This is a genomic window from Desulfosporosinus sp. OT, from assembly GCF_000224515.1.
Lineage (GTDB): Bacteria > Bacillota > Desulfitobacteriia > Desulfitobacteriales > Desulfitobacteriaceae > Desulfosporosinus.
This window is the reverse complement of sequence record NZ_AGAF01000059.1, coordinates 1-57,671: the sequence shown is the minus strand read 5'-3', so window position 1 is coordinate 57,671 and position 57,671 is coordinate 1. Positions and strand designations below refer to the sequence as shown.

General features: G+C 42.1%; 53 protein-coding genes, 1 tRNA gene, 6 pseudogenes and 1 riboswitch (1 of these 61 running past the window's edge). Of the genes and pseudogenes, 13 read left to right on the top strand and 47 right to left on the bottom strand.

Annotation, left to right across the window (positions count from 1 at the left end):
* Positions 1 to 1,725 carry the 3' portion of a beta-propeller domain-containing protein gene (locus DOT_RS05170; protein WP_009615207.1) on the top strand. 393 nt of this gene lie to the left of the window's left edge, so only the last 1,725 of its 2,118 coding nucleotides appear in the window; its start codon lies beyond the left edge, outside the window; the stop codon is at positions 1,723 to 1,725.
* Between the two features lie 423 nt (positions 1,726 to 2,148).
* Here DOT_RS05170 and DOT_RS05165 read toward each other — a convergent pair whose 3' ends face one another.
* On the bottom strand, positions 2,149 to 2,586 hold the full coding sequence (locus DOT_RS05165) for a hypothetical protein (protein ID WP_040411302.1): 438 nt from the start codon (positions 2,584 to 2,586) through the stop codon (positions 2,149 to 2,151).
* A 116-nt stretch (positions 2,587 to 2,702) separates the two neighbouring features.
* Positions 2,703 to 3,131, bottom strand: coding sequence for an OsmC family protein (locus DOT_RS05160; RefSeq protein ID WP_009615203.1), 429 nt, complete (start codon positions 3,129 to 3,131; stop codon positions 2,703 to 2,705).
* Positions 3,132 to 3,243: 112 nt separating this feature from the next.
* Between DOT_RS05160 and DOT_RS28400 the strand changes: the two genes are divergently transcribed.
* Positions 3,244 to 3,423, top strand: coding sequence for a transposase (locus DOT_RS28400; RefSeq protein ID WP_009615201.1), 180 nt, complete (start codon positions 3,244 to 3,246; stop codon positions 3,421 to 3,423).
* A 520-nt stretch (positions 3,424 to 3,943) separates the two neighbouring features.
* Here DOT_RS28400 and DOT_RS05155 read toward each other — a convergent pair.
* The 3 genes from DOT_RS05155 to DOT_RS05145 are packed head-to-tail and all read right to left on the bottom strand — an operon-like array spanning position 3,944 to position 6,436.
* A complete protein-coding gene (locus DOT_RS05155) occupies positions 3,944 to 4,915 on the bottom strand; it encodes a uroporphyrinogen decarboxylase family protein (protein WP_009615199.1) in 972 nt (323 codons plus the stop codon).
* 54 nt (positions 4,916 to 4,969) lie between these two features.
* Entirely contained in the window at positions 4,970 to 5,602 is a 633-nt protein-coding gene (locus DOT_RS05150; RefSeq protein ID WP_009615197.1) for a corrinoid protein, read from the bottom strand.
* 30 nt (positions 5,603 to 5,632) lie between these two features.
* Positions 5,633 to 6,436: a methyltetrahydrofolate cobalamin methyltransferase gene (locus DOT_RS05145; RefSeq protein ID WP_009615195.1), complete on the bottom strand. Its 804-nt coding sequence runs from the start codon at positions 6,434 to 6,436 to the stop codon at positions 5,633 to 5,635.
* Positions 6,437 to 6,680: 244 nt separating this feature from the next.
* Between DOT_RS05145 and DOT_RS05140 the strand changes: the two genes are divergently transcribed.
* The gene (locus DOT_RS05140; protein ID WP_009615192.1) at positions 6,681 to 7,922 is read left to right on the top strand and encodes a helix-turn-helix domain-containing protein; all 1,242 of its coding nucleotides are present in this window, start codon (positions 6,681 to 6,683) and stop codon (positions 7,920 to 7,922) included.
* A 309-nt stretch (positions 7,923 to 8,231) separates the two neighbouring features.
* On the opposite strand, the gene DOT_RS05135 is transcribed toward DOT_RS05140, so the two are convergent.
* The 3 genes from DOT_RS05135 to DOT_RS05125 all read right to left on the bottom strand — a co-directional run bounded on the left by DOT_RS05135 (position 8,232) and on the right by DOT_RS05125 (position 11,216).
* Positions 8,232 to 9,203 (bottom strand): hypothetical protein, encoded by a 972-nt coding sequence (locus tag DOT_RS05135; protein ID WP_009615188.1) that lies wholly within the window; start codon positions 9,201 to 9,203, stop codon positions 8,232 to 8,234.
* A gap of 56 nt (positions 9,204 to 9,259) precedes the next feature.
* Positions 9,260 to 10,177, bottom strand: a complete 918-nt coding sequence (locus DOT_RS05130; protein WP_009615186.1) for a ketopantoate reductase family protein — start codon at positions 10,175 to 10,177, stop codon at positions 9,260 to 9,262.
* A 424-nt stretch (positions 10,178 to 10,601) separates the two neighbouring features.
* A complete protein-coding gene (locus DOT_RS05125; protein WP_009615183.1) occupies positions 10,602 to 11,216 on the bottom strand; it encodes a TetR/AcrR family transcriptional regulator in 615 nt (204 codons plus the stop codon).
* An 82-nt stretch (positions 11,217 to 11,298) separates the two neighbouring features.
* Between DOT_RS05125 and DOT_RS28395 the strand changes: the two genes are divergently transcribed.
* A complete protein-coding gene (locus tag DOT_RS28395) occupies positions 11,299 to 11,562 on the top strand; it encodes a LysR family transcriptional regulator (protein WP_083823962.1) in 264 nt (87 codons plus the stop codon).
* 129 nt (positions 11,563 to 11,691) lie between these two features.
* Here DOT_RS28395 and DOT_RS05120 read toward each other — a convergent pair whose 3' ends face one another.
* The 11 genes from DOT_RS05120 to DOT_RS05070 all read right to left on the bottom strand — a co-directional run bounded on the left by DOT_RS05120 (position 11,692) and on the right by DOT_RS05070 (position 23,718).
* Positions 11,692 to 11,880 (bottom strand): hypothetical protein, encoded by a 189-nt coding sequence (locus tag DOT_RS05120; RefSeq protein ID WP_009615179.1) that lies wholly within the window; start codon positions 11,878 to 11,880, stop codon positions 11,692 to 11,694.
* Positions 11,881 to 11,980: 100 nt separating this feature from the next.
* Positions 11,981 to 13,084 carry an endospore germination permease gene (locus DOT_RS05115; protein WP_009615177.1) on the bottom strand — a complete coding sequence of 368 codons (1,104 nt, stop codon included), beginning with the start codon at positions 13,082 to 13,084 and terminating at the stop codon, positions 11,981 to 11,983.
* Positions 13,085 to 13,091: 7 nt separating this feature from the next.
* Positions 13,092 to 13,301 (bottom strand): hypothetical protein, encoded by a 210-nt coding sequence (locus DOT_RS05110; RefSeq protein WP_009615175.1) that lies wholly within the window; start codon positions 13,299 to 13,301, stop codon positions 13,092 to 13,094.
* A 3-nt stretch (positions 13,302 to 13,304) separates the two neighbouring features.
* A complete protein-coding gene (locus DOT_RS05105; RefSeq protein ID WP_242833773.1) occupies positions 13,305 to 14,453 on the bottom strand; it encodes a Ger(x)C family spore germination protein in 1,149 nt (382 codons plus the stop codon).
* A gap of 15 nt (positions 14,454 to 14,468) precedes the next feature.
* Positions 14,469 to 16,001 carry a spore germination protein gene (locus DOT_RS05100; RefSeq protein ID WP_009615171.1) on the bottom strand — a complete coding sequence of 511 codons (1,533 nt, stop codon included), beginning with the start codon at positions 15,999 to 16,001 and terminating at the stop codon, positions 14,469 to 14,471.
* A 509-nt stretch (positions 16,002 to 16,510) separates the two neighbouring features.
* Positions 16,511 to 17,887 (bottom strand): extracellular solute-binding protein, encoded by a 1,377-nt coding sequence (locus tag DOT_RS05095; protein WP_009615167.1) that lies wholly within the window; start codon positions 17,885 to 17,887, stop codon positions 16,511 to 16,513.
* A gap of 45 nt (positions 17,888 to 17,932) precedes the next feature.
* The gene (gene ugpC, locus DOT_RS05090) at positions 17,933 to 19,048 is read right to left on the bottom strand and encodes a sn-glycerol-3-phosphate ABC transporter ATP-binding protein UgpC (RefSeq protein ID WP_009615166.1); all 1,116 of its coding nucleotides are present in this window, start codon (positions 19,046 to 19,048) and stop codon (positions 17,933 to 17,935) included.
* 91 nt (positions 19,049 to 19,139) lie between these two features.
* On the bottom strand, positions 19,140 to 20,537 hold the full coding sequence (locus DOT_RS05085; protein WP_009615164.1) for an ABC transporter permease: 1,398 nt from the start codon (positions 20,535 to 20,537) through the stop codon (positions 19,140 to 19,142).
* Positions 20,534 to 21,784: an efflux RND transporter periplasmic adaptor subunit gene (locus tag DOT_RS05080; RefSeq protein WP_009615162.1), complete on the bottom strand. Its 1,251-nt coding sequence runs from the start codon at positions 21,782 to 21,784 to the stop codon at positions 20,534 to 20,536. Before DOT_RS05080 ends, DOT_RS05085 begins: the two co-directional genes overlap by 4 nt.
* 22 nt (positions 21,785 to 21,806) lie before the next feature.
* A complete protein-coding gene (locus tag DOT_RS05075; protein WP_040411298.1) occupies positions 21,807 to 22,691 on the bottom strand; it encodes a carbohydrate ABC transporter permease in 885 nt (294 codons plus the stop codon).
* A gap of 154 nt (positions 22,692 to 22,845) precedes the next feature.
* Positions 22,846 to 23,718: a sugar ABC transporter permease gene (locus DOT_RS05070; protein WP_009615158.1), complete on the bottom strand. Its 873-nt coding sequence runs from the start codon at positions 23,716 to 23,718 to the stop codon at positions 22,846 to 22,848.
* Positions 23,719 to 23,889: 171 nt separating this feature from the next.
* On the opposite strand from DOT_RS05070, the pseudogene DOT_RS31670 reads away from it, so the two are divergent.
* Positions 23,890 to 24,271, top strand: a pseudogene (locus tag DOT_RS31670) (hypothetical protein); the annotation flags it as partial.
* Here DOT_RS31670 and DOT_RS05065 read toward each other — a convergent pair.
* From DOT_RS05065 to DOT_RS28385, 9 genes and pseudogenes are all read right to left on the bottom strand, one after another.
* Positions 24,160 to 25,301 (bottom strand): annotated as a pseudogene (locus DOT_RS05065) (D-alanyl-D-alanine carboxypeptidase). The pseudogenes DOT_RS31670 and DOT_RS05065 overlap by 112 nt on opposite strands.
* Before the next feature lie 82 nt (positions 25,302 to 25,383).
* Positions 25,384 to 25,722, bottom strand: a complete 339-nt coding sequence (locus DOT_RS05060; protein WP_009615152.1) for a DUF1048 domain-containing protein — start codon at positions 25,720 to 25,722, stop codon at positions 25,384 to 25,386.
* A 9-nt stretch (positions 25,723 to 25,731) separates the two neighbouring features.
* The gene (locus tag DOT_RS05055; RefSeq protein WP_009615149.1) at positions 25,732 to 26,079 is read right to left on the bottom strand and encodes a DUF1048 domain-containing protein; all 348 of its coding nucleotides are present in this window, start codon (positions 26,077 to 26,079) and stop codon (positions 25,732 to 25,734) included.
* Positions 26,079 to 26,411: a PadR family transcriptional regulator gene (locus DOT_RS05050; protein ID WP_085930973.1), complete on the bottom strand. Its 333-nt coding sequence runs from the start codon at positions 26,409 to 26,411 to the stop codon at positions 26,079 to 26,081. The genes DOT_RS05055 and DOT_RS05050 overlap by 1 nt, the downstream gene beginning before the upstream one ends.
* Positions 26,412 to 26,835: 424 nt before the next feature.
* Positions 26,836 to 26,927: riboswitch (cyclic di-GMP riboswitch) on the bottom strand.
* Positions 26,919 to 27,185 carry a DUF2316 family protein gene (locus DOT_RS05045; protein ID WP_009615146.1) on the bottom strand — a complete coding sequence of 89 codons (267 nt, stop codon included), beginning with the start codon at positions 27,183 to 27,185 and terminating at the stop codon, positions 26,919 to 26,921. It overlaps the preceding riboswitch by 9 nt.
* 65 nt (positions 27,186 to 27,250) lie before the next feature.
* Positions 27,251 to 28,231: an aldo/keto reductase gene (locus DOT_RS05040; protein WP_139024140.1), complete on the bottom strand. Its 981-nt coding sequence runs from the start codon at positions 28,229 to 28,231 to the stop codon at positions 27,251 to 27,253.
* Positions 28,232 to 28,341: 110 nt separating this feature from the next.
* Entirely contained in the window at positions 28,342 to 28,800 is a 459-nt protein-coding gene (locus DOT_RS05035; protein ID WP_009615141.1) for a MarR family transcriptional regulator, read from the bottom strand.
* Between the two features lie 66 nt (positions 28,801 to 28,866).
* The gene (locus DOT_RS27705; RefSeq protein ID WP_083823960.1) at positions 28,867 to 29,589 is read right to left on the bottom strand and encodes a hypothetical protein; all 723 of its coding nucleotides are present in this window, start codon (positions 29,587 to 29,589) and stop codon (positions 28,867 to 28,869) included.
* Between the two features lie 34 nt (positions 29,590 to 29,623).
* A pseudogene (locus DOT_RS28385) lies at positions 29,624 to 29,779 on the bottom strand (ATP-binding protein); the annotation flags it as partial.
* On the opposite strand from DOT_RS28385, the pseudogene DOT_RS31665 reads away from it, so the two are divergent.
* The 6 genes and pseudogenes from DOT_RS31665 to DOT_RS05010 all read left to right on the top strand — a co-directional run.
* Positions 29,764 to 29,967, top strand: a pseudogene (locus DOT_RS31665) (hypothetical protein); the annotation flags it as partial. The pseudogenes DOT_RS28385 and DOT_RS31665 overlap by 16 nt on opposite strands.
* Positions 29,968 to 30,313: 346 nt before the next feature.
* On the top strand, positions 30,314 to 30,613 hold the full coding sequence (locus DOT_RS31660; RefSeq protein WP_009615135.1) for a flavodoxin family protein: 300 nt from the start codon (positions 30,314 to 30,316) through the stop codon (positions 30,611 to 30,613).
* A 16-nt stretch (positions 30,614 to 30,629) separates the two neighbouring features.
* Complete coding sequence (locus tag DOT_RS31655) at positions 30,630 to 30,875, top strand: hypothetical protein (protein WP_009615133.1); 246 nt, start codon at positions 30,630 to 30,632, stop codon at positions 30,873 to 30,875.
* Entirely contained in the window at positions 30,872 to 31,558 is a 687-nt protein-coding gene (locus DOT_RS05020; RefSeq protein WP_009615131.1) for an NAD(P)H-dependent oxidoreductase, read from the top strand. The genes DOT_RS31655 and DOT_RS05020 overlap by 4 nt, the downstream gene beginning before the upstream one ends.
* A 237-nt stretch (positions 31,559 to 31,795) precedes the next feature.
* Positions 31,796 to 32,644 (top strand): LysR family transcriptional regulator, encoded by an 849-nt coding sequence (locus DOT_RS05015; protein ID WP_009615127.1) that lies wholly within the window; start codon positions 31,796 to 31,798, stop codon positions 32,642 to 32,644.
* Positions 32,645 to 33,024: 380 nt separating this feature from the next.
* Positions 33,025 to 33,825 carry an EFR1 family ferrodoxin gene (locus DOT_RS05010; protein ID WP_009615123.1) on the top strand — a complete coding sequence of 267 codons (801 nt, stop codon included), beginning with the start codon at positions 33,025 to 33,027 and terminating at the stop codon, positions 33,823 to 33,825.
* Positions 33,826 to 33,834: 9 nt separating this feature from the next.
* Here the strand turns inward: DOT_RS05010 and DOT_RS05005 are convergent.
* From DOT_RS05005 to DOT_RS04985, 5 genes and pseudogenes are all read right to left on the bottom strand, one after another.
* Positions 33,835 to 33,996: pseudogene (locus DOT_RS05005) on the bottom strand (glyoxalase/bleomycin resistance/dioxygenase family protein); the annotation flags it as partial.
* A 395-nt stretch (positions 33,997 to 34,391) separates the two neighbouring features.
* Positions 34,392 to 36,628: pseudogene (locus DOT_RS05000) on the bottom strand (excinuclease ABC subunit UvrA).
* Positions 36,629 to 37,101: 473 nt separating this feature from the next.
* A tRNA-Lys gene (locus DOT_RS04995) sits at positions 37,102 to 37,177 on the bottom strand.
* A 61-nt stretch (positions 37,178 to 37,238) separates the two neighbouring features.
* Positions 37,239 to 38,642: a dipeptidase PepV gene (pepV, locus tag DOT_RS04990; protein ID WP_009615115.1), complete on the bottom strand. Its 1,404-nt coding sequence runs from the start codon at positions 38,640 to 38,642 to the stop codon at positions 37,239 to 37,241.
* 73 nt (positions 38,643 to 38,715) lie between these two features.
* Entirely contained in the window at positions 38,716 to 40,734 is a 2,019-nt protein-coding gene (locus DOT_RS04985; protein WP_009615113.1) for a penicillin-binding transpeptidase domain-containing protein, read from the bottom strand.
* 148 nt (positions 40,735 to 40,882) lie between these two features.
* Here DOT_RS04985 and DOT_RS30965 point away from each other — a divergent pair, with 148 nt between their 5' ends.
* Complete coding sequence (locus DOT_RS30965; protein WP_009615111.1) at positions 40,883 to 41,050, top strand: hypothetical protein; 168 nt, start codon at positions 40,883 to 40,885, stop codon at positions 41,048 to 41,050.
* A 255-nt stretch (positions 41,051 to 41,305) separates the two neighbouring features.
* Here DOT_RS30965 and DOT_RS04980 read toward each other — a convergent pair whose 3' ends face one another.
* The 9 genes from DOT_RS04980 to trxB form a co-directional block, all read right to left on the bottom strand.
* On the bottom strand, positions 41,306 to 42,292 hold the full coding sequence (locus DOT_RS04980) for a rhomboid family intramembrane serine protease (protein ID WP_009615109.1): 987 nt from the start codon (positions 42,290 to 42,292) through the stop codon (positions 41,306 to 41,308).
* Positions 42,293 to 42,313: 21 nt separating this feature from the next.
* A complete protein-coding gene (locus tag DOT_RS04975; RefSeq protein WP_009615107.1) occupies positions 42,314 to 43,102 on the bottom strand; it encodes a LarC family nickel insertion protein in 789 nt (262 codons plus the stop codon).
* Positions 43,103 to 43,115: 13 nt separating this feature from the next.
* Entirely contained in the window at positions 43,116 to 43,877 is a 762-nt protein-coding gene (larB, locus tag DOT_RS04970) for a nickel pincer cofactor biosynthesis protein LarB (RefSeq protein WP_009615105.1), read from the bottom strand.
* Positions 43,874 to 44,707 carry an ATP-dependent sacrificial sulfur transferase LarE gene (gene larE, locus DOT_RS04965; protein WP_009615103.1) on the bottom strand — a complete coding sequence of 278 codons (834 nt, stop codon included), beginning with the start codon at positions 44,705 to 44,707 and terminating at the stop codon, positions 43,874 to 43,876. The genes larB and larE overlap by 4 nt, the downstream gene beginning before the upstream one ends.
* A gap of 225 nt (positions 44,708 to 44,932) precedes the next feature.
* Positions 44,933 to 45,214, bottom strand: a complete 282-nt coding sequence (locus tag DOT_RS04960) for a 4Fe-4S dicluster domain-containing protein (protein ID WP_040411296.1) — start codon at positions 45,212 to 45,214, stop codon at positions 44,933 to 44,935.
* Positions 45,211 to 46,503 carry an FAD-dependent oxidoreductase gene (locus DOT_RS04955; RefSeq protein WP_009615101.1) on the bottom strand — a complete coding sequence of 431 codons (1,293 nt, stop codon included), beginning with the start codon at positions 46,501 to 46,503 and terminating at the stop codon, positions 45,211 to 45,213. Before DOT_RS04955 ends, DOT_RS04960 begins: the two co-directional genes overlap by 4 nt.
* A gap of 12 nt (positions 46,504 to 46,515) precedes the next feature.
* Positions 46,516 to 47,847 (bottom strand): electron transfer flavoprotein subunit alpha, encoded by a 1,332-nt coding sequence (locus DOT_RS04950; RefSeq protein ID WP_009615098.1) that lies wholly within the window; start codon positions 47,845 to 47,847, stop codon positions 46,516 to 46,518.
* Complete coding sequence (locus DOT_RS04945; RefSeq protein ID WP_009615096.1) at positions 47,847 to 48,680, bottom strand: electron transfer flavoprotein subunit beta/FixA family protein; 834 nt, start codon at positions 48,678 to 48,680, stop codon at positions 47,847 to 47,849. The genes DOT_RS04950 and DOT_RS04945 overlap by 1 nt, the downstream gene beginning before the upstream one ends.
* Before the next feature lie 144 nt (positions 48,681 to 48,824).
* Positions 48,825 to 49,739 carry a thioredoxin-disulfide reductase gene (trxB, locus tag DOT_RS04940; protein ID WP_009615094.1) on the bottom strand — a complete coding sequence of 305 codons (915 nt, stop codon included), beginning with the start codon at positions 49,737 to 49,739 and terminating at the stop codon, positions 48,825 to 48,827.
* Between the two features lie 225 nt (positions 49,740 to 49,964).
* Here trxB and DOT_RS04935 point away from each other — a divergent pair, with 225 nt between their 5' ends.
* Complete coding sequence (locus DOT_RS04935; protein WP_040411293.1) at positions 49,965 to 52,709, top strand: UPF0182 family protein; 2,745 nt, start codon at positions 49,965 to 49,967, stop codon at positions 52,707 to 52,709.
* Between the two features lie 196 nt (positions 52,710 to 52,905).
* Here DOT_RS04935 and DOT_RS04930 read toward each other — a convergent pair whose 3' ends face one another.
* The 5 genes from DOT_RS04930 to DOT_RS04905 form a co-directional block, all read right to left on the bottom strand.
* Entirely contained in the window at positions 52,906 to 54,150 is a 1,245-nt protein-coding gene (locus DOT_RS04930) for a hypothetical protein (protein WP_009615091.1), read from the bottom strand.
* 28 nt (positions 54,151 to 54,178) lie between these two features.
* Positions 54,179 to 55,144, bottom strand: a complete 966-nt coding sequence (locus tag DOT_RS04925; RefSeq protein WP_009615089.1) for a phosphodiester glycosidase family protein — start codon at positions 55,142 to 55,144, stop codon at positions 54,179 to 54,181.
* Between the two features lie 578 nt (positions 55,145 to 55,722).
* A complete protein-coding gene (locus tag DOT_RS04915) occupies positions 55,723 to 56,139 on the bottom strand; it encodes an OsmC family protein (RefSeq protein ID WP_009615085.1) in 417 nt (138 codons plus the stop codon).
* Between the two features lie 22 nt (positions 56,140 to 56,161).
* Positions 56,162 to 56,743 (bottom strand): ANTAR domain-containing protein, encoded by a 582-nt coding sequence (locus tag DOT_RS04910; RefSeq protein ID WP_009615083.1) that lies wholly within the window; start codon positions 56,741 to 56,743, stop codon positions 56,162 to 56,164.
* A 156-nt stretch (positions 56,744 to 56,899) separates the two neighbouring features.
* Positions 56,900 to 57,562, bottom strand: a complete 663-nt coding sequence (locus DOT_RS04905; protein ID WP_009615081.1) for a hypothetical protein — start codon at positions 57,560 to 57,562, stop codon at positions 56,900 to 56,902.
* Between the last annotated feature and the right edge of the window lie 109 nt (positions 57,563 to 57,671).

The following is a 57,671-nucleotide window of genomic DNA, read 5'->3' as shown; positions in this document are numbered from 1 at the left end:
CTCATTGTTACTCAGGCTTATCCTGCCAATCAGATGAACATAGTCAGCCGTATAGGCTTTAAAAAGGGAGAATTTACGCCACAGGAGCTCTATGTGGATAATCATTATCTGGTCCTAATAGGCAATGCTTATTATCCGGAAACTTCGTCTCCTGATACTCTAAAGGTTCAACCTCAGCTTCAGAATGATTCCCAAGTTCAAATATATCCTCCAGTATTAACTCGATCTGCCTCCAAGGTAATGGTCTATGACGTGGCTGATAAAACCAATCTGAAAAAGCTGCGGGAAATTGAACTGGACGGGGACTATGTGTCTTCTCGTAAAATCGGTTCGAACCTTTATTTAATCGCCAACAAGTATTTGGACACTTATCAGATTATGGAACAAGGTGCAGAACCACCACTCCCCAGTTATCATGATACTGCCGGCAGAGGGGATTTTGTAACCATTGGCTATAAAGACATCCATTACTTCCCGCAATCAATCGAAGCCAATTATTTGTTGATGGCTGCTCTTGATCTGGATCAAAGGGATAAGGAAATGCAGGTTGCAGCTTATCTGGGTTCAGGTCAGGCTGTCTATGCTTCTGCCTCCAATCTCTATGTGGCGGTAACCCAATACCAGCAGATCCAGCAGCCGGACTCGTCATTATCTGAAACGACAGTAGAAGCGCAGCCAGCATCTAATAGCTCTTCTGCCTCGTCACCGGCTATAACGTCTAAAAAATTAATTCCCAGTCCGTTTAAGCTATCCACCGCTCTCTATAAATTCGGACTGGCTCAAGGCGGAACTACTTATAAAGCTAAAGGCGAAGTACCGGGTACCATTCTTAATCAGTTTGCGCTGGACGAAGATAAGGACCGCTTAAGGATTGCTACAACTAGCGGTCAAATTTGGCGAACGGATGAGCTTACCTCTAAAAATAACGTCTATATCCTAGATGAAAGCCTCCAACTGACAGGTAAGATCGAAGATATTGCGCCCGGCGAGAAAATCTATTCCGTTCGATTTATGGGAGATCGCGGCTATTTGGTAACCTTTAAAAGTGTCGACCCTTTCTTTGTTTTGGACCTTAAAGACCCAACTGCTCCGACGATTTTGGGGGCTTTGAAAATACCGGGCTTCAGTGATTATCTCCACCCCTACGATGAGAATCATATTATTGGCTTCGGCAAAGAGACCATCGAAGTAAGCCAAAACACCGGTCGAGGCATCCTTCCCGGTGAATCTGGGGGATCGACAGCCTTTTACCAAGGTCTTAAGCTTGCCGTCTTTGATGTAACCGACGTTGCTCATCCTGTGGAGATGTTTAAGACGACTATTGGCGACCGTGGAACAGATTCCGAAGTGCTTCGCAACCATAAGGCCTTGCTGTTTGATAAAGAAAGAGGGATTTTATCCTTCCCGGTTACCCTTATGGAAGTTGCCGATCCAGGTGGAATCAATTCAAAAAACGTCTTCCCTGACTATGGTCAATTTACCTATCAAGGTGCTTATGTTTATCATTTTGATCTGGTCAAGGGCTTCACCTTAAAAGGAAAAATAACCCATCTCAAGAATGATGACATCTTGAAATCCGGTCAGTATTATCTGAACAGCTCTAAGGCCATAGAGCGGATCATTTTCATCAAAGACACCCTCTATACCCTTTCCCCAGAAATGATTAAAGCCAATGATCTTAATTCACTGCAAGAGAAGAACAGTTTAATTCTAAATAAGTTATAATTCACTTCCATCGGCAAATTCCCGTAACCTATAGTGTTCCCAATCGCCATATTACAATTTGCCTCAAACCATTCTTGCAACCATTTTAAACTGTTCATGAACCCCACCTCTATTCCTTACATTGGGACGGCATCTGTATTCCTAGCATTAAGAATAATGTGACCTACTCTAATTAGTAAATTGAGTAAATATGGAATAAAATTCTCCTTCACCAATCAAATGCTTGATTATTTTTTCAATGCTTTTTCTACTAATTCGTCCACAAGCAACTTGACCAAAAATACTTTCCGTTTAAGCATCGCAAACCCTTATTTTTATGTTAAGTTCCAACCCACTATTGAACATTCCTAGTGCCATCTTTATTAAAAGACACTTTCAAGGTAAAATAATCTTCCTTACCATTTTGGTTTTTCATTTTCACCTTCACTTGATCCGTTTTTTTTTCTCTTTTGTCTCAACAATAAATAAATCGGAACTCTCGAAATGCATTCCTTTTTCCACAGTTTTACCTAATACTATTAGAGACTCAGTTGGATTCTCTCCTTTTGGAAATATTATTCCAACGTAACGCATATCAAATCCATTTTTTCTAGCCTCTTCCTCCTGAGTTTTGTTAATACCGCTATATGTATTTAATGCGACAAGAAGTTCCTCAAAGCCATCATTATCCACATCTACCAGACACCTATCTGTTACCGCCGAATTCGGGAACTTCCTGTTGAAATAATCCAATAGAATCTTTGCTTGCCCTGAATAAACATTCTGAGCTACAGAATCTTGTTTTTCTTTCTTGTATTGTTCTAAAATACTATGGCTAGTAACTTGACTGACTGGTTCCGTACATCCTACAACGGAAAGCAATACGAAGTGCCTCTAGCCCTTGCAGCACATGGGTTTGAGGCACTTCTCGTGCCTACAGACTGTCGAACCCGAGATAATTGGTAGTGTAAATGATTTGATGATTCATAATATAACCGTTATTGAGTGACAATGCGAAATTCTGGAATAACCTCAACGTTATTCTTCAACATAGTCCATACAGGACAGTATGTTTCTTCGGTAAGCTTAATCGCCTTCTCCGCTTCTGAACTTTGAACATCCTCAGAACTTATTACAAATTCAAGAGTAATCTTTTGAAATGAAGTTGGGGGTTGCTCTCGCCTTATACCTTTTGCGTTAACCTTAAGCCCAGAGATGTTCTTTCTCATCTTTCTAAGCAACGTCAAAACCGTAGTTCCACTACACGAGGCTAGACTTATTAGTAGCAATTCAAGCGGCGTATAACCTTGTCCATCCCCTAGTGGGGGGAGGCAGTCAATAATAATTGCTAGATTTGCTCTTGCTACCCCAGTAAATTGAACCTTCTGATTCGTTAAGCCAACTGAAACTTCCAATTGATTACCCATTTTTTAATCCCTCCATTATTCCTTATTTATTAGACACTAATGGTAGGTTTACCTTTATTTTACTCTTTAAATATGTTAGTAACAAAGTACAGTAAAGAATTTAAGTACTATCATGATGAAAATGATGCCACCACAGAATCAAGCAGTCAGTGAAATAGCTAGAGAAACGGGATTGTCTGAGGCTACTTTGCATCAATGGAGAAAGCAAGCCCGAACCAAGGGCATGGCAGTTAGTTTTCGCTGTAGTTCTCCAAATAGCATAGTCCCTGCGGGAGCAAGGGCTGTAGTTTAAAAATATTTATGGTATTCCCGCATAAAGTGATGATTACCTGTTTGTACAAGAATCATGTTGTTTTAATTAAGCTTAATCCTACATTAACATTTGCCATTTGACTAGACCATCATATCTTCATTCTATATCAGATCGGAAAAAGACCATTCAGGTGTGAGACTTCACTGAATGGTCTTTTTCATTGAATCAGTATTTACCTTTGAGAGGCAAGCCCTCCAATAGGCTTCAGCCGAAGCATAAGCAGCGTATTCATACCCGTTTTATAATATAATAGTACCCTCCTTGTGCCTTGGAACGTTTGATTCCTTAGCGATATATCCAGAAGATTGTATGTTATCTAGAAATTCCCAACTCAAAAAGAATACGACTCACTAATTTTGAAGAGTCCAGACCCGGTGACTTTATCGATTTTTCGAGAAAAAACCAGACGGGGCATACGGTCGTGTTGATTGATTGGATCAGAGATAATGGCAAGATTGTGGGACTAAGACGATTGCTAACCAAGAATTCAGAACATCTCTTAGCTCATTCTGTCGATTTCTTCACTTGTTGTCTCATAGACACCCGGGAATGAAGAAATATTTAAACCCTGGCTTAAATTAGGAATAAAGTATAATTTTCCACATCGTTGGCAGGCTATTGCCACATATTTAGCAATTTCTTCTCGTGACCAGGTAGGATGGTCAACTACGCCGCTGTCGATATCTCCCATGAAGGAGATTTTGCCACCGTATTTTTTGATCAGTTCGGGAATATTGTTGGTTGTCATCGCGCCTTGCCAAATATCAATTCCCATTTCGATCATAAATGGAACGAAGGTAGCGGCGTAACTATCGCTATGATGAACGATCAGTTGTACGCCATTTTCCTTCCAGAAACCATATACTTTCTTGTAAGCCGGTAAAAAGAACTCTTCAAACATGGCCGGAGAAATCAAGGTTGAAATCTGGCTACCCCAGTCGTCGTGATGAAAGAGTGCATCAGGATGAAGATGCTCAATCACTTGTTGAGCATAGGCCAACTCATATTCAACAACGTAATCAATAAGTTCCTTCATGGCTTCAGGTTCTTCGTACAAATTCATTAAGGCATCTTCAACACCCATCAGGTGATGCGTCATTTCAAAGATACCAGGGGCACAAAAAGCTGTTACAAATTTGTCCGTTCGATCAACTGAGTTGGCATGTGCTACAGCAGCTGCCCATTCTTCATCGGTATAGTAAACCGATGGCGCTTTGACAACGTCTTTCCACTTTGTAATGTCCTTGACAACTTTATGTTCATCGTCATGAACTGGGAAAGAACCGATTTGGCCTTCCGGCCAACTGAAGGTAATGCCCCATTTATTCTTAACTGTCATCCCAGGTCCCGGTGCTAAGGGCAGATCCATTGGAGCTTCCATAATAAGCTCCATAAATTCATACTGATTGACAAATCGATCCGGATTTCCACCTTTAATGGTTTCCATTAAATTCTGTCGCTTCGTTAACATCATTATGGCCTCCTTCTATTAACTCCTTGCTTTACACATTCAGACCCCTAGGGATTATGCCTTGACCAATTCTTTGGCTTTTACTGTGGCGCTCCCGGCATCAGGTGCAAAGCCGTCCGCTCCGATTTCATCTGCCATCGCTTGGGTTACTGGCGCACCGCCGACGATGACCTTAAACCCTGTTAATCCACTGCTTTTGAGCGCTTGAACGGTTTCCTTCATTGCCGACATTGTTGTCGTAAGAAGACCTGAGCAGGCCACTAAGGTTACGTTTTCATTTTCTTTGATGGCCTTAATAAATTTCTCTGTTGAAACGTCTACGCCAAGGTCAATCATGTTAAATCCGGCACTTTCGAGCATCATGGTAACAAGGTTTTTACCGATGTCATGAAGATCGCCTTGAACTGTACCGATAACGCAGGTGCCCAAAGAAGATGTACTAGTACTTGTAAGAAGAGGCTTAATTACTTCGACACCCTTAGACATAGCTTTTGCGGCCATCAGCATTTCAGGAACGAAAATTTCTCCTGCGGAGAATTTGTCACCGACGACACCCATCGAGTCGGTCATAGCCTGGAGAATATCTCCCACTGCGTTTCCTTCATCAAGTGCTTCCTGTACCAAACCTGGAACGAGTTTAGCTTTTCCTGCCTCTAGCTTTGCTTTTACTTCTTCAATCTTTGTCATTTGTAATTCCTCCCTGTGATTTTGATCATATTATTTTTTGGGACCGAATTTATCTTCCCGGTAGGCTCCAATGTATTCCATGCAGTATTCGTCCTGTCCTAAGAGCGCTTCAGTGGCATAGATCATGCCCATCATATCTCTGTTTAACGGGTCGATGATCGCACTGTCCATCCCGGAGTTCATCGCCAGGACGATAAATGCTTGATTGACGAGTTTTCTGGTAGGAAGGTTAAAGGAAATATTGCTTGCTCCTCCTGTTACATGAATTTGCGGATACTGAGTTTTGATTTCTTTGATTACCTGTGCAACCGTGTTAATACCATCTTCCGAGGTACAGAGCATTTGGACTAAGGGATCAATATGCAAGCGAGACGGATCAATGTTACTTTCTTTGGCCTTTTTCATAATTCCAGCAAAAACTTCCAGACGTTTTTCTGAATTCTGGGGAATTCCTGTGTCATCGCATAAGAGGGCGGCACATTCCCACTTAGTATCAGCGATCAAAGGAAATATGACCTCAATCTTGCCTCTTTCCAAGGAGACCGAATTGATAAGACCGGGCTTATTACAGAATTTAATAGCCTCTGCACAGACACGTACATTAGGACTGTCAATGGCAATGGGGGTATCTGTAACCTCCTGCACCAGGTCAATAAGCCACTTTATGGTTTCCAGTTCAATGCTATCTTCAACTGAGGCACACACATCAATGAAGGCAGCTCCTGCCTCTGATTGAGCTTTAGCAAGATTTCGAATAAAGTCTGCATCCTTTGCAGCAATTGCCTTTGCTACGGAAGGAATTGCTCCATTGATTTTTTCACCAATGATTATCATATACCATTCAACCCCCATTTGAATTTGTAAACTCGGAGTCATTTTTGGAAATCGATAACGTATCATCCAGCGTGTTTCATGCTAAAATACAAATAAATAAATTAAATCCCCTTTCTATTCAGAATAGTTGTATAGTTGTATATATGAATATTCGATTTTTTCGGAATACTACCTTTGGTCAATCTTACAAAATACACGGTGTAAACAGTATACGGTGCACTCTGTCTTGGACAAGGAGGTCTTTATGGAACCTAATTCGCTTCTTCCTCAATTTTCTTTGAGGTTAGTCAAAACCCTCAGCAAAGAGTCTGGCCTGCAAGCCCTAGTCGATCTTGGATATGAAATTCTGGGCAACCCTTATACAATAACTGACTATAGTGTAAAAGTTCTTGCTTCAACCGGTGAAACCAAGGTAACCGATGACCCTGTCTGGAATGAGCTTAAAAAAAATAATCACTTTATCTTTCAGACCTATTCCTATTATGTGAGGAATAGTTTGTTTAACGAGATAGCCAAGAATGATGCTCCTTTTTATTGGTCCGATCCTTACTGCAAATACCGCAGACTGATCGGGAAGATACGTATCAGCAACAGAGATGTTGCTTTTATGGCGGCTTGCGCCCATAACCGGGATTTTAACGAAAGCGATGAAGAATTGGTCTCCCTGCTTTGTGATGCCTTTTCAATCGAATTGCAAAAAACTAAATATATTGATTTCTCTCAAGTGCTCATGCATCAAAGCTTTTTGTACGATTTGCTTAATGGGAAGTTCGAAGATGAACGATTAATCGTTGAACGCCTCAAAATCTTAGGCTTAAAGTTTAAAAGCAAACTGTTTGTCATAAACATCGATATCCAGAATTTAGATAAATCAAAATCAACCCTGCCTTACATGAGGGATGAAATTGAAAATAAATTAGTTAACGCGAAAGCGATCGTCTATAATCAAAACGTTGTCGTGCTCGCCAGTTGTGAAAATGATAGGCATTTTCTAGAGATTGAATTAAAGACGTTAAAAGAATTTATTAATAACAATAATCTACAGGCTGGAATCAGTCGTCCATTTTTAAAATTAGCAGATGTAAAAGAACATTACCTGGAGTCGATTGAGGCAATAAAGTTAGGAAATCTCATGAATAAGGAGCAAAATCTTTATAAATATGAAGACTACGTTATTTTTGATTTGATAAACAACTATTCCGATACCGAAAAATCCAAAAAGTTTATTCATCATTCCTTAATAAGACTCATTGAACATGATAAAGAAAACGGGACGGATTATGCTCGCAGCTTTTATACTTATCTTTGCAATTTTAAAAATGTTAAAGATTCGGCAACTATATTGAATATCCATCGCAACACCTTGTTTCATAGAATGGAAAAAATAGAAAGCATTTTAAATATTGATTTAAATGATGGTGATGTATTATTTCAACTCTATCTATCCTATAAAATCCTGGAATTTCTCAAAATTGCCTTACCCTGATATCAAATTTCTGATGAAAACGTCATTTTCATTCCTTCGCTAACCTTATGGCCCAAGACTTGCACTTTATTAGCTATAAAACGGCAAACAACGCCTACTGCACCAAGGAGCATTCTGTCATGTCTTCCCGGGCATACGGGCAAGCTAAGAACCTACCGACCAAGCAGGTCTATTGCGTAAGGCTATACAAAAGGCGCCCAATCAGTCTATAAATCTGATTTGGCGCCCTTTTGTCTACCCTCACATGGCAGTAATATAGCTCATTAAACGACCGATTAAGATAATCCATAAGGTTGTTTTCCAAAAGCTTTAATAACTCAAATAAGTTTTCAATTCATTAATTTTATTCATCAATATATTTTCAATGTTTTTATAACCTTTAATCATGTTTGTTAAATCTGATGTAGATTCCTTATCCATAGAAACCAAGGCTAAATAAGTCTGGAGATGCATTATACAGTCATTTATATATAATGAATTAAAGCATTTTTTACTGCATACTCCTCCTCCTTCTTCCATATTGATAAATTTGTTAGTAATATACTCCAGTAAATCTGATTCCTCAATTTTCAATATTTGAATCTTGTCGATTATCAAATAATCTTTATTAACTAACTGTTCATTGAAAATCTTCCCATCTTCATTACAAACCGTTAAACCATTATCCATACAGTTCAAGCAAACAAAGTAAATTTCAGAGGCATTACTTTCAGGTACAGTATCTCCTTCTTTAAATTTCTTCTCGCAGAAAATACATTTCATATTAGGACTGTCATCAGTATAAACCTGAGGAATATTGTTTTTAATACTATTAGCTGTTCTTACTTGTAAATCTTCTATATTCATAATCTTTTCAATCTCATCTTTATCCTCTGTTTCAAAATATGAAACGCTTTCATGGGATGAGTTAATTAACCATGGATTTTGATTTTTAATAAATGACAAATCTTCAGGTAAATTCGGTTGCATCCACGAATGCAATGAATTTGAAACCTCTAAGAGGATTCTTTTGGCTTCATGATCAGTTTTAAAATAGTAAACTATTGCTGGCTCTGCTTCCCGCCCAAAGTAATCCCTTCCCGTACCTAATCTCGTTCCTGGCCATTCAAATTGTTCTCTTTTTGCGATCAAGAAAGGAGCTAAACTTTCTAATACTGCACTAGCATCTTTTGTTATGTTAATATCCTTTCTAATAACTACTATGAATTGATCACATACACTGAAAGCAAAATCTAATAAATCTTGATAAACCTTGCCTTTCGGATCATCAGTTATAAACATAAATCATTACTCTCTCCCTTAGAAACCTCTCCGGGCAGTCTAGCAGAGAATTGAAATTAGTATTGAGCTTCAATTTCTTTAATCTGCCGATATAGCTCTTCATTTACAGGTGTTGCCACATTGTATTTTCTTCCCAGCTTCAATACCGTACCTGAAAACAATTCCACCTCACTCAAACGTTTGGCTTCCAGATCCTGACGCATGGAGGGCTTACCTTCTGGACTTAGGGGATCTAAAACATTCAGCCAATAATCTAAATCCGTCTCTGTTAAATTAATGCCTTCCCTTTCGGACAGAACCATGACCTCTCGCATAGCTGCAATCATCGTATCTCTCGGCGCACCCTTTTTTTGAATTTCACCATAGTTGCTCTCGTAGACCGCAACCGTTTGGTTCACACCTACATTGAGCATGAATTTCCCCCAGATCCGCTTGTTCATATCAGTAGCCACCTCAAAAGGGACCGCCACGCTTTCTAAAAATTGAGCAACCTGTTTTACGCGTTGTGAAATCAACCCTGGTTCGCGCTCTCCAAAAACAAGCATCCCCAAATGATCGTAGGTTAATCGATTCCCAACTTTAACGGCATCCATTCCCTGTGCTGTACAATAGAGGATTTTTTCCATCCCATAAGTCTGACCAATAATCGATTCGCTCGTGATTCCATTCAAGGCGGATAAAATGATGGTATGTTCCCCTACCTGATTCTTGACAGCTTGAATAGCATCGCTCAGTCCATCGTACTTTACAGCAAAAATAAGCAGATCGGCTGGTTCTCCTATCTCTTCAGGTTTCCGATAATCGAATTCGCAACGCTCTCCATTACAATATACAAAATCAGTTTCATACTTCTGGATTCTTTCTTGGTCAGCAATAATCCTTAAATCCCCTTTGGGCATTCTCTTGGTCAAATGATGGCTAAACAAAATTCCTAATGCTCCTAAACCAATGATAGATACTTTCTTTATCTCCATATTGCATTAATCCTTCCATTTCATAATCTATTTATGGTTAAAAATGAACCTGTTTCTCTTATAGGTATTAGTCAACAGTTGACCTATCCCTTTCTTTTTTCGACAGATCTTACTTGATCCCTTCCACCAATCACCAAATCTTTCAAAAACTACACGAAGTGCGCCGATATATAAATTGCTTGCTGTCATAATCCATATGTGAGATTGAAGACTGATGAGAAAAGCATCCTTGTGGCCATCCTAGGCAAACTAAGGATGCTTTCGTTATGTAACAATTACCTAAAAATCAAAGTGAATTATTATCAATTAGAATCCACTGTCAACTTCCATAAAATGCAAGAAATATAAGCCAAAACTTTTAGAGTTCTGGCTTATATTTGTACATGAACCATTCTATGAATTATGAAAGTGTAGGACAATCGTTCTATAAATTCAGAAACGTTCCGCTCCAAAGAATCTTTCTGACCAGTTCCAGATAATCGCCAGCATAAGAAAAATCCTTTTTAGCGATTAAAATGGCCATACCATGCACCAAACCCCAGCAAGACAATGCCAACGCATTGGGATCAACGCTGTCCCCCTCTCTGCTTTGATGCTCTGATTGGCAGCGTTCAATCGCCTTATAAAATGTATTGAAAGGTTGCTCGTCATTGATAAATGTTTCGTCTTCGTGATTCATTTTCTTAATATTATCAGCAAAGTCACTTAGGAAAAACAGCCGCAAGTATTCCGGATTTTCAATAAAGAACTTAACATAGGAATAACCCATTTCTTTAAGCTGACTTTTATTGTCGTTCGGATATTTATTAACGGCTTCTTCAAGGCATTGGTTGAATTTATGGTGGGCTTCGATAGCAATCGCCATAATCAGATCGTCTTTACTTTCAAAATGCCTATAGGGTGCGGTGTGGCTTACGCTGCAGGCTTTTGCCACTTTGCGTAACGAAAATTTTTCATACCCTTCTTCATCTAGAAGCTTTAAACCTTTTTTAATCAATTCAGCCTTTAAATTTTCATGATGATAATTTTCATTTGACACTCGATCCCTACTTCCTCTCAACAAACATAAATATATTATACCACAAGATAATAAAATGTTTACATCGTAAACATTAAGTGCTATTATCATAGAAGCATTCCTAGCAGTGATAAAAACAGGCAGTATTACAGCTGCAGCTAAGTATCTGTACGTGACGCAACCCGCACTCAGCCGCCGTATCCACACCTTAGAGAGTGAGTTGGGATACTCTTTAATAGAGCGCAAAAGAGGGGTACGTACAATTGAGCTTACAAATCAAGACAAGGCATTTATATCGGTAGCTGAGAAGTGGCAGGCTGATCAAAATGCTTCTTATCGGTATTGCCGGATTCCTGATTTATGGTAGCCGTCCCTGTTAGCCAGCTGGCCGATTCGCCCCAGGCGCGACCAGTTTGAATGGATGGGCAGTTTGCCTAAAGTAAAACGAATTTTTGTCCCTTCTTCGTGATAAGGGCCTAAGCTTTCCGGGAGGGCCTTACCGTCCTTTTGCCAATGGATTTTTACTGTTTCCCCCGGGTGGAAACATAGAGTTCACCTCCCACTCCGCCACCGCCCCGGATACACACGCAGGCCGTTCCCCAGCGCCCATCATAGCGGCGACCCTATCCCCCGGCAGATTCCTGTTATGCAAAATGCTCGAAATCCAGATAAAAAGCACCGCCATTACCGCCACCCCCGCCAGGGCAATCCTTATTTCTTTTTTCTATCGAATGCATTCCATATTTCTATGCTTATCTATGAGTTTCCCAGACCATTAAAAAAGCTCAGACTCTCTTTCCTGCCGGCAAGTGACCCGTTCTTATTCTTATTTCAGCAATAACAAGGATTATTACCGGTAAAATCACTTGAAAGGGCAGGGCATAATACGCATATATCTCGAAAGCAAAATAGACCATGTCCATAACATTTTCATACATGATATAGGCCAATAAAACCATTAATAGACCTGTTTGAACAACAATTGACCTGTAACTTTTTAACCCGAATAATTTGCTGATTCCAATACAGGTAACATACAAACAGACACTCACTTTTATAAAGTCGGTAATTACAAATGTCGTAGCAACCGAAACCTCAATTCTCTGGATAAATTCACCAATACTTATCCGGCTTACCTCAACATAGAGGGGAAAATTAACCCCACCAATAAGATCACCGCCTAAAACAATGATATTTCTTAGGGTAAGAAGGACGCCGATGGCTGCGAAGATGAGCAGCCCCGAATAATAAACTCGGTAAATTGACTTATCGGTCTTCAAGGCAGAAAAAACAGCCATAAAAAGCACCGTTTCAGCCAGAGGAAATGAAAAGATATCAAACGCGCTGTTTAAAACAGGCCCAATCCCGTTATACATTACCGGTTTGAGATTGGCAAAATTCAAATAAGGAATGACAAGCAAGGTCGTTATAAACATAATGATGACCACGATGGGGAAGAAAATTTTGCTGCAGCGTCCCAGAATCTCCACTCCCGCCATGACCGCCCATATGGATAAAAACCCCATGAACAGCATGGGCAAAAGCATGGGTGTCTCCGGCATGGCCACAGTGTTTAAGAATTCGCCAAGATCTCTTATGACCATAGCTCCTAAGTGCAAAGGATACCAAATATACGCCAGGGCTACTATTTTTCCTAAAACATTCCCGAATACCACATTAAGAATATCGAATATATCCATTCCTTTAAAAAGCGAGAGCAGCCTGGAGTAGATAAAAATTATGGGCACGGCCATCAACGTTCCCACAAGAGCGGCAATCCAGGCATCACTTTTGGCAGATGGAGCCAATCCCATAAACAGATTGCTTCCTATCATAAACAAGGTTAATAGGTAAACCCCCTGTTTAGAAGTAATCATTTCCTTATTCATAACTAACCTACTTCCCCAAGATTGAAATTACTAAACGTTTGATTGGATTTATCGGACTGGGTATGGCAACATCAACGCTTATTAAGAGGGCGATGGCAAAGGTCAATAGTGTAAGAGCCAGATTGACGCCAAATTCCCGCCAAAGTTTTTCCCTGTATAAGGGAATCAGATCCCAATAGATAATCAAGGCGTACGCTAAAATCACTAAAATAACCATAGTTTAATCTCCAATTTTAATAGGTTGAGATAATGCGGCACTATTTTTGATGGTAATTTCCGGGTGAACAGAAACCTTTAAATTCTTAAATTGATCTTCCCACATTGTTCCGATTTCTTTCCAAACGCCGGGCCTATCCGCTTTAACCTTAGCTCCAAACCCGAAAATATCACTGTTGTATTTCGTCTGTACTTCTTTTACCAGATCTTCAATACTCCTTTTCAACGTCTCTTCGGCACTTTTCTCCAGCATAAGCCTGCCAGGTTCATCGATATAGTTTTCAGAGCCTGCAATCTCATCGATGGCAGCCGTCGTTTTAATATCGATGGCCATTTCCAGATTACCATCTTTCTCAATAGGTTTTAGCTTCGTCGTATTTTTAAATATTTTCAAGGATACTTTAGAGCCATTGTTTGTGCCGCCTCCATTCTGAACAAGTGATCCGCCATTAACCTTGTCTTGAATAAAAAGTAAGTCCTTCGTGTCATCACCATTTAAAAAGCCAACCAGCTTATCCTTTTTAAATACAGCGGTTCCCATCACAGAGGGCAATATTCTGCTGTTGACTTCCTTGAGCGACACCGCCGGCAGGACAGCCGAAATACTACTTCCTTCTAAATCGCTTATCAATTTCCATAACTCTTTCTCCGGGGCATTGGCTATCCTTTTTTCATTTTTTAACACTCGGTCAAGTTCAAAGGAAATGATTTGATCCACCTTGCTCCCGGTTTCCAGTATTTCTTTGGCCGTCCTTGCTTGGGATACCAGTACTTCAATATCTTCTCTGAGCTCGACATTTCTGGCTAACCAATCAATAACTTTTACGGCCCCCTCTTTGGCCACATCCTGGCTTAAAACAGCAACCCTGGCATGAGCAAAGTACAATTTTTTCCCGGAAATAGAAGACATATTTTTTTCAGCGTCAAACAGCGTATCCCCAGCTACGGTAATTGTATTGGAATTCATTTCTGATTCTCCGCCGCCTTTAATATCGACGGTTTCGACGGTTAACAGGTATTGGTCATCGGTCTCGCTTTTGTCAATGGCTATCCCTGCTACAAGAACCAGCCTATCAATCTCCTGGTAATTCCAGCAACCCGATAAAAACAGGGTATTAGCTAAAATTAACATCAGTAATAGAATTTTACTCATAAATTTCATAGCCGCTTACCTCTGTTTTCTATGATGCGAATCACGATTCTTCACTGCCGCGAACCTGGGGTGAAACGGCATTTGCCGCCAGGGTACTCTTATAACCGTATCATTGATGTCTTCCTCATCAAAAGAACCAGTGCCTAACATATAAGGGACGCCATAGGAACGTATTTCCATAAGATAAATAACAAGTCCGATTAAACCGAAGATAATTCCGTACAAGCCCATAAGAAAAGCAAGGAATAAAAATACTAGCCTGAGAATAATGGGAAAGCTTTTAAACTTCACGGTTAAGAGCGCCGTAATACCGGTTAACCCACTGATGATAACTACGGGGGCGCTGATAAACCTTGCTTCTATTGCTGCTCCCCCCAAGATTAATGCCCCCACAATAACGACTGTCTGCCCGATTGGCGCAGGCATTCTCGTCCCAGTTTCTCTCAGTATTTCGAACAAAAAACCCATTAGCACAGCTTCTACGATTGTAGGAAAAGGCGTGCCATGCCTGGCTGCTGAAATACTTAAAAGAAGAGGCGTCGGTATCATCTCCTGGTGAAAGGTTGCCAGCGATACATAAATCGCCGGAAAGAGGATTGATACGAACGCCCCGACCATTCTGAATAGCCTGCTTACGGATGCATAGAGGGAGTCATTATAATAATCTTCATCAGCGTGAAAATATTCAACAAACAAAAACGGCAGCGTAAGAACAAACGGACTTCCATCAACTACAACGGCAATCCTTCCTTCCAGTAGTTTCCCGGCGACATTATCCGGTCTTTCCGTGGAAGCTACTGTTTCCAAAGGCGACGAGGGAGCATCCTTGATTAGTTCCTGTATATAGCCGGAATCCAAAATTCCATCGATTTCAATATTATCCAGCCGGCGAACCAATTCCTTGAGAACTTTTTCGGAGGCCAAACCTTCAATATAGCAAACGCAAATTTTTGTCATTGTGGTCAGTCCTAATTCTTTATATTGAAACTTCAAATTCGGATTTTTTATTTTACGCCTGATTAAGGACAGGTTGATGATTAAAGACTCTACGAAGCCTTCTCTCGGTCCGCGCACGACCCTTTCGGCCAGCGGTTCATCGATCGGCCTGGTCTGCCATCCTTTGGTACTTATAATTAGAGCTTTTGTATAACCCTCCACCAGTAAGACAGTATCTCCATTAATTGCAGAACCGACCATATCGTTAATATTGGCGGATTCTTGGACATCGCTGGAAGCTATCACTTTATACTGTAATTCTTCCAGCAGGTTGCCGTCAGAAATCTCTTCCTTTAAATTCCCGCCTAATATAGGCTGAATAATATTCTCATTGATCGCTTCGGTATCTGCCATGCCGTCAAGGTATACAACACAGCAGGCCGCAGTTTTTAAATACTTATTTTGAAACTTCCTGACAACGAAAGTATCATCATTTATAAAGATGTCTTTAAATAATTTGATGTTTGCATCAACAGAATTGGTTAATTTCGAGCGGTCAGTGAGCAGCGATTCACTGTTCGTTTTCTTCTCATCTTTCTTGCGGAAGAACATAAATTCAACACTTCCTAATATGTATTAGACACCTTATTATGTGAGACTATAGATTCCTTTATACATAAGCCGCGTCTCCGATAAAATGAACAAGCACCGGTAGAGAGCCATCTGGTCTTATAAGTAAGCCCCCCCCCAGAAAAGAACTCCCGTGAACCACTCGTCCACGGGAACTTGAGTGGTAAATCCATATAGAATTACAGGCAGGGCATCATAAACTACAACATCCATTAAGTTTCTATGACTCTTCACGACACGAAGAATATACCCTTGTTAATCGTGGATATCGATTTATAGTTGTTCAGTCATACCTTGTTTTTTATAGAATAATTGCCAATACCATTATATACACCGAATCTTACACGTCCGCAGGGATTGCCTGCGCGAGCTGTTTGAGCTATAGAATTAGTTCCATAAATTGCTTTATTGCATTATAATTAAGAGCACCGAACCATTCGGTGCTCTTTCTACCACATTGGTTTTTCAAGGTCTCTTAAAACCTTTTGCTATTATTCATTTAAGTAAGTGCTCACCCTGTCCTGAATCAATTGGGCAGTTGCCTCCGCTGTCTTCTGTCCTGTAAAGAAGGCCGCGGTTTCCTCCTGAACAATCGAAATAATCTTCTGGTCCGTTCCGATGTAGACCTTCGCTTGACTCAGCAGGTTTTCCATATAATTGACATCCTCCTGGGTGGGGGGTTGCAGTGTTATCGATTGAGCTGGAATGCCGTCGTCCTTTATCATCATTTTTCCACCCCTTTTTTGTATAGCCTGGGTGAAATTCTGGGCTATCTGGGGAAGCACACTCTTATTAATCGGCATTCCTCCCTGAGTCATCATATCATCAGAGACCATAAATTTTAAAAATTCCCAGGCCAGTTTTTGATTGGCTGATTTACTGCTGATCCCATACATGGTGTCCGTGGAAAAGAACACGTTTCCGGGGGGCTTTAAAAGCTGAACACCCTCGCTGAAAATCGCCTTGGCCACTTGCAGGTCCCAAAACCCTTGAAGAGATGTGAAATTAAAAACGAGTTTACCCCGGGAGGCCATATCCGTAATGTTGGTCTGGGCTGTATCCGTATTAACCAGTTTGTGGTCAATCAGATATTTACTTAAGGAAAGTAAATCATGAAATTCCTTGCCGGTAAAATTGGCTGTTTTCTTCTCCGGATTGACCAGGCTGGCATAGTTTTCTTTAACCAGAGTCGCAATCAGTCTTTTTTCATCCATCCCGGCCAAGGCATACATCTCCTGGGTTCCCCCATTTTGGTTGTCGTTAATGACCTTTTCCGCCGTCTTGACAAAATCGTTCCAATCCCAGTTGCTATCGTCGATTGGCACCTGGGACTTAGCCAGTAAGGTTCTATCGGCGGCAATCATATCGATACTGATATTAACCGGCAGGCCATATAGTTTATTTTTATATTCTAACGCCTTGAAAATATTTTGGTAGTATTTGCCTCTGTCGAAGCTTTGATCCGACTGCATCAGCCCGCTCAAGTCAACTAAAAGATTCTTATCCGCATAGGTCTGATAGGGCAGATTGTTTAATAAAATTATATCGCTGCCCTGCCCGGACATGAGCTGAGTATTCATAGTCGTGATATATTTTTCAAGATCGCCGGGATCTGCCGCCCTGACACCTTCCCCTTTTTCCGAAGTACTGGAGGTGTATTCTTTCACTTCCACACTGACACCGGGATGAAGTTCCTCAAACTTTTTTACTGCCGTATCCAGGTACATATCTTTGGTCACCACCGCAATGGTCAGGGAATTAGGATTATTAGCTTCCCCGGCAGCCTGAGTACCGCAGCCGGCGGTAAATACCCCCAGGCTGAGGACTAGAACCAAGCTTAGGACAACTCCGCATTTCTTTTTGATCATCAAAACACCCCTTCTCTTTAAGTATTCAGAATTCCGGAGACATGTCTACTGACTACTGACGTTCACTCCACTTTCCTGATCGAAAAAATGGGCCTTGGACATATTAAAACCCACCCTGACTTCCTGCCCGGTTTCGACGCGCAACTCCGGGCTCACCCTGACAACCACCTCCCTGCCGGCTATCCTTACATAATGGTAAGTTTCAGCCCCTCTCAATTCGCTAAACTCCAGCCTCCCGCGCAAAGCACACTCGGGATGGCGGTCCAAAAAATCTCTGCCGCCGCATAGATGCTCCGCTCTTATCCCCAGAACCAATTTCCGGTCCAGATACCCCTGCTCTTTTAACGTTTGTCCTTCGGCAGCGGGAACAGGCAGGAGGGCGTCGGCCAGTTTGGCAAAAATACAGCCCTTTTCCTCGATAATTAAAACTTCCAGAAAGTTCATCCCCGGGCTGCCGAGAAAACCGGCCACAAACATATTGACCGGGTGGTCATAGATGGCTTGCGGGCTGTCAATTTGCTGGATCAGGCCATCCTTCATCACCACGATTCTGGTGCCCATGGTCATGGCTTCGGTTTGATCATGGGTTACATAAACAAAGGTTGTCTGGAGATTTCTATGGAGCCTGGCAATTTCTATTCTCATCTGGGTTCTCAACTGGGCATCCAGATTGGACAAAGGCTCATCCATCAGGAAAACCTCAGGTTTCCTGACAATAGCCCGTCCCAGGGCCACCCTTTGCCTTTGCCCACCGGAAAGTTCCTTAGGCTTGCGTTTCAGAAGATCTTCAAGGGCCAGAATCCTGGCCGCTTCCTGCACATTTCTCCTGATTTCAGCCTTGGGTATCTTTCTCAACTTAAGTCCAAAAGCCATATTGTCATAGACCGATAGATGGGGATAAAGAGCATAATTTTGAAAAACCATGGCGATATCCCGGTCCTTGGCAGCCACGTCATTAACCAGCCGGTCATCAATATATAATTCACCGGCTGAAATTTCCTCCAGCCCGGCAATCATCCTTAAAACGGTTGTTTTGCCACAGCCGGAGGGACCTACCAGGATTAAGAATTCCTGATCCTTTATTTCCAGAGAGAAATCCCTGACTGCCGTAACCTTACCGGGGTAGGTCTTAGATAGATTTTTCAGATGTAAACTCGCCATTCGTTCCCTCCTATACGTTGGAGATATTTCCATTAATTGAGGACATTCCTATTATTGGGGACATTCCTGTCCACGTAGAAATACCAAGACTTCAGCAGGTGTGTCCCCTGACCTTTTGCCCTATTTTTGTCACTACGGTTAAAAATACAGAGCTGAATACCAGCAACACTTCCCCGGTCTCGATGACAGGAGGCATTTTTATGATCATCAGCAAGGCGGCGCCCAGACTTAAGGCAGCCAACAGGAAAACACTGCAGAGCAGTTTTTCCCCCAACAGCTGGGTCTGATAAAGCCCAAGCAAGAACAGCGGCCAACCCAGAAAGATGTTCAAAAACAAATTCCAATTCCGGATGGTATTAAGAACATTCAATTGAACTTCTCCGGGCGGCGCTATATATCCGGCTCTTTGCATCCTGGTTTGAATCCCCTTTTTCATGAGGTCGGTCCAAAATGAAACATCAATAAGTTCATCGGGTATGTTTTCCGGCGCAATATATAAGCTAAATCTGATTAATTTCCAGAGCAGCATCATCACTGCAACAAGCGCTAATACCTCCGCCATACTAAGCGCAAGCCTGGCGGCGTCCGCCTTGATCATCTCCGACCAATATTTACCCCGGAGTCCCAGGCGGCAGAAATGATTAATATCCCTTATTTTTCGCCTAAGCAAGCCGAAAAGCATTATCATGGCCACCATCCCCGCCACAAAATTGCACAGCAGGTTCGCTTGTTCCATCAGACGACCCGCCAGGTTATAATCGATGATTTTGTAGCTGGCAGGGTCTTGGCCAATTGACGCCAGGGCCTTTTCCAAAACAGCAGCATTGCGGCCGGTGGTGCCGGCATCCTTGGTTGCCACTGCCAAGGAGGTTAATCGGGAATCCGCTTCCAGTTCCAACAGCATTTTCGCCGGAATGTACACTGTGCCGTATCCCTTGTCCGCCAAAGTTTCGATCAGAGAACGGTCATTTCCGGCCACCCCGACGATTTTGAATTTCCGGCCATATAGTTCTATCTCCAGGCCTACCACATTGCAGTTTTGAAAAAGCGCCTGAGCCAGGTCTGCATCGATTACGGCAACCTGCTGGTTTTCCTGTTCGAAGGTTAAAAAACTACCTGATCGCAGGTTTATTTGCTGGAATTGATCGTACCTGTCATTCACCCCCAGCACCTGAGCTGGGCTCTGGTTCTTTTGATAGGCGGCAGACGTTGAAGCCTCCACGGCGTAAGCCAGATCATAGTCCCGGAGGTTGTATTGGCTTAGCTGCCTCATATCTTTAAGGGTAAAAGAAGCGGCCTCCGGCTGATGGGAGCTGCTCAGCCAGGTGGCGGTGATTTTGTTGGTTTTGTGCAGACCGCCCAGATTCGCCAATTTGGCGGGCAGGGATGACCCCAGGACGGTGCTCCAGGTTAAAACCAACAGACCCAGGGCCAGCATAAAATAGGCCGGATAGGCTGATTTGTCCGGTTTCAAGTGGGCCGGTTTCAATTTGCCGCCTCCTTCAGAACTCTATCCCCGTCCTCCACCGGTTTATTGCTCTGCATCACCACTTCGCTCATCACCATATCTGTGAGCGCCGACTTTGCATTATCGCTGTCTTCCACATTGACTGCCACCTTTTGCAAATAGTTCTCAGTGCCTAAAGGTCCTTTTCTTGATTCCAGGACAAAGACATAGGAGCCGCCGCTTTCGTCATGAACCGCGCTGTTAGGTACGAGGGTGGCGTAATGCTTTGTTTTTTTGCTTACATAGATTTCTCCCTTTTCGCCGCCTGTCAAGCCTTCCAGAGACACGTCGATCCACAAATCCTTCTCCTCCCCGTTGTGCTGGCTGTTGTCCACGATCTTGTTAATTTTTCCCTCGGCTTTTTTATCCCCCAGGGAGAGAATATTAACACTCACCGTATCTCCGGGTTTGACGTAATCAACCAAATCATGGTCAATGGGCACGATCAGGCGGAACCCCTGCCCTAGATCAGCCAATTTATACAGGGGCAGGGAGTTATTGGTCATAGACCCTGCGGGAAAATTCAGTTCTGTGATCATGCCGTCCACGGGCGCTGTATACACGCCGTTGTTGGCCACCTGTTTAGCCAGGATGTCCGCTTTTCTGGTCATGTTGGCCACCTGTTTGGCCATGCTTTCCACCTTTCTGGCTTGTATTTCCAGATTGAGCTGGATAGTTTTACAGTTTCTTTCCTCCTCCGCCAAGTTCTTTTCAGCATTCTGCAGATTTACAGCCGTTTCAGCTCCCTTCTCAAAGAGCGCTTTTAGGTTGTTGTAATCTCGTTGTTTTTGCTCTTGATTCTTCAAGGCCCCCGCCAGTGAAAGCTGTAGTTGCTGATAGCGGGCCTGTTCATCCAGAAAATTGGATTTTTGGATGTCTGCCTCCAGGCTAAGGGTGTCTACCTCCAAGTTAATACTGTCTACGTCCAAGCTAAGGATGGGCTGGCCTTTGCTGACCCTGTCCCCCTTCTCCACCATGACTTCCTTGACTCGCAAATTAGCATCTGCGTATTCCTCCCGGGTTGATTTGACCTCCACCGTCCCTTCACCGAATATTTCTTTGATTAACGCCCCGTTCGTCGGCCGGACCGTTTGGACTCTGGGCAGAGCAAAGTTATTGATAGTATTAGAGAAGAAAGTTAACCCGATCATCGCCATTAGAAACAGCAGACTCAACTTTCCGATCACTTTTTTTCTTTGCGCATCATCCGCAATCGCTTGATTCTGCAATTTTCTGTCTCCCTTCCGTTGCTCAGCCTTTGATTCCGGAAAGCCGGATCCCTTCCAGTAAGTATTTTTCGGCGTAAAGGAAGTTCAGCAGCACCGGCATCATATATAAAGTGGACGCAGCAAAGGCCAATCCTTTTTCACCGTCGATGATTCTGGAAAGATAGAGTGAAAGAGGCTGTTTGGCCGCATCCTGTAAAAAAATCAACGGCTGTTCGACCATGTTCCAGTTATCGATAAAAACAAGTATGGCCATGGCTGCTATGCCGGCCCTGGCCATGGGCAGGATAATTTTGAGGAAAATCTGGAGCTGGCTGGCTCCGTCCACCCGGGCTGCTTCAAGATAGGAGTCCGGTATTTGCTCCATAGACTGTTTTAAAAGAAATACGCCAAAGGTGCTGAAGATGCCGGGCAAGATAATGGACCAGCGGCTATTAAGCAGGCCCAGCTGACCGGCCATTAAATAATTGGGCACAAGAGTTACCTGGAAGGGCATCAGCATTACAATGATATACAAAAAAAACAAGAAATTCCTGCCTCTAAACTTCAGCTTGGCAAAGGCATAGGCGGCCAGGGTAGCAACAATCGTTTGCCCAATGACGATCGGGAAGGTAATCAGTACGGAATTCCAGAACATGAAAAGAAACTGGGTCTTTTTAATAAGTACGTTATAATACTGCTTCAGCACCACCACGTCGGGTATAAGCTGGAACCGGGCGAAGTGATTCGTGGTGTCATCGTTATAGCTGCTTAAGTTTTTGTCCGTCACCGGGTCATAATTATTGGCGATTTCCTGTTCACTCATAAATGAATTGGTGACGGTTACAGCCAGGGGAAAAATGAATAGGACAGCCAGTACCAGTAAAATTGTAATATGGAGTATATTTTTTATTCGGTGGTTACGATTCAACACACACACCCCTATCGCCGGTTCTAAGTTTGTTACTACCCATGAAAAAAGTATTTAAGTTACTTGTATCTGGCACTCCGGTGGTTCCCTCCATACGCTGCGCAATTTCCCTTGGTCTCTACACTCCTGACTCCGGCTTCTGACTTCTGAGGTTCTAATTAATCATGTTGGTGATCTTTCTCTCCACGATAAACAGCAGTAAAACGACGGCTACGATAAAGGCAGCCATAATGAAGGCCGCGGAAGTAATTTTTTGGTAATCCAGGGCTATGAACATATTGTTCATATAGTGCTGTAGCATATAGATGCTGTTATAGGGATATTCTCCGGAGATAAGATACGTCTCCCGAAACACTTTAAATGAATTGATAATCGAAATAATAAAAACGAAAAAAGTCGTGGGGGTCAAATAAACCAGGGTTATTCGGAAAAACTCCTGCGATTGGCTGGCCCCGTCGATCCTGGCCGCTTCATAGTATTCAGCCGGTATATTTTGTAATCCGGCCAGAAACAGGATTACGCTGTAACCAATGTTTTTCCATAGATAAATCACCAGGAGCACCATCCTGGACCAGTTGGTTTTCATCCAGTCCACGGGCGGGTAACCCAGGGCATGGATGAGGGAATTTAAAACGCCGTTTAAATCAAAGAAAGCCTGCCAGACCAAAACTACCGAAGCTACGGGTACCACCAAAGGAGTTATCATGATGGTGCGAAACAGGTTCCGGCCCTGGATTTTTTGGTTCAATAACAAGGCCACTCCCAGGGAAAGAATCATATTAAGAGGTACACAGATTAATGTAAAATTGGCCGTATTCGCCAGAGCTGATAAAAAGCTCGGGTTTTTTAACAAAGCGCCGTAATTATGTAATCCAACAAAAGTACCGTTAATGGGACCGTCCACCAAGGAATAGAAAAAGCCGGTGACAAACGGGAGCAAATAAAAAAGAGAAAAACCCAGCAGGCTGGGCCCGAGGAAAAGCCAGGCCAGGCAGCCGTTATTAGTTTTTAATTTTCCAGTTCTCATCTTTACCACCCTAATCGTGATGGACCAAGCAACATGTCCGCGCCTCCTTTCGGCAATATAAAAGCCTGTCCGATTCGGCAATTTCATCTTACCGAAATCAGGCAGGCGATGTTGGAATTTTAGCTTATCAAAATCTTAATAAATTCTTATGAAAAACTTATTATTTTCTTAGGCACAGTTATGTAGAAAACCCATGCCAAATTGAGGACTTGGTTTTGGGCCATTTACCTTGTTGCTCATGACAAGCGGGGTCGCTCTGCCACCTCAATTAGTGAAGAATTGGGGATTCCATACAAAACCGCTTGGCTGATATTGCATAAAGTCCTAAAGCCAAAGGAAGAATCATGAACCCAAAGATTTTGATTCAAAGCAAAATCCCGACCATTTAAAGTGGCTCCATACTGTTATCTCAAACGCCAAAGCCTTTATTGCTGGTACTTTTCACGGACTTTGTGGTCGTTTCAAAGGTGGTATCAAAGGTGAATTGTTTAACCGCCTTTTATCCTGTTGCCTCAAAACGTCTACAGGTTCCTTCGCTAAGTTAACGTTATAATCGTTTTTTCCTATACTGTTGTATAAAGCTAAGGCATCGGTTATATTATACTGTTCCGAATGGTGATCCCCTTTCGCACCAGCTGAAATCAGAATATATTCTTGTTTACCCACTTGAGCGAGGCTCGCAAGACATAGACCCGCTTCATCGGTGTAGCCGGTTTTCCCTCCTAAGATTTTCCCGTTGGCGATGCTCTGATTGTTAAGTTCTTCAAACATGGTACTGTAAAGGGTTATCCCGTCGGGGGTGCTTATTCGTTGGCGGTGCGGAATGGCGTGATGAAGTAAAAATCTCCCGGAAAGTATCATTTTGCAAAGCATAGCTGAGAAGAATAGTCAGATCTTTTACTGTTGTGTAGTGGTTTTCATTCTGAAGTCCAGTTGAGTTCTCAAAATGTGTGTTGTGCATGCCCAGACCTGCCGCTTTTTGGTTCATCATCCCTACAAAGTCCTTCTCCGACCCTGCAATGTAATCAGCAAGCCCAACACAAGACTCTGCCCCACTAGGAAGCAGAGCTCCATATAAAAGGTCAATCGCCCTTACCTTCTCACCCGGCTGGAAACCTGCCATAGATGCATCTGCTTCTGACAGGCCCTGAAACACAGAATTGGTAAGTGTGATTTCTTTCTTCAAATCAGGCAAGTTTTCTATTGCGACAATGGCTGTCATCATCTTTGTTAAAGAAGCGGGATAGATTTTTTCTTCACTGTTTTTCTGCATCAGAATGGTATGATCTTTTAAATTGATCAGAATCGCATTAGGACTGTTCAGTTCGCCGGGAGATATGGAAACAGAGGGTTCGGATTCAAGCTTCAACGATGGAACTGGCATTGTTTTATTGTCAGAAGAAACGGGCGTTGCCTTTAAAGAAGAATATGACGTGGTTTTATCGTCATATTCGTTCTCAAAGATGTGCTGGTATCCTGGAATAATGATGGATTTATAAACAAAAGCAGCAATTCCAACCTTCAAATAGAAGTGCTACAAATATGCGTATTCCTGACTTTTTCTTTTTTACTCTTCGTACCATAATAAAATAGCTCCTTGTTCTGTGATGATATTATTTAATCACAGAACAAGGAGCTATTTTGGAATTCTATCTTATGAACTTCTTAAGATTTTCTTATGACGGCCTTGTTAACTTCTTGATCAACAGATTCTTGATAGATGTCAGCATAAGTTTTTGAATCTTTGATTAGATCGTCGCAGAAAGCCGCTACGTCACTGCCTGTCACTTCGAGCACGCCTTTCCCCAAGGCCGCGCCCTCTTCAAAAAGACCGATAATCCCCGAGAGCAAACCCATCCCGTCGGTTAGCTCAACAGGGCCAACCTTAAAGAGATATTTTTGAATCTCTTTATAAGCAATCTGATAATCTTGCGGGAGCGCTTTGACACGCGCCACGTGCGCTCGCCACTTTTTTTTGCCTTCGATGATATCTTGTATGCTCATTTTGTCCTCCTATTTACCTAATTTTTTTGCGATATTATTGTTGAGTTGCTCGCGCCACTTGTCGCGAAAAGACTTTGCCCCTTCTTCGCCGGCCAGCGCTGAACAGAAGCCTTTGATATCGTCACCCAAAACCTCTTGGACACTCTGACCGTCCGCCGCCGTTTCTTCGAGCAGGCCAAGCACACCGTCAAGAATTGGCATGAGGTTGCGACCGGTGAAATCTGAGTGCGACCAAAGATTAGCATTAATTTTTTCCCATGCCGCTTGATAATCAGCCGGCAGCTTTTTGGCTCGCGATTTAAAAGTTTTCAAGTCTTTAGTCATGTCGCTGCCTGTTATTTTCCCCCAAAAATTCATTATTTTTTCTCCTTTAACTCGTTAATTTTTGATGATACGAACTCCCATTTTTCCCAGAACTTCCGTAGTTCCTTGCGCCCTGCGTCGTTGAGCACGAAAAACTTGCGCGGTGGTCCCATATCGGATGGTTTTTTTTCTATGTCCACAAGTTTATTCTTCTCAAGCCGCACCAAAATGGTGTAAACAGTTCCTTCCACAACATCTGTGAAGCCGAGAGCATTCAGCCGCCGCGTGATTTCGTAGCCGTAGGTTTCTCCGCGGCTAATAATTTCAAGCACACAGCCCTCAAGCACGCCTTTGAGCATTTCCGTTAGGTTTTCCAGCACAATCACCCCCTCTCTATTAAGTATGACCGATATTCAGTATTGCTTACTACCGCTATATAGTATTACATATTAGTCGATTCGTCAATAGCGTTTTTTCTGGTAATTATTTTTTAAATCTAACTACATCATGTACAAAAAAAGCGCCCCTCAGCTTCATAAGAAACCAGAGCAATCTTGATTCCTCTGTAAATGCTTAAATTTTTCATTTGGAGCGAAATGTTCTACATGGTATGAGTTATATCCACCCCTGTAGTACTCATGATCCTGTTCCTCTTAATAAAACATTTATGTGATGAGCGTGAGCTGAAAATCATTACTGCAACAATAAACGCATTATTAGAAAACAAATAAATATTAGCAAACTCCACTATGCTCAGGATAAAATTAAACCTGCCCCCAAAAAATAGGGCAGGCTTCGGACACATAGTCACTATGCAACCAGGCTATCATAGTACCGCTATAGCACTTTAGACCCTATGGCTTTGCGTCCCTTGTCTTTAGACAGGTTTGCCCTTAATAATATTGGAACCATCTGTTAACTTTCAGCACGGAATAGGGGAATGGCTCCTTGCCCTGCTCAATGATCTTCTCTTCCATGTAGTCGCGCAGACGCCATACGATTGTCGGATCAGCCTCAGGTCCCATGTTTATTGTCTCTTCCATCTGCCCAAAGTCCAGTCCCAAGTCCCGCTGAATATCTGCCGGAGTTAGTCCGGAAATTTGATAGTTTTTCTGTAGATCCTCGCTGGTCTGCTTTTTTTGTGCTCTGTTCAAGCTCATAACATTATCATCTCTTTTCCTTGAGTTGCGTGTGATTTCATTTTTTCTTCAGCAATTTGCTGTCTTTATTCACGAACAGCCTTACCGTTTCTAAATTTCCTATTGGGGAAAGAAGCGCCGGCTATCTCATTTTCAGGTACAGCTTCTTCAATTTCCTTGATATCATTTTCAGTGAGACGAATATCAATTGATTGCAAAGCTTCTTGAATGTGCGCCGGTGATAAGCTGCCAATGAGCGGAATAATGTCTTCACCCTTCGATAGCATCCATGCAAACGCCAGTTGTGATACTGTCATTTGTTTTTTTGCGGCGATATCCCCCAGCCTTTTGACCAAAGCGACATTTTTTTCAATATTTTCTTCAAAGAACAACGGGACGAAGCCACCTTTGCTCTTTTGGATTCGCTCATTTGTCCAATCGCCGGCAAGAAGCCCATGCGCCGCTGCCCCAAAAGCGACAACGCCGATCCCCAATTCCCGTGCAGTTGGTAAAATATCTTTTTCTATGCTTCGGTTAAAAAGCGAGTATTCAGCTTCCACCAGGCTGATCGGATGAGTTGCGTGTGCTCTACTCAACGTGTCTGCATCGACTTGGGTGACTCCGATATGCTTTACATAACCTGCTTTAACTAGATCAGCAATGGCGCCGATCGTTTCTTCAACAGGTATCCCCAGATCAATTCTTCCTGGCTGATAGAGATCAATATAGTCGATATTAAGTCTTTTGAGCGAATAGGTTAGATAATTCTTCACATTATCGGGAGTGACATCCAATCCGTACATGAAGCCGTTAGGCGCACACAACATTCCAAACTTCAGTGATATAAAATATTTATCCCTGTTATATCCCTTCAGCGCTTCACCAATTAACATCTCGCTTCGGCCAGCGCCATAAAAATCCGCTGTGTTGAAATGATTGATGCCGTTCTCTAATGCCGCATGAATTGCGGCGATGCCTCTACTTTTATCAGTTTCGCTGGCATTTGACATATGGCCGCAGCCAAGTCCGATTCTGGATAAATCCAGTCCATTTTTTTGAGAATTCATAATGATAACCTCCATAATTTATTCAATGTTTAATTTTTACTATTTGATGCTGTGCTTACATGTAGCCGACTACATTTTTCCTCAAAAAAATATAGTAATACATGGTAAAGTCATGGCTTTGACAGCTGCTTGTCAACGTTTTCAAAAGCACGGGTCAGCAGAGATACAAACATCGCTTTTTCGGCAGATGACATACCTTCAGTTACTAATTCCTCAGATTTTGATAGCGCAGAACTCTTCTCATTTATGAATTGTTTGGCTTTGGCTGTTACATCAATACTGAGGTTACGTCCGTCAGCAGGGTTATTATTGCGCGATATAAACCCGGTTTTCTCCAGACCATTCAATAAGTTTGTCACAGACGGTCCACTTAAAGCCATTGTTTTCTCAAGAAACTTTCGGTTTATTTCAATATTTTCCTCTATTGATTGATTAATATGCCACAGAAGAATCGCTTGAGAGGTATTCAAGCCATATTCCGTCAGAAGCTGGTCTGTTATTTCCCGAATCTTTTGCGCAATAAGCTTAATATAAAGGCTATAGGGGTATTTGTCGAAAACACTTAGCATAGGTATCTCCCTCTCGATATTGTGTAGATGACTACATTATATGCTTGTTTTTATTTTTGTCAATACTTAAGGCAACTTATAAACATTTGCCAGCCATCCCTCGACCTTAGAAAGCAATGCGTCACTCAACTCAGGGCAGTCATCTCCGGGTAGTTCTTGGTCTATCGCATAGCCCTCGCTCCCTATCATACTTGTTAACAGCATATAACTGGATCGGCAGGTATTGGAAGGATGCACAGATGCAGGTGAAACCGGTACAAGGCTATCCTTTTCGTATATAGCATCCATAGAGGCGATTTTCCATATATCCGCATCCTTAAAAGCCGTGTAAACAAGTCGGACATAAGATGACAGATCCATTGAAACGCCTTCAATCTCTTTTCTGGTCTGTATACACGCCATGCACACCGCCACGGCCCGCTTACCATTTAGCCAGACAAGAGTATTATTGAGCTTATGGGGCGCAACAGTTTTCATTTTGCTGGAGGTCTGAATGAACCCTTCCGCGTCGCCTTTGTACCAGAAAACAGTGACCAGGAAGGGTAGCCTGGCGACTATTTCGCGAAAAACAGGGTTTTCCATGGCAGCCTGGGCAATTTTCATCTGATCCACAGCATTGCTTACGGTTGCCGAGCTTACGCCACTTGCATCAGAATAGTTCGTATTGGTCATACCAAGCTCTTTAGCTGTTTTATTCATCTTTACCACGAAAGCTGCATCTGAACCAGATACCCAACGGCCTAACTTGTCCGCAATATTGTCGCCGGAGGGTAACAATAAACCTTCCAGAAGCTATGTTGGAATTCCATCTTATAAGATTTTCTTATAACGGAAGCTTTACTGTAAATGTAGTATTTTCTGTGTTGCTTTCCACAGAGATTGTTCCATCGTGAGCCGTGACAATTTCTTGGGCAATTGCCAAACCTAACCCTGCTCCACCGGTGTTTGTGGAACGTGCAGAATCTAATCGGTAAAATTTTTAGGCTCCTGAAAGAACATTTATCAAAATTACAGGACAAGGTTTCTGTCCAAAGTACCAATATCGAAAAAATTCCCTTGCTCCTTCGTGAAGAGGCATGTTTTTATATTGCCAGCGCATTCGCCGGTATGTTCTTTGTGTTTTACCCATTTTTAAGATCTTTATTTAATTTACAAATTATCAGGTAATTGAAATTTAATTCCATAGGACAAGCTATCTGACTTAAGCAGATAACTTGTCCTTTTCTTGCTTTTGTGGAAGCACGACAGTAAAGACTGTCTTTTCTGTATTACTTTGCACGAAATGTAGACCGATAAGAAATAGGTATTAATTTCTGTCCAATGAATTGCCGAAAGAGTCTGAGCCTGATCATTACAATTTTCATGATGATAATTTTCATTTGACACTCGATCCCTACATCCTCTCAACATACATAAATATATTATACCACAAGATAATAAAATGTTTACATAGTAAACATTAAGTGCTATTATTATGTTGACACTGTAAACATAATAATAGGGAGTGAATTGAATGAAAGCCTTGTTGATTTCAGATCAGGAGTATCTGACTAAAGCCTATCAAAGTCTTAGTGATTTGACAGGCAAGTTTTTGAAACAAAAGGGATTTGAGACAGAGTTGATGGAACTAAGCGCGGAGAATTTGACCTTTTGTATGGGTTGCTTCGGTTGCTGGATCAAAAAGCCTGGAGAATGTGTTATCAACGACCGGATGGCCCAAATCAACCGAAGCGTTATGAACAGCGATGTAGTTATTTATCTCAGTCCGATTATCTTTGGGCAGTTCAGCCCAACTATCAAAAATATTATTTGATAGAGGTATACCAAATATGTTGCCATTTTTCGAAACAAGACCTGATGGCTCTACTATGCATCCACCACGGTATGATTCTTACCCCAGTCAGATTATCATCGGTTACAGAGATGAGATTTCAGATGAGGATAAACAACTTTTCATCGATGTCACAGAAAAACACCGCAGAAATATTGAAGTCTTGGTCTATCAAGAACCAACCGAGAACACAATTATGGCCTTAAATAAAATGAAACTTGGAAGGGTAGGTGGACTGCTGTGAAGAATATCGTTTTAATCAACGCCAGCCCTAAGATAAACGAACAATCAGTCTCCAAGGAATTCTTGGAAATGGCGGGAAGCCAAATCGATTCTGATCTATTTAGTAAAACATTTATAGACGTCAGAAAAAGCTTCTTAACCCATAACCTTACAGAGGATTTTCAAACGCTTGCCAAGGCAGATGTCATGATTATTTCATTTCCGCTTTACTATTTTTGCATGCCAGGCATGTTAACACGATTTTTAGTTGATTACCATAATTATTACACTGCCAGCGAAAACATTAAAAACCATGTCAAAGTATATGCTATTGTTAATTGTGGGTTTCCCGAACCAGAAATAAACCTAGAGGCTGTTAGAGTTATCAAGAGCTTCAGCCAACATCTAAACGCGGAGTTCCGTTTCGGCGTTCTCATCGGTGGGGGTCCCATGATGGTTGCCACCAAAAAAGCGCCTTTTATGAAAAAATCCGTACAAAAACTTAAGTCTGCTTTTTCCTCCATCGCAGCAGATATTCAACATGAGAATTCAACAACGATCGATTCTATTTGTATTGGAGTTGATTTTCCATTTTCAAGACGCCTCTACTATTTCATGGGTGGCAAGGGCTGGATTACATTGGCTCGCAAAAATGGTCTGAAAAAGAAGGATCTTTATAAGAAACCGTACCGGTTAAACGAATAGAATAGAAATGATGTGACAAAACAGCAAATACTCTTTTACATTCCTAAACTTTCATCTATTATAATTACCTCTGCTTCAACACCTTTCATCTTCTTAAGATGAATATTCAATGTATTACATATCCTCTCAGGGCTTGAGCAATTATGGCAGCGATCATTTTGTTCCTATAATATAAATAATACTTTATATTATAGGAGTATTTATATGACAAAATTGGAAATATAATCATTTCTAGCAGTGATAAAAACAGGGAGCATTACAGCTGCAGCTAAGTATCTGTACGTGACGCAACCCGCACTCAGCCGCCGTATCCACACCTTAGAGAGTGAGTTGGGATACTCTTTAATAGAGCGCAAAAGAGGGGTACGTACAATTGAGCTTACAAATCAAGGCAAGGCATTCATATCGGTAGCTGAGAAGTGGCAGGCTGTATGGTTAGAGGCACAGGAAATCACAAATCTTGGCAACAGTAAAATGTTTTACGTATCCTCAATAGGTAGTGTTAGTTCTTATATTTTGCCCTCTGTCTTTCGCCGTTTTATGAAGGACCATCCGGACTGCCGTCTTGTCTTCCATAACCATCATTCAAGGGAAGCATACAGCTATATTGAATCGAGACAAATTGATTTGGCACTTATATCTGATAACCAATTTTCACGAACAGCAGAAACTGTCCCCGCTTTTCGAGAAAAGATGCTACTTGCCACAAACGGATTATCAGAATTGGAAGAAAAGGTTCATCCCTCAATGCTTGAGGTAAAACGGGAGATACGACTTCCGTGGAATCCCGAATATGATTTATGGCACGACTACTGGTTTGGTTCCAATGCTGGATCTAAAGTAATCCTTGATCAAATGTCGCTATTAGAAGATTTTTTAAATGAAAACAATACATGGGCTGTAATTCCAGCAACTGTAGCGTACCACCTTGTTAAGAATAAAGACATCACTCTTCACGAATTGCTTGATCCTCCGCCAGATAGAATAATCTACTATTTGATACCCAAGATTCAAAAAAATGGTTATATTGAATCATTCCTTTACGAGCTAAATTATGTTCTGCAAGATCTGGGGTTGTCCATTTAAACCCTGGCTTCCCTCCTGTCCCAACAGCTTTCCCCTCTGCAAAATCATAGGGCATGAATCCCCTCCTCTGCAGCCTGCAACAAACTCACCGGCGAGCAACCAGCCTGCTTCAGCGCCCGCCAACAACGGTACGAATGACAAAGCAACGATTGTCGCCAAACTACTTTTTTAAGTAGTACGATGCTCCCTTTTGATTCTCAAGCCAGGAGTACGTCGACGCGTTGCTGATCAATCCTATCTAGGATAATTTATACCCGTATAATTTCACTTCTAGTAACATTATAATTAATTAATTTGTATTACTATAATTCTTGAAGAACTTGTAAAATAAAAAAAAATTACTAACTACAGAAAGTCTAAAGATTAAAGGAGGACATGTCATGAAAATACATTCACTAAAACTAGTTTGTTTTTCACCAACGGGGACAACAAAAACGATTATTCAAGGTATTGCGCGCGGAATTAATCAAAGCACCGTGGAACTAATAGATATTACCAAACCAGATGCGAGAAAACAACAATTACAAACATCGGAAAATGAATTACTTGTTCTTGCAGTGCCAGTTTATATGGGAAGAGTTCCTGCACTTTTAATTGAATGGCTACATGCGATTAAAGCTCGTAATACACCTGCTGTATGTATCGTCGTTTATGGTAATCGTGTGTATGACGATGCACTACTTGAGCTTAAAGATATTTTGATAAAATGTGGATGTATGCCGATCGCCTGTGCTGCCTATATTGGAGAACACTCCTTTTCTAGTTCCAAAACGCCGATAGCCGAAGCCCGTCCTGATGCAAGTGACTTAAATCACGCAGAATTATTTGGACGTAAAATAAAGGAAAAACTACTATCTGTTTTATCAGTCGATCACATTTCTGATATAAATATACCTGGCAACTATCCCTATAGAGGAGATTCGAAGCTATGGAGTGTTGATTTCATAGCAATTAGTAATGAGTGTACGCAATGCGGAATTTGTGCTGAAGGGTGTCCTGTTGGTGCTATTGATTCAGAAAATCGTCATTTGATTGATCAGGAAAAATGCATCACGTGTTGTGCCTGCATCAAGAACTGTCCTCAAAACGCCAGAACTATGAAAACCGGTCTAGTCAAAGACGCTGCAATGCGATTAAATAAACTGTATAAAGAGCGAAAGGAGCCGGTATTCTTTTTTTAAAGACCTCCATCAATTTCCTTTGCACATCTCAACAAACTCCACTGGATGTTGAATGATTTTTGCAGTTTCTTCTACTGAAATTCCCTCAGCAAGATACCGCCTTGCAATGACAGCCATTGACTCTCCGATTTCAATAATATGAAAATCACGGTCATAAATTCGCACCACTCGAAAAAGAGGATATTTTATTTTCATTAAAAGCTGTAAACGCTGTTAATCTCAGCAAAACGGATACCTCACTTAAAAAGCTTAGCAGCTTGTCTGGTGAATCAAACACAGAATGGATTGAAGTAGATTTTTCTTCTTGGGCTAACGCACAGACGAAACTGAAATTCAATACAATTAAATCTGCAATATTAGGCAAGAGAGTCGTTTCTTTTTCCTATACCAGTGCAAAAGGATAGCAGACAGCACGTGAAGTAGAGCCTTAAAAACTTTGCTTCAAAAGTAGTGCATGGTATTTTCAAGGTGTGTTTTGATAGAAAGATGATATTGATGCGCAGAATTACAACGTTCAAATCTGGGGGGCGTTTTAGGGAGTCAGGGGAGAGTAAACTCCCACTCGTTTACAAGTATTTTGCAGTAATCGACTCTTTACAGTTTCTCAAGTTACCAGGTGTTCCTTCATAAAGAATCTGTCCACCCCTGCTGCCACCTTCAGGACCTACATCAATAATCCAATCGGCATTACGAATTACATCGAGGTTATGTTCTATGACAATAACTGTATTGCCCTTGTCAACAAGACGGCCAATAATGGTCAAAATGCCGGTTATATCGGACATATGCAAACCAGTTGTAGGCTCGTCCATGATATAGATATTACCCTTTTTGCTTAATTCCTTGGCAAGCTTTAAACGTTGACATTCTCCACCGGAAAGGGTGTCTAACGGCTGTCCCAGCGTCATATAATGCAGACCGACATCGACTATATACTTGAGCTTGTTTTTGATTTCTTTTTGAACAAAAAACTCAACCGCTTCTGCAATGGTCATATCAAGGACTTTAACTATGGTCTTACCATTGTACTTATACTCCAAAGCCTCAAGCTTATACCGTTTACCGCCGCATTCCTCACAGATGGTTTCAACAGAATCCATGAAAGAAAGATCTGTTTCTATATAACCTCGCCCTTTACAAGCCTCGCATGCACCCTCTGAATTAAAACTGAATAATCCAGCGCTTACTTTGTTTTCATCAGCAAACAATTTACGTATTTCATCCATGATGCCAGTAAAGGTCGCTGGATTTGAACGTAAATTTACACTGACTGCGGACTGGTCGATAATGATGGCATCTTTAAATTCCTTCGCAAAGACACCATTAACAAGCGTAGATTTGCCGGAGCCAGCAACTCCTGTAACAACAGTGAATATACCTTTAGGTATTCGTAAACTGACATTTTTCAAATTGTGTAGACTACTCTTTTTCGTTTCATAGAAATCTTTACTTGTCCTTGGCTTACTCTTAATCGGCAAGCTCCTTCCGATATATTCTCCTGTAAGTGTCTTGGATTTCAGAAGGTCGCTATAGCTGCCCTCAAACACGATCCTACCGCCGTTTGTGCCTGCTTGTGGCCCAACATCGACGATGTAATCGGCAACCTTTATGACATCAGGGTCATGCTCTACTACGATTAGCGTATTGCCTTTATCACGCAATTTTATAAGCAGTTCGTTAAGCCTGTGCACATCTCTGGGGTGTAATCCGATGCTTGGCTCATCGAAAATATACATGACATCCGTCAAGCTGCTGGTAAGGTGCTTGACCATTTTAACACGTTGTGATTCCCCACCGGATAATGTAGAAGTTTCTCTATCCAAGCTTACATAAGCTAGCCCAATCTGTATTAAATCATTCAACCGCTCAGTCAAATTTTTAATAATAGGCTTTACGCTATTATCATCAATTTTTTGCATCAATGCCAGTAGCGCATCCACCTGCATAGCAGAAAAATCTGCTATTGAACAGCCCATGATCTTCGACGATAAAACACTTTCGTTATATCGTTGCCCCCGCAATCATGGCACTGCTTTTCAGTGACGAATGGCTCAATTTTCTTCTTTGATGCCTCCGATTTTTCAAACTCGGTTTTGACATTCTGACCTATGAATCTCTCAACAAGACCTGCATAGGTGGTGTTCATTCCTTCAACGATGGCCGAATTAATTTTTACCGGTTTACAATATACAAGCTTGTCATATTCCTCTTTGGAATAATCCTTGATTTTCTTGTCACAATCAAAAAAGCCTGTTGAGGCATACATTTTCCACTGCCAATTACCAGGTTTATAGCCCGGCAACAAAATCGCCCCTTCGTTTAACGACTTTTCTTTATCCAAAGCTTTATCAAGATCAAGTGTTACTTTCCTTCCGATCCCCTCACAGGTCTTGCACATTCCATTTGGGTCATTAAACGAAAAATAATTGGAAGGGCCAATATGCGGCTGTCCGATTCGTGAAAACAATAGCCTGATTAGTGGATTGATATCCGTTATTGTTCCGAGTGTTGAACGTGAATTACCGCCTATCCTCTTTTGATCAACAGTGATTGCTAACGATAGGTTTTCAATCGCATCAACATCCGGATGACCATGCTTAGGTAAATAAATTTGAATAAATTTGCTAAAGGTTTCATTCAATTGCCGGCCAGCCTCCTGAGCAATCGTTTCAAATACAATCGATGACTTACCCGACCCTGAAACTCCAGTAAAAATTGTTATTTTCTTTTTCGGTATTTTCAAACTGATATTCTTTAAGTTATTCGCACGTGCACCTACTATTTCGATATTCTCATGTTCCATAATTTGGTCTCCTTATATAGAATTCCTTTCAGATTTGATAAGCTTAATTCAGTTGTTACCTCTTTATCATTCTTTTTTGCCTTTTACACTTAAAAATTTTCTGGTGGTTTATTTTCATATTCTTATTTGCTCATCAACAATCTCCTAAATGTTCTATTTTAGATCAAACTGTTCAGTCCATGCTTTGTACAATACTTGCGGTGGGAATATGCAGCTATAGCATTGCCTAATACCTGAGTCCACAGTCACGCCTCTAACCCTCCTAGTTGGTGGTTACCTTTTAACTTTACCATTTAATCTGGGAAACGGGCCCGATATGTACCATAATTCCTATCGTGTCAGCATTGAATTTCTACAGAAACACCAAATCCGGATCAACATTATATGACCATAACCTTATAGAAAACGTAGATACCTAAAAAAACATCAGGCATCTCAGTATTCTGAAATGCCTGATAAATCATATTTCGTTTTGGTGCGCCACCCAGGGATCGAACCAGGGACCTGCCGATTAAGAGTCGGATGCTCTACCAGCTGAGCTAGTGGCGCGTTAACAACAATCAATAGTATACTTCTAAAGCATAAAATAGTCAAGCCTTTTTAATACTTGTTATCTATTCTCTGGGTCGGCTGCTAAGTTAAGTATAGCTTGGGCGTACACTTTGGTCGTTAAGAGAAGGTTATCGATCGTGATGTATTCATCGGCACAATGAATCACTTCCGGTTCGCCGGGAAATACGGGTCCAAAGGCGACCCCTTGAGGAAGCGCTTTAGCATAAGTTCCTCCCCCAATAGCAAAGGCAAAGGGATCGAGTCCGGTAACGTCCGTATAAGCTTTGAGCAGAGACTGAACTAAGGTGCTGTCTTTTGGTACGTGATGTGCTTCCTGATGATTTAATACCTTAATACCATATTGCTCATTCTGAGCAATTTTTTCTATTGGAAGAAAAACATCGTCTCGCTTATACGTAACTGGATAACGAATATCAAGAACAAAGTTCACCTTGTCGGAACTTAATTCTAAAATGCCCAAGTTGAGCGAAAGTCTGCCAGAAGGTTCATCAATCAAAGCGATTCCAAAACCTTCCCCATAAAAACCTGTGCCAGGATATTTCAAAATGAAATCAAGGGCGCCTTGTTCTTCAGCGCTTAGAGGTAAAGTCCTAAGAAATTGCAGCGCATAAATTATAGCATTCTTACCTTTTTGGGGCAGACTTCCATGAGCCCCAACACCCTTAAAAGTCAGCGTAATTACCTGTTCATTATTTTGGTTTTTAAGCTCACCACTAACTCCATCTGGAAAAGAGAACGCCTTCAATTGCTTGGCAATGACCTGGTCAGCAATCCCTTTTAAAGTAACTTCACAAACATCAGGAACGACGTTGGCCCGCTCTCCACCTTGAACTCGCACAAGATGGGGAAAAGATGCTGCATAAGATTTACTTAATTCAAGATGAAGAATTCCTTTTTCGGCATGAATTACTGGAAACTCAGCATCCGGTGCAAATCCGATTTGTGGTACCTCTTCCTTTTGAAGATAATAATCCATATCGGCCCACCCGGACTCCTCATCAGTGCCTAAAATGAGGCGTACTCTCATATTTAATGGAATGTTAGCATCTTTAATTGCCTTCATAGCAAAGAGCGCAGTCAAAGATGGCCCTTTGTCATCTAGAGCACCACGACCTAGGATTTTCCCGTCTTGGATTGTTGCACTATAGGGCGGGACAGACCATCCATCCCCTTCGGGAACGACATCGAGATGGCCCAGAATTCCCAAAAGGTCCCCACTACCCATTTCAATATGACCAGCATACCCTGCAACATTTTTGACAGTAAAGCCAAATTTCTCTCCCAATGCTAAGGTCCACTCTAAGGCTTCTTGAATTCCTGGTCCGAATGGAGCACCCGGGGCGGCGTGTTCAACATCCTTGACACTTTTAATCTGGATACATGCTTGGATGGCAGAGACTATGTCTTCTTTCATTAAATCAATCTGTTGGTCGAGACGCATCTTTTATTCCTCCATAATTCAGTATTGTTACAACTTATCCTAGCATACCCAAATTAAACAAATGACGTTTGATTTACTGTACTAGGGAAGAAAACTTGACATTAATGGTTGTACCCTTGGTCACAACCTTTCCAGCTAGGGGCGATTGTTGATTAACTAAGCCGCTGCCGGTAAAGTTGAAATGCAGCTCTGATTTTGCCAGTATCTCTCCCGCCTGCCGTATGGTCATGCCTGTTAAATCCGGAACAACTACCTCTCCGCCTACAGGTGTACGCTCAGGGGTTACCGGTTTGGGCGATGGTCTGACAGCAGAATCGCTGGGAGAAATGGAGACGGTGCTCATAGTATTTTTATCCACTGGAAGACCATAATATTGCAGGGCTCCTTCTATAATCGCCTTAGTTGGAGGTCCTCCTAACGTTCCGCCTTGATGGCCTTCCTCTGATTTAGGCGTATCAATGGTAACCAGCACGGCAATTTTGGGATCTTCAGCAGGAGCAAACGCAGTGAAGGAGGCAATGAAATCCGTCGTTGAATATGATCCGGTTTTAGGGTCTACTTTCTGAGCCGTTCCCGTTTTACCAGCAACATTAATGCCTGGGATTTGAGCCAGATGTCCTGTACCTTCGGAAACGACGTGTTCAAGGACATTCGTCATTTGTGAAGCAGTCGCTTTAGAAATAACCTGGCGCACAGGTGTCGGCTTTTGCTGTCGAACGACTTGGCCATCAGGCGTTGTAATTTTATCAACTATGTATGGGCGATAAAGTGTCCCCCCATTGGCAACCGCAGAAATGGCAGTTAATAACTGGATCTGGGTAACTGAATTAACTTGGCCAAACGCCATCGTTGCCAGATCAGCCTCTCGAACTTGGTCTTGGGGAAGGATTAAGCCACTTTGTTCACCTGCAATATCAATACCTGTTTTAGAGCCAAAACCAAATGCTTTTAGATACGTATAGAAAGGACCAAGTCCTAACTTCAGACCTACTTGAGCTAATACGACATTCGAGGACAACTCCATCCCTTGGGTAAACGTAGGGTTACCGTGCGGCTTTTGGTCAGAGTCCCAGTTTGTAATGTAACGCGGGGCAACTCGTAGGTAGCCTGGATCTTCAAAAGTATCATCCGGATGGATAGCACCCTCCTCCAAAGCGGCTGATCCGGTAACTATCTTAAAGGTTGATCCTGGTTCATAGGACATTGCGATCGACAGATTGCGACGTTCTTCAGGCGTGGCTTTAGAGTAATTCGTGGGATCAAAACTGGGACGGGATCCCATACCCAAAACACGTCCTGTCTTTGGATCCATGGCTAGAATCGATACCGAATTAGCTTTAGTGGTTTTCTGGATATTATCCAGCTGTTGTTCAACAAAATATTGAATTGTTGAATCTAAGGTTAAGGTTATTGAGTTCCCAGGGCTTGAAGGATCGTTTTGATGGAGAGTATCAAGGATGGAACGTGCACGAGTATCTTGTTCCTGAGACTGAAAACCAGGTTTTCCGTATAATTCGTTATCATAATACGATTCAATTCCTTCTACTCCGTGACCGTCGAGATTCACGATCCCGAGTGCTGCGGCCGCAAAGTTGCCCATAGGGTAAATGCGTTTTTCTTCATCAGTCGTTCCGACTCCGGGAATTTTCAAGGCCATAATTTTATCCGCTTTATCGATATCCACTTGATGCGCTAAGCTTATCCACAATAAGTTTTTATCGAGTTTATCTTGGATAGTCTTTGTATCTATGCCTAAGATACTACCGAGCTCCTTGGCAACATCCTCTTTTGTGCTTTTGAATTGTTTTTTAGTGATCAGATCACCCAACGTTTTAGGGTCTGCATAAATTTGCTTAACTGGGATACTTTGCGCTAAGACATTGCCTTGAGCATCATAGATAGCGCCTCTTTCTGGTCGAAGGCTTTGATCGGTTGTTCGACGCTCAATCCCTTTTGCTTTAAGGTCAGAAGCTTGAACTACTTGAAGGGTAATGAGCCTTCCGCATACAAGAAGAATGACTAACGATAATCCAACATAGACCCATCGATCACGTGAAAAGTAATTTCCATTTATTTTACTTTTTTTCCTCAAAGCATCCCCTCATTTCTCCTTATCTATTATAGCATTTAACAGCGTTCTTCCTAACCCTTTTTTAAGACGAATTGAATAAGTGTTACTTGCACAATTTGCCCTAGTGAACCATAGACTATCACAAAAATATGGAAGGAGATTTAAGGATATGAATAGCCCTCAAGAGATTGCCACTCGAATTACCATGGCTTGGTTAAATGCTTTTGCAGTCGTCACTAAAGAGTTAGGTCACGTCGATCAACATATTCCAACTCCTCAAGAAGTAAGTGAGTTCTTTATAGAGATTCACCGCACAGCCCAACAAACGAATACTTAAACCTTAATATTATATTCTCCGATCCAATTTTGCTATAGAAGCTCAAAAATCCATTTTAGAGGGGCGTTAATTAGCTAGGCTGAAAAACTCAAAAGAGCTCACGTTTTCTTAACTATCGATGGCAATATTAAAAGCCACCTTGCTAAGAAACCGCAAGCTCTTGATTGTATTTTGTCCTTAGAGGGGGCCTAAATATGCTGCAAAAAAGAAGGTATTATTATGAAACTTTGGTAAACACTTTCGGTCAGTGGCACATTACCGTCTTATATCCTGAGTACTTTCTTTGGTTAAAAAAATGCTGGTCAGCGTTCCTGTAAGAAGTCCTCCCAGATGGGCATAGTTATCAATTCCTGGTTGGCTGATTCCGAATCCAAAATTCACTAAAATGACAACAACAAGATTCATACCCAAGCCGGATTTCCAAAGATAGGGCCGTTTAATACAGTAATACAGCAATGCTCCTAGCAGTCCAAAAATTGCTCCCGAGGCGCCTGCCGAAAGGGCTGGAGAAAATAAATAGCTAGCTATTGACCCTCCTAGTCCGCTGAACATATAAATCATTAAGAACTTAGGATGCCCAAAAAATTCTTCGGTTAAAGGACCTAAAGCCCGCAACGCATAGAGATTAAAGGCGAGGTGGATGATACCGATATGGATAAAGATGCTTGTTAGCAAACGCCAGACTTCACCCGCTTGAATCAGATCATTAACTTTAGCTCCAAAAGCAATCAGAACGCGTTGGTCGGTCAATCCTGAACTATTGCTTGGGAACAGACTTAATCCGGCCAATACCATCAACAGAAAAACGATAAGGTTTATACCCAAAAAAGCATACGTAACGAACGGGACAAAATGCTTACCCACTTTGGAATCACTTTCCAGAGAAGCAGGATTCCCGCTGGCGAGCTGCTTTAACCAACGGGGAATTCGCTGATTCTTGGTTGGTGGAAAAGGAAATAGGTTGCCCTGTTGTGTGTCCCAGTACCATAGCTGAATACCAGAGAACTGATGTTGTTTTAAACGCGCTGAATCCATTCCTTCCGGGCAAAACACAATCGCTTCCCACTGTGAAATATTAGTATAATCACGAATCCACGGCTTAAAATCTAGAGGAAGTTCACTGAAGTTGCCGAATAAAAGTCCACGTTTTAGCGAGTCGTGCGTAGCACAGACCCAATTTCCTTCTAAAGCCACAAGTGTCCAACCACTCTGCCTGAGATTATTAATAATTCGTTCGAGCATACATGGTATCACCTCAATTTTTTATATCTCCCCTAAAACCCCTCGCAATAAACTTGGAATGCCGTAATCGTTTTTCCCAGATCCATAACTAACATTAAGCAACGTCATCTCTGGAAAAGCTGATTGCTTGGCTAAGGCCCGGATGAGGGCAGCCCCTGTTGGGGTAATAAGTTCACCTGTAATTCCTGACTCCCGAAATTTATACCCTCGCAAAAGCATAAGTGTCGCCGGAGCGGGTAATGGCAATGTTCCGTGGGCACAATGGACAAAACCATACGACCATGGCAGCGTGGAGACCTGAATCGAGTCAATGTCGAGCTGGTCTAGGGCAATACAAGTCCCAACAATATCAACAAGAGAATCAACAGCCCCCACTTCATGAAAATGAACTTGGTCGGGAGTGGTTCCGTGAACATGGGCCTCTGCTTCTGCCAAGACGTTAAAAACTTGCATGGCATTTTTTTGAGCGCGCTCGGACAAAGCCCCACTTAGAATCATCTTTTGAATATCCGGAAGACGGCGATTGGAATGGTTGTGATTATGGTCATGACTATGTTTATGTCCATTTGCTTGATCATGCTGTTTGGGACAATGGGCATGATCATGTTTGTTTTCTGAAATGACCACATCAATGTCCGTTGCTTGAATTCCCTGAACCTTACGCGAACGTACTTCCAGTACAAACTCCGTTAAACCGATTGAGTGGAGTTGATTAATTATTATTTCCGGATCAGCACCTAAAGCAACCAATGATCCGAGAGCCATATCACCACTAATACCGGCAAACGTATCCCAATACAAAACTTTCAACTAAATGCTCCTCCTATTTATCTCTCGTTATACGACGAACTATCGCCGAGGCTAATGATGCTGCACCAAAGCCATTATCAATGTTTACTACTCCGATCCCAGATGCACAACTATTTAACATACTGAGTAATGCTGCAAGGCCTTGAAAATGAGCACCATAACCCACACTGGTAGGCACGGCGATAACCGGTTGTTCCACCAATCCGCCAACAACGCTGGCTAGAGCTCCTTCCATTCCCGCAACAACAATCAGCACTTCTGCACGATCCATTAGCTCGCGCTGACCGAGCAGACGATGTATACCGGCTACACCTACGTCAAATAATCGATCGACCTCATGCCCCATATAGCGAGCTGTCAACCAAGCTTCTTGAGCCACAGGTAAGTCGGCTGTTCCAGCCGTCATAACAAGAATCCTACCAGAAATGGTAGGTTCAGCTAAGGGACGAAGGAGCAAACAACGAGCCAAAGGATCATAATGGGCATTTGGAAAATGAGGCAAGATCTTTTCTGCATTATCCGGTTCTAACCGAGTTGCCAACACATTTTGGTCTTTAGCACTCAAGTGCGTTAAGATTGTAATGATATGCTCGGTTTGTTTTCCTTGGCAAAAAATCACTTCAGATTGTCCGGTACGCAGCGCACGGTGATGATCCAAACGAGCAAACCCTAAATCTTCATAGGGCAGATCTTTTAATTGGTGTAATGCCTCACTCGGAGAACATGAACCTTGCTGCACGGCTTCAAGCAGTGCTTTTATGGTCTCTTCATTCATAATGAAGCCTCCTGTTGTTGGATAGGGTTTAAACTTCCCGAACGCAGTCCACTTAAGTCTAACGTGACAAATCGAAAACCCAATGCTAGCAAGGAGATTGTGATTTCAGAACATACCTGAACGAATTGGCTGAAGTTGTCTTGTGGAATCTCGATTCGTGCAATATCGCCGTGAACTCTGACGCGGCATTCCAGGAGACCTTTCTGGTGCAGCACGGCTTCAGCCTGCGCAATCCGTTTCAAGAGCTCTGCCGTGATCGAATCTCCATAAGGAACTCTTGAGGCCAGACAAGCCATCGAAGGCTTATTCCAGGTCGGTAAATTACGCCGCTCCGATAATAGACGAATTTCGGCTTTAGTAAGGCCTACTTCTAGAAGTGGGCTTACAATACCCAACTCTTGAAGGGCTAGGCGCCCAGGACGATAGTCAGAGGCATCCGAAGCATTCGTACCCTCGATAACTGTAGAGTTGTCCGATTTATGGTTTAAATCCAAAAATGTCTCGAATAGTTTCTTCTTGCAAAAATAACAGCGATTAGGCGGATTCTCTCGGAACTCGTTAATGGCTAAGACATCTAAGTCAATCACTTCTAACGAGAGATTATAATCTTCCACTAAAGCCAGGGCTTCCTTTTCTTCCTGTGGAGAAATCATAAGTCCTCGCGCAAAGACAGCTTTACAATTTTGACCTAAAACTTGGTGAGCGACTGCCAAAAGATAGGTAGAATCTACGCCGCCCGAAAAGGCTACCAAGACTCTGTTGAGGGATTTTAGCCGCTTAATGAGTTGTGCTTCTTTTTCATATGCTGCTTCTTGTTGTATTTTATCCATCAGCTGATCCCTTCTTTCCTATCCATTTTACAGATTAGGTATATGACTGTCAAAAGAACTTTACTCACGATGATAATTGGAGGCTGAAATCGTTACAATTTACGAGTTGTCCCTATATAGGCCGTGTATAAGACAGTTTCGGGAATACAAAAAGCAAAGAGTATCAGCTCTCATAGGGCTCTCTACTCTTTGCCTCTTTGTAGTTTCTATTGTTATGCTAATCCTTTAACCGTTTTTCCAGGATACTCCAAACCCGCCTCTTGGGTACTTCCAGTCAATGTTGCCAAACGGACAACCGATCAGACATGTGCCGCATTCCAGGCACCCTTCGTATCCGACAGCTATACGTTTTTCTTCTTCGTCCCAATCATAAACATGGGCCGGGCAAAAACGCGTACAGGGTTTATCTTGACACTGTTTTAAGCATACATTAGAATCATTAATCTTGATGTGATTTAATTTATCGGTATTAAACCGTACCAAAAAAAGTTTATCATCTAATTTCATAGTAGCGCCCTCCATGCCCCATACATATCTTTCAACAAACCGGCTTTAGAGCGATTTTCGAAGACCATCTTAATAATTTCTTTTTGCCGTTCTTTCTTAGGTGTCCCATCCGCGGTCAGGTACATCTTGGCAGCTTTCGAGAATATTTTAGGGTATGCTTTTAAGAGGTGAGTATTCTCTTCAAAGAACTTACCCATATGACGATAATGGTGAAGGTCTTTAAGCACGAAGGAATCCCTCAGACGGGTTTCATAAACCGTCATGGCCTGGTCACTAACATCTCCGGCTTTGATCGATTGGGCTGCAACTTCGCCGGCAATTTTACCCGAAATCATGGCTAAGTTAGAACCTTCCCTGTTCAACGAATTCATGAGCATTGCTGTATCCCCAACAACAAGTACTCCTTGACGATGGAGTTTTGGTACTTGAGTATAACCACCTTCAGGTATTAAATGAGCCAAATACTCCTTGGTTTCTCCACCTTGAAGAAGACGTTTGACATAAGGCTTTGATTTCAAATTCTCAAGGAGATCATTAGGTGTCCAGTTATTGCGAATCATCGGTTCGAGGATTGCTCCAACTCCAATTGAAATTGAGTCTTTATTTGTATAGATAAAACCTACGCCCATCAACCCTGCAGTGGAATCACCATATAATTCAATCGTAGCCCCTTGGCCTTCTTCAAGGCAGAAACGATCTTCGATCTTTTCTTTAGGTAAGGCGATCACTTCTTTGACTGTAACTGCAACTGAGGCGGGCTTTAATGGTTTAGCCAATCCTGCCTTAACAGCTAAGAAGTTATTGACACCTTCCGCTAAGATCACAACTTTTGCTCCCAAATCACCCTCAGCACGTCCGGTGCGAACTCCAACAACATTGTTGCTTTGATAGAGGAGATCTTCAACTAAAGTTTCGGTAATGATCATAGCCCCAGCTTTTTCCGCTTGCTGAGCAAGCCAACGATCGAACTTAACACGTAAGATTGAATGAGCATTATAAGGATCGACTGCCCAAGCGGGATCGCGATAACCGGCCATAATAGTCTCATCACCACTTAACATGGCAATCCGTTGCTCAATGATTGGACGTTCCAAAGGAGCTTCTTTCCAGAATTCTGGAACAACCATGCCTGTAGCTTTTGTATAGAGAATACCGCCCATGACGTTCTTGGTTCCGGGATAATCACCGCGTTCAATGACGACTGTTTTCATCCCAGCATTGGCAGCACTGATCGCGGCAGACAGGCCAGCAGGACCGCCTCCGACGATGATCACATCAAAGTTTTCCATGTTTGCCCCTCCTTAATTTGCCACGCCGTGCTGAAGGCGTTTCTTAAACTCTGCGGTCATCGCAGGTACTATTTGGAAAAGATCTCCAACAATTCCGTAGTTCGCTACTTTCAAGATCGAAGCGTCAGGATCATTGTTAATGGCAATAATAAAGTCTGAGGTTTCCATTCCCACTAGATGCTGAATTGCTCCAGAAATTCCAATGGCAATATAGACTTTAGGACGAACCGTTACCCCGGATTGGCCTACTTGTTGATCATGGGTGAGCCAACCTGCCTCTACGGCACCTCGTGTCCCTGCCAGGGTCGCTCCTAAAACATCCGCTAATTCTTCCGCAAGGACCATATTTCTTTTCGCGGCAATACCTAGACCAACCGCCACGATAATTTCAGCTTTGTCCAAGAAGGCACTCTTGGCATCGGAAGGAATGAACTCAAGAACTTTTGTGCGGAAATCACTTTCCGTAGCACTGAATTCTTCACGAATTACTTCGCCTTCACGCCCTTCGACACGCTCTGGCATTGCCATAACTCTGGGACGGACAGTCGCCATTTGCGGACGGCTCTTACGGCACAGAATGGTCGCCATAATATTACCACCGAAGGCTGGGCGGGTTTGTTGTAAGAGTTTCGTCTCCGGATCTATGCCTAACACCGTACAGTCAGCAGTTAGACCCGTTTGCATCTTTGTAGCTACAGCTGGAAAAACATCTCTACCAATAGATGTGGCACCCATTAAGATAATTTCAGGCTGATATTTTCTGACGAGACTTGTTATTGCTTCCGCATAAGGTTCTGTGCGGTAGTCTTTAAGTACGGGGTGATCGATAACATAGACTTTTTCGGCACCATGAGCAAATGCTTCAGGGACCACAGTATCTACCTGATAGCCTGTGATTACTCCACAAAGTCCACACCCTATGGCATCAGCCAGTTTACGACCTTCACCCAGTAATTCCCAGGCTACCGGAGCGACCTTTCCGTTATTGTATTCAATAATTACCCAAACACCACTCCAGACATCCCCACCGGCGACGGGAGTCACTTGGGCGCGAATTGTCTTTTTCTCATTGCCTTGGGCGTAGTCCTCTACAGTATCTGGAAGAGGGTCCTGTATATTGAATTTGGAACCCGCCTCAGGATCACGTTTCCCATCGGATTTAGTTGGTTGATCCGGTAAAGAAAGTGCATCAGCTGGGCAAATCTTAACGCAATTGCCGCAATCAATACATTTAGCTGGATCGACAACAGCAAGCCCGTCAACTAAATCCAGAGCTTCTACCGGGCATTCCACAACGCAAGCACCGCAACCAATACACTTTGATTTTTCAATATTGAGAGCCATTAGTGTTTGCCTCCCTTCGCGAGGGGATGTACCATGATAATGTTTTGTTGGAAGATTTTTTGTACGACGGATTCAGCAGTTCCTTTAGGATCTTTCATTCCGTCAATTATTTCGCCTCCCGTACGACCGGGTGGTGCGAAAATCCTAGAGACACTGGTCGGTGATCCCTTTAAACCCATCTGGGTAACATCAAACGGCAGGGAATTGAAATTCCACATTTCTGGTTCATACGCGGCCGCTTTCATCATATTGGGGAGGGAGGCGTAACTTAAATCGTTAAGTTCTTTTTCCACCGTAATTAGAGCAGGTAATTGAGCTTGAACGATCTGACGACCACTCTCTGTCTTGCGTTCTACCGTGACAGTCGTGTCAGTTAACTCTCTAACTTTAATGGCATACGTTAATTGCGGAAATCCAAGGCGTTGGGCTATACCGGGACCCGTTTGAGCTGTATCTCCGTCAATCGCTTCTTTCCCGGCGAAGACTAGGTCAATGGGTTCAGTTTCATGTATCTTTTGAAGTGCAGATGAGAGAATATAAGCAGTTGCTAAGGAATCAGAGCCGCCAAAAGCACGGTCACTCAAAAGAATTGCGCGATCTGCTCCAAAAGACATCGCCTTTTTCAGCGCCTCTTTGGCTTGGGGAGGTCCCATACTTACGATGGTTACTTTTCCTCCAACTTTTTCTTTAAGACGTATTGCTTCTTCCAAGCCATGGGCATCGTATGGATTAATAATGGAGGGTACACCCTCCCGCATGAGGGTGTTCGTAACCGGATCGATTCGAACTTCTGAAGTGTCTGGAACTTGCTTTAGACAAACTACGAAGTGCACTGTAATACCCCCTCGTCTGTATTCTTTTCCACTTTTTAAAAATGGATTTGTTTGTACATTATAGTACAAAGTTTTCAGAATATCAAGTCTTCCCTTTCAATTTATTATATTCACAATTAATAAATTTTATAATTGACTGATAATTCAGTTCTTTTCGGAAAGATACTTTTCCACTTCAACCGCTGCTATAGCCCCATCTCCTACTGCCGTAGCTACTTGACGCAGTGGGGTGTTACGAATATCTCCAGCGGCATATACGCCTTCGATATTAGTTTGCAAATGATGATCTGTGAGAATATACCCACGATCGTCAGTTTCAATTTCGCCTTGGATGAATTGAGCGTTAGGATCTGTTCCAACATAGATGAAGACACCATCCGCCAGAATGTCTCGTGTTTCACTAGTTTTAACTTCTCGAATACGCACACCTTCTACTTGGCTCGAACCGAGGATTTCCTCAATTACTGCATTGAGTTCAAAACGTATCTTCGGGTTATCTTTAGCCCTGTTCACAGCGATCTGAGAAGCACGGAAGCCTTCTCGGCGGTGTATAATAGTAACTTCTTCTGCAAATTTAGTAAGGTATACGCCTTCTTCAATCGCGGCATCACCACCACCGACTACTATAACCTTTTTACCTCTAAAGAAAGCGCCATCACATGTTGCGCAATAAGACACACCTCGGCCTTTAAAAATCTCTTCACCAGGTACGCCCAATAACCGAGGTTTGGAACCAGCAGCAACAATAACAGCATGCGCTTCCAAGATTTGACTGTCTGTTTGAATTTTTTTAATAGGCATCATAAGCTCAAGTTTTTGAACTTCCTCAAAAATGAACTCTACACCGAATGCTAAGGCTTGCCTGTGAAATGAATTCATTAGTTCATAGCCATTGATCCCCTCTGGGAAGCCAGGATAGTTCTCGATATTCTCTGTTGAAGCGGCCTGGCCTCCGGGCATTGCTAATTCCACAACAGCAGCTTTAAGCCCCCCTCGAGCAGCATATATACCAGCTGTTAGACCAGCAGGACCTGCACCGATAATAATAACGTCATACATGACTTTCAACTCCTCTTGATAAATGTTTAGTATTTTATACCCCTTAAGGGTATTACGGAAATAGTATACCATATCTTTTTCAGATTTAAAAATCAATTGACCTAAATTAAGATTAATTCATGAAGGGATTTTATATTTGCTAAGAGAATATAATAATACTAGTTAAGGCTAACACATGCTTTAGTGTTAAATTTAATGTTCTAAATGTTAAAGGAGGAAAAACAGTTGCACCGTTTTGCCAAGTTTATAGTAGCCCTCATCATATTAGTCTCATTATTAACCGCGTCGAGTGGCCTATATGAGAATTGGTTGTGGTTTAAAGATCTCGGTTATTCTCAATTGTTTTGGACACCAATTCTTAGTAAAGCGCTTTTTCAAGCGGTTAACGGCACGATTCTTTTCATCTTTATTGCCGGAACTTTATTGTCTATTCGCCATGCTATCGTGACCTTTGTCAATGAGCGCTTGCGTCTACGTATGCGTTTAGTTCAGAACATGAACAGTAAGGTTTTAAGCCTGAGTCAACGTAGGGTGACCGTTTGGTTACTTATTATCTCAGTTGTCGTGAGTTTTGCAGTCAGCTTTGTTGCAGGATTCACAGGCTGGTTGGATGTCTTGTCATTTCTCCACGCCACGCCCTTCGGGCAAGTTGATCCGATTTTCGGCAAGGACCTGGCTTTTTACTTCTTTCAACTACCGTTCTTAAAGACCTTGTTCAATGCATTTTTTGCTCCTCTATTTTTACTTACTTTTTTCACAACAATCTTTTATGTCGTTACCGGTGTCTTACGATTTCATTCCGTTAAGCTTTGGCAAAAAGGAGCAGTCGAAATAACCGCCAGTGCGCGACGTCACCTGGCCTTGTTAGTTGGGATTCTCTTTGTGTTAAAAACTTTTGGTTATTACCTGGATATATTTCAATTACTCTATTCTATCCACGGTCATGTCGTTGGTGCTGGGTATGCCGATATGACTGCTACCCTTCCCGCACTCAAAATTCTAATTGTCATCAGTGGTTTGGGATTTATCTTGGCATGTATATCCATAGCGTTTAAAGATTCACGTTTGTTGACGATTCCGGTTGTTGGCATATTTGCCGTAGGAATCCTGATTTATGGGATTTTCCCATCTCTTCTTCAATCCTTCGTTGTTATTCCCAACGAGCTGACTAAAGAGCAACCTTATATAAAACATGAAATAGAATTAACGAGATTCGGATATGGTTTAGACCATATTTCAGAAATTAATTACCCGGGTGACACGCCAATAACAACGAGCGCTTTACAAGCTGATCAAGGGACACTCAACAACATCCGACTTAACGATACGCGACCCTTGCTTCAGACCTTTACGCAAAAGCAGGGCATTCGTCTCTATTACAAATATAATGACATTGACATTGACCGTTACATGGTCAATGGAGAATATAGGCAACTGATGATGGGACCACGTGAAATTTCAACCCCTGATTTAGACCCTAAAGCAAAAACATTTGTGAATCTCCGTTTTAAATATACCCACGGTTTCGGTGTCGCCGCCTCGTTCGCCAATGCAGTCACTTCAGAAGGACTTCCCTCTTTTGCTATTAAAGATGTTCCCCCTGTTAGTGAGTTCCCTGAATTTAAACTGACTAATCCACGCATTTATTACGGTGAGCTGACCAATGACTGGGTTGTTGCCAATACCTCTGTCAAGGAATTTGATTACCCACAAGGGGATACGAATGCTGAAATCTCCTATCAGGGTAAAACTGGGATCCAGCTAACCCCCTTTAATAAACTTATGCTTTCGCTTAGTCATGGAACCGTTCGCTTCTACCTAGCCAGCGAAGTGACATCCAACAGTAAAATGCTTATCTACCGCAATATAGAAGAACGAGTTAAAAAACTAGCTCCGTTTTTAACCTATGATACCGATCCTTATATGGTCATTGATAATGGCCGCTTAAAATGGATTATTGATGCCTATACCACATCAGATGCCCTTCCTTATTCCAATATGTATCCGAACGAGGAGTTTAACTACATCCGTAACTCTGTTAAAGTCATTGTTGATGCCAATGACGGAACAGTTGATTTTTACGCAGTTGATTCTAAAGACCCAATTTTGCAGACTTATGCGAAGATCTTCCCTGGTGTATTTAAAGATTTAACAAGTATGCCGTCCAGCTTAAAGAGCCACCTGCGTTATCCTGAAACTCTATTCAATGTGCAAAGCACGATGCTTAAAACCTTTCACATGACGAATGCCTCCGTTTTTTATAATAAGGAAGATGCTTGGGATATTGCGCAAGAACTCTTTCAAGCTCAACCCCAAAACGTAGCCCCCTATTACACAATTATGAAAATACCGGGCGAAGATAAACCTGAGTTCGTGCTTATGCTTCCCTTTACACCGGCCTCAAGCGCATCGAATTCGCGAAACAATATGGTTGCCTGGATGGCCGCACGAATGGACGGTGACCATTATGGTGAGCTCTTGCTTTATAAACTACCTAAGAGTATTGAAGTTGACGGCCCGTTGCAAATCGAGTCGCGCATCGATCAAGACCCCGATATATCGAAAGAACTTTCCTTATGGGATCAAAAAGGCTCAAGTGTGATACGCGGAAATCTTTTAGCTCTTCCGATCGGCGGAAACTTCCTCTACGTTGAACCAATCTATCTACAGTCGGATAAAGGCGGCAGTATCCCTGAAATGAAAAAAGTCGTGCTCGCCTATCAGGATCGTCTGGTAATGACCGATAATTTGGGTTCAGGCTTAACCCAACTCTTCGGAGAAGGGGCGCCTCAACCAACAACTCCCGGTCAAAGCACACCTCCCCCTGTTCCTACCCCTTCGCCTCAAGCCCAAACACCAACGGGTCCTACCCCGAGCATAACGTCAATCATTGACCAGATGAATCAGATCCGCTCTTTACTCGACAACCTGGAAACCCAACTCAAAGGATTACAAGGTACTTCCAGCTAGATTCCTTAAAATGATAACGACGTTTAAGAAAAGAGCCATCGAGGGCTCTTTTCTTTGCCTTTAAAATCAACAATTAGTTTATTAAACAATTTAGTAATACCAACTGAATAAGTATACGTAAAAAGGAACGCAAAAGCGTTCCTTTTTAGATATAACCTAAGAAGTTAATGATGGTTAATTATTAGTTTCTCTTACTCTAAGAATTGAGAGGCTGTAATTCTGCTTCAGTGAATGTTTCTTCTCGGGTTAGTTGAATAAGCTCTGCTCCGTCAACTGAGATGTAATTATCATCACCGTGCAAATTCACCTCTTTAAGCTGACCTGCCGTGACAATATAAGCGGTTAGATGATCATAGACAACTATTTGACCCTTCGACCCAATAACTGTTCGCTGAGTATTATCAAAAGGAATTGAACCAACCCATTCAGTATTCAGAACTGGGTTACTCTTCACTTCACTCAGGTCTGCCGTAGTTTTTATTTTTACGAGCACATCATTTTCTACTTCGCCGATATAGACCTTTCCATCTCTTATTCCTAAGATTCGATCGTTATCATTTTTAGAGATGGTTTGACGCTTTGTCCCATTCAAGGCAAGAACTTGTTGGGTACTCCCTACTTTACTGTCCAGATAAAGCGTTCCATAACGATCTGAGGCTGCCATATTATCGATCGTCTCTCCTGATTTGTTGAGGGTTCGTACATTTTTCATGACGTCTATTTCCATTAGTTGTTCTTTTGATCCGTTTTTAACGGTGAGATACATAAGATTGGTATAGGTTGAGACAACCCATTCTTCAATTTCTCCACCAGCTGGAAATTGGTCGATCGTCTGATTAAACCGATCATCTGGAGCGGTGTCTTCATCACTATCTGGAAGTTCCAGCGTGTACAGTTCTGTAAGTTGCGGATTTCCATACCGTATTTTAGTTCGAGGCTTCACGGGGACCTCTTTGGTTGTGTCCTTAGAAACTGTAGTTTTTTCATTAGGGTCTTCTGTTTTCGGAGTAGTAGACTGAGTAGTGGGTTGCTGGGTGGATTTGGGAGGATAGTCAGTAACGTAGGTTATTGGGTTTGGGTTTTTCTTGGCATAAAAATAGATTAAGGTATTTCGGTCAGGCAACCATTGGTACGTGAGAACGCCTAAGGCTTTATCATCGACTGAAGGTGACTCTTTCTCAAAAACATTTTTTTGCTTTTTAAGGTTAAAGACTTTAAGTGTGCCCTTTTCTGAGTAGGCTATATAATCCTTAGCATAGGAAATTTGGACATTCGTAAGGTCAGCACTCGGGATAGTGGCCTTAAGCTGAAGTGTGATCGGTTCACTGGTAACTGGAGCCATAACTTTCTGGACTTGGTTGTTCAAAAGAGAGTAAGCTCCAAATTGCAGGAGAAGTGAAACCAATGTCCAAACAAATATAATACGCAGTTTCTTCTTCATGCGCGATTTCTCCTTTTTGCTGAGTCCCTTAGGGGGTAACTACAAAGGCTGTGGGAATATAACGTTCACCGAAAATATCCCAAAGCTTATTGGCAACTTTGCCGTTATAGACGAGTTCTGATGAAGAACCACCATCGAGATTGACAGCATTTATAGCATGGTAATCATCAAAGACATTCATGAGATCTCTCAAGGTTGCCCCGATACTCCAAGTGGGTTGGCGTCCGTCGATGACCACAAAAATGACGGTTCCATCAGCCATTTGGCCAATGCCAGTTCGAGGAGCAATTCCCCAACCGCCGTCTCCAGAAATCATAGGTTTGCCATCAACAATAAGATTAGGACCAAAAGAAACTGCTTCACGTATATGGTTCTCTTCCAATTGACTGGCCGTCATATCTCCGAGGACTAATTTACCTTCATCATTAAACCCCACAATATTGACAGTCTGATCGTTCACATTGTTATGAACCAGTTTCCCATCGTGTACCGTTAAACCATCAGGAAAAGCTCCATTTCCTTTACCATTGGGGTCATAGAATCCGCCGGCATTAATTCCGGCAAAAGCGTTCATATCCTTGACAAGATCGCTGACCCGTTCTCCAGTAACTCCGATTTCCTTGGTAACCGCCAATTTTACACGTTTAGGGTCCTTGACCAGCATCACTTTTCCTTTAAAGCTAGGGCCTTGGATATCTTCAATCGTTATCCCCGAACTCGCATCGGCAATTACATTTGTGCGAGCAATAGCTTGGCTAATGTTAATATTCTGAGAATCATTGCTGTTCATAATCTTTGTTATTTCGTCTTGACTCAGAAAAGCTTGCACTACCTGCGGATGCCGTGATGTATAAACTGAGCCAACAGCCACAATTTTGAGTGCCTGAAATGGTCCCCAAAACAATACAAATGGAGCAAGTAGCGCCGCAAAAATAAGGTTATAGCCTAGAAAGGCTATAATCATCTTTATCCTAATAGAACTCTTTTTTCTCATTTAAACTCTTTCTCCTCCTTGTAGAGTATCCTTAGAGACAAAAAAACAAGAGCCGCAGATTTTAAGATGCGACTGCTAAGCTCTAACGACTCTAATCACGTCGTTTTTTTAACTCAAATGTTAATTTCCATATAGAATAAACAATCAAGGCAAAATAAAGATAGAAACTAATCTGAATGGAGCCCCAATTAGAAATTCCGAGTTTTACGCCTATAAGTTCACCGACTAAGCCGGCAAACATTCCAACAACTATGGTAGACCACATGTGAATTACTACATTGTGTTTCTTTCGTCGAGAGAAGTAATAAAGGTAAAGTACTACGGAAATAAGAAACACGCTTCTCGAAACCATTAGAAGTATTGTCATTTCATTTTCTTCCTCATTTACGGTTAAATTCAGCATCAACGCCGTTCTAAGTATAACAAAACAAATATGTTCTATCAAGGATTTGCCTATGGGTATTTATAGAATATAAATCCAATAATCTATTCTAGGTCATTCGAGAAAGGAAAAAGAGCCATTTTTTTAAAAAGCGGCTCTCCCTTAAACACTTAGTTATTCAATTTATTAACATATCCTAGGTGGGGTTAATTTCAATACGGTATGTTAAGTCAGCAATTTTATCAATCATGTTGGCAACACTACAGTATTTATCCATGGAAAGTTGAACTGCACGTTGAATTTTCTCCCGAGAAAGGGACTCCCCCCAAAACCTATAAACCACTTCAATATCTTTAAAGACACGTGGATGATCGCTGGCACGTTCTCCTTCTACAGTTGTCTCAAAGCGTTGAACCTTGACCTGCATCTTTTCTAGAATGGTGACGATGTCCATGCCACTGCAACCTGCAATTGCGATTAAAAGGAGTTCCATGGGACTAGTTCCACGCCCTGTTCCCCCAGCCGTGACGCTGGCATCAATATTGGTGACTACTTTTGAACTTCCTTCACCCTGAAAATGCATCCCCTTCAAGTGCTTCACGGATACTATCATTGTATGACTCCTTTCTGTCAGATCAATCCAGCTCAGGCAACCATAAGCCTTTGAGAACATCTTGGGCTACAGCTCGCATAGATTTACGCGTGGACATTGCTTGGTTGCGCAAAGCTGCGTAAGCAGCTTGTTCAGCAAATCCCCTCAGTTGAATAAGCGATAACATGGCTTGGAAAATAATCTTTCGCGTCTTAAGTTCTTCTTCCAAGCGCTGGATCTGCTGGGAACTTTCAGATTCTCGAGTATAGCGATGTTCTGCCAGCTGTATAGCCGCTGCCATTTCAAGCGCACGCCATGGATAGAGAATAACGTGATGGGCATCCGCATTAATCACCTCTGATAAAACATGTTGTTCTTCCTGAGTAAGAACAACAATGACCGGACAGAGATGCTGAACGATCAGATTTTGAAGAACCTCCGATGAATTAAGGCCACGTAGATTCCACCCCATAATAATTAAATCGGGCTCAAATCGGTGAGCAAAACGTAAAGCTTCCATCCCGTTATCTGTTGTGGCTAGGACCTGATAACTTACAAGTGGCAACATCACTTTGATTTCCTGATTTAATGAGGCATTCCCTGAAACTAATATAGCCCTCTTCATCCTAAATCACTCATTTCAAACTTCTTTAAATTACTTGGGCCCTGCAAGAAGAGTTCTATACCTGTACCCTTATCTTTTAACAAATAGAATCAAATCCTCGCGTTTAAGAGGATCTTTGTCAGTGATTACGGTTAATTCATTAAAAATTTGTCAACCTTATTTTGCTACAGCTCCAAAAACTTCTTCAGTAGAACAATAATCAGGATCTTCTTGTACTAAAGAACAGGCAGGTAGCGTTGTTTCCAATCTTAATGGAAAAATCAGAACCATTAAGGCCATCCCACCAATAGCAAGTGCCAGATATTGTAGAGATATCACAGCGAAAATGATAGCAGAAAGCTTGGCAGGTGTACCAATTGCATATTTAAATGGCTGGACAGTTCTCAAATTGTCATTTAGTAATTGGGGTGGGATCTTCTCAGCCCCGGTTGATTGATTGTTACTAGAACGGATCCAAACGGGTTTTCCCCAGGAATCAACAGAATCAATAAGCTGATGCCCCGTTTTATAGAATGGGTCTAAAGTAGATATGTATATAAAACCCTTGGTAGTATAAATGCGATCCTGTTCAACGTTTGTACCAGTTATAGCAGCCTTACTATAGGTCCGTTCAATTCTCAAGATGTCATCTCCGCTCACATTTACTGGCCCATAGTCAGTTATGATTGTATACAGATCACGATCAACTAATTCAATATTTGACACTTTAACATCTAAAAGACGAATGGCAACCATTGAAAGCAGGATAACAAATAGACTAATAAATATAATAACTCCCGCAATGCGTTCGCGATCTACCTGTATCTCTTTAATAATCACAGTTCGACACGTCCTTTACTTCTACCTTTTGTCCTTTGCTCTAGTTTAACACAATTCTCATTGTACTATAAAAAATTTAGCCAGACAAATAAACTTTATCTTATAAACG

Excerpts from the sequence above, each read along its gene's own strand:
- DOT_RS05160 (WP_009615203.1), bottom strand. The coding sequence starts at position 3,131 with ATGGGTAATCAATTGGAAGTTTCAGTTGGCTTAACGAATCAGAAGGTT.
- DOT_RS28400 (WP_009615201.1), top strand. The coding sequence starts at position 3,244 with ATGATGAAAATGATGCCACCACAGAATCAAGCAGTCAGTGAAATAGCT.
- DOT_RS05155 (WP_009615199.1), bottom strand. The coding sequence starts at position 4,915 with ATGTTAACGAAGCGACAGAATTTAATGGAAACCATTAAAGGTGGAAAT.
- DOT_RS05150 (WP_009615197.1), bottom strand. The coding sequence starts at position 5,602 with ATGACAAAGATTGAAGAAGTAAAAGCAAAGCTAGAGGCAGGAAAAGCT.
- DOT_RS05145 (WP_009615195.1), bottom strand. The coding sequence starts at position 6,436 with ATGATAATCATTGGTGAAAAAATCAATGGAGCAATTCCTTCCGTAGCA.
- DOT_RS05140 (WP_009615192.1), top strand. The coding sequence starts at position 6,681 with ATGGAACCTAATTCGCTTCTTCCTCAATTTTCTTTGAGGTTAGTCAAA.
- DOT_RS05135 (WP_009615188.1), bottom strand. The coding sequence starts at position 9,203 with ATGTTTATAACTGATGATCCGAAAGGCAAGGTTTATCAAGATTTATTA.
- DOT_RS05130 (WP_009615186.1), bottom strand. The coding sequence starts at position 10,177 with ATGGAGATAAAGAAAGTATCTATCATTGGTTTAGGAGCATTAGGAATT.
- DOT_RS05120 (WP_009615179.1), bottom strand. The coding sequence starts at position 11,880 with ATGGCGGTGCTTTTTATCTGGATTTCGAGCATTTTGCATAACAGGAAT.
- DOT_RS05115 (WP_009615177.1), bottom strand. The coding sequence starts at position 13,084 with ATGAATAAGGAAATGATTACTTCTAAACAGGGGGTTTACCTATTAACC.
- DOT_RS05110 (WP_009615175.1), bottom strand. The coding sequence starts at position 13,301 with ATGGTTATTTTAGTGATTTTAGCGTACGCCTTGATTATCTATTGGGAT.
- DOT_RS05105 (WP_242833773.1), bottom strand. The coding sequence starts at position 14,453 with ATGAGTAAAATTCTATTACTGATGTTAATTTTAGCTAATACCCTGTTT.
- DOT_RS05100 (WP_009615171.1), bottom strand. The coding sequence starts at position 16,001 with ATGTTCTTCCGCAAGAAAGATGAGAAGAAAACGAACAGTGAATCGCTG.
- DOT_RS05095 (WP_009615167.1), bottom strand. The coding sequence starts at position 17,887 with ATGATCAAAAAGAAATGCGGAGTTGTCCTAAGCTTGGTTCTAGTCCTC.
- ugpC (WP_009615166.1), bottom strand. The coding sequence starts at position 19,048 with ATGGCGAGTTTACATCTGAAAAATCTATCTAAGACCTACCCCGGTAAG.
- DOT_RS05070 (WP_009615158.1), bottom strand. The coding sequence starts at position 23,718 with ATGAGAACTGGAAAATTAAAAACTAATAACGGCTGCCTGGCCTGGCTT.
- DOT_RS05060 (WP_009615152.1), bottom strand. The coding sequence starts at position 25,722 with ATGAGCATACAAGATATCATCGAAGGCAAAAAAAAGTGGCGAGCGCAC.
- DOT_RS05055 (WP_009615149.1), bottom strand. The coding sequence starts at position 26,079 with ATGAATTTTTGGGGGAAAATAACAGGCAGCGACATGACTAAAGACTTG.
- DOT_RS05045 (WP_009615146.1), bottom strand. The coding sequence starts at position 27,185 with ATGAGCTTGAACAGAGCACAAAAAAAGCAGACCAGCGAGGATCTACAG.
- DOT_RS05040 (WP_139024140.1), bottom strand. The coding sequence starts at position 28,231 with ATGAATTCTCAAAAAAATGGACTGGATTTATCCAGAATCGGACTTGGC.
- DOT_RS05035 (WP_009615141.1), bottom strand. The coding sequence starts at position 28,800 with ATGCTAAGTGTTTTCGACAAATACCCCTATAGCCTTTATATTAAGCTT.
- DOT_RS31660 (WP_009615135.1), top strand. The coding sequence starts at position 30,314 with ATGAAAGCCTTGTTGATTTCAGATCAGGAGTATCTGACTAAAGCCTAT.
- DOT_RS31655 (WP_009615133.1), top strand. The coding sequence starts at position 30,630 with ATGTTGCCATTTTTCGAAACAAGACCTGATGGCTCTACTATGCATCCA.
- DOT_RS05010 (WP_009615123.1), top strand. The coding sequence starts at position 33,025 with ATGAAAATACATTCACTAAAACTAGTTTGTTTTTCACCAACGGGGACA.
- pepV (WP_009615115.1), bottom strand. The coding sequence starts at position 38,642 with ATGCGTCTCGACCAACAGATTGATTTAATGAAAGAAGACATAGTCTCT.
- DOT_RS30965 (WP_009615111.1), top strand. The coding sequence starts at position 40,883 with ATGAATAGCCCTCAAGAGATTGCCACTCGAATTACCATGGCTTGGTTA.
- DOT_RS04980 (WP_009615109.1), bottom strand. The coding sequence starts at position 42,292 with ATGCTCGAACGAATTATTAATAATCTCAGGCAGAGTGGTTGGACACTT.
- larB (WP_009615105.1), bottom strand. The coding sequence starts at position 43,877 with ATGAATGAAGAGACCATAAAAGCACTGCTTGAAGCCGTGCAGCAAGGT.
- larE (WP_009615103.1), bottom strand. The coding sequence starts at position 44,707 with ATGGATAAAATACAACAAGAAGCAGCATATGAAAAAGAAGCACAACTC.
- DOT_RS04960 (WP_040411296.1), bottom strand. The coding sequence starts at position 45,214 with ATGAAATTAGATGATAAACTTTTTTTGGTACGGTTTAATACCGATAAA.
- DOT_RS04955 (WP_009615101.1), bottom strand. The coding sequence starts at position 46,503 with ATGGAAAACTTTGATGTGATCATCGTCGGAGGCGGTCCTGCTGGCCTG.
- DOT_RS04950 (WP_009615098.1), bottom strand. The coding sequence starts at position 47,847 with ATGGCTCTCAATATTGAAAAATCAAAGTGTATTGGTTGCGGTGCTTGC.
- trxB (WP_009615094.1), bottom strand. The coding sequence starts at position 49,739 with ATGTATGACGTTATTATTATCGGTGCAGGTCCTGCTGGTCTAACAGCT.
- DOT_RS04930 (WP_009615091.1), bottom strand. The coding sequence starts at position 54,150 with ATGAAGAAGAAACTGCGTATTATATTTGTTTGGACATTGGTTTCACTT.
- DOT_RS04925 (WP_009615089.1), bottom strand. The coding sequence starts at position 55,144 with ATGAGAAAAAAGAGTTCTATTAGGATAAAGATGATTATAGCCTTTCTA.
- DOT_RS04915 (WP_009615085.1), bottom strand. The coding sequence starts at position 56,139 with ATGATAGTATCCGTGAAGCACTTGAAGGGGATGCATTTTCAGGGTGAA.
- DOT_RS04910 (WP_009615083.1), bottom strand. The coding sequence starts at position 56,743 with ATGAAGAGGGCTATATTAGTTTCAGGGAATGCCTCATTAAATCAGGAA.